36 protein-coding genes and 2 tRNA genes are annotated in these 46,634 nt (G+C 65.6%); 23 read left to right on the forward strand and 15 right to left on the reverse strand.

All coding sequences use genetic code 11. The annotated features are described in order from the left end of the window. Positions 1 to 73: 73 nt before the first annotated feature. The 3 genes from TVC13_RS09830 to TVC13_RS09840 form a co-directional block, all read right to left on the reverse strand. Positions 74 to 4,558, reverse strand: a complete 4,485-nt coding sequence (locus tag TVC13_RS09830; protein WP_422401031.1) for an ExeM/NucH family extracellular endonuclease — start codon at positions 4,556 to 4,558, stop codon at positions 74 to 76. A 218-nt stretch (positions 4,559 to 4,776) separates the two neighbouring features. Next, complete coding sequence (locus tag TVC13_RS09835) at positions 4,777 to 5,343, reverse strand: septum formation family protein (RefSeq protein WP_422401032.1); 567 nt, start codon at positions 5,341 to 5,343, stop codon at positions 4,777 to 4,779. Positions 5,344 to 5,576: 233 nt separating this feature from the next. Further along, positions 5,577 to 5,664 (reverse strand) — tRNA-Ser (locus TVC13_RS09840). Between the two features lie 66 nt (positions 5,665 to 5,730). Here TVC13_RS09840 and TVC13_RS09845 point away from each other — a divergent pair. The 7 genes from TVC13_RS09845 to TVC13_RS09875 all read left to right on the forward strand — a co-directional run bounded on the left by TVC13_RS09845 (position 5,731) and on the right by TVC13_RS09875 (position 11,920). After that, positions 5,731 to 6,708 carry an NAD(P)H-quinone oxidoreductase gene (locus TVC13_RS09845; RefSeq protein WP_422401033.1) on the forward strand — a complete coding sequence of 326 codons (978 nt, stop codon included), beginning with the start codon at positions 5,731 to 5,733 and terminating at the stop codon, positions 6,706 to 6,708. Positions 6,709 to 6,850: 142 nt separating this feature from the next. Beyond that, entirely contained in the window at positions 6,851 to 9,151 is a 2,301-nt protein-coding gene (locus TVC13_RS09850) for a carbon starvation CstA family protein (RefSeq protein WP_422401034.1), read from the forward strand. Then, a complete protein-coding gene (locus TVC13_RS09855) occupies positions 9,151 to 9,342 on the forward strand; it encodes a YbdD/YjiX family protein (RefSeq protein ID WP_422401035.1) in 192 nt (63 codons plus the stop codon). Before TVC13_RS09850 ends, TVC13_RS09855 begins: the two co-directional genes overlap by 1 nt. 133 nt (positions 9,343 to 9,475) lie before the next feature. Next, the gene (locus tag TVC13_RS09860) at positions 9,476 to 9,727 is read left to right on the forward strand and encodes a hypothetical protein (protein ID WP_422401036.1); all 252 of its coding nucleotides are present in this window, start codon (positions 9,476 to 9,478) and stop codon (positions 9,725 to 9,727) included. A 40-nt stretch (positions 9,728 to 9,767) separates the two neighbouring features. Then, positions 9,768 to 10,499, forward strand: coding sequence for a bacterial proteasome activator family protein (locus TVC13_RS09865; protein WP_422401037.1), 732 nt, complete (start codon positions 9,768 to 9,770; stop codon positions 10,497 to 10,499). Positions 10,500 to 10,524: 25 nt separating this feature from the next. Further along, positions 10,525 to 10,983, forward strand: coding sequence for a hypothetical protein (locus TVC13_RS09870; RefSeq protein WP_422401038.1), 459 nt, complete (start codon positions 10,525 to 10,527; stop codon positions 10,981 to 10,983). Positions 10,984 to 11,083: 100 nt separating this feature from the next. Next, a complete protein-coding gene (locus TVC13_RS09875) occupies positions 11,084 to 11,920 on the forward strand; it encodes an aldo/keto reductase (RefSeq protein WP_422401039.1) in 837 nt (278 codons plus the stop codon). Between the two features lie 93 nt (positions 11,921 to 12,013). Here TVC13_RS09875 and TVC13_RS09880 read toward each other — a convergent pair whose 3' ends face one another. Then, a complete protein-coding gene (locus TVC13_RS09880; protein WP_422401040.1) occupies positions 12,014 to 12,454 on the reverse strand; it encodes a flagellar protein FlgN in 441 nt (146 codons plus the stop codon). 269 nt (positions 12,455 to 12,723) lie between these two features. Between TVC13_RS09880 and TVC13_RS09885 the strand changes: the two genes are divergently transcribed. After that, positions 12,724 to 13,554 carry a sigma-70 family RNA polymerase sigma factor gene (locus tag TVC13_RS09885; RefSeq protein ID WP_422401041.1) on the forward strand — a complete coding sequence of 277 codons (831 nt, stop codon included), beginning with the start codon at positions 12,724 to 12,726 and terminating at the stop codon, positions 13,552 to 13,554. Between the two features lie 17 nt (positions 13,555 to 13,571). On the opposite strand, the gene TVC13_RS09890 is transcribed toward TVC13_RS09885, so the two are convergent. After that, a complete protein-coding gene (locus TVC13_RS09890; RefSeq protein WP_422401042.1) occupies positions 13,572 to 15,968 on the reverse strand; it encodes an ATP-binding cassette domain-containing protein in 2,397 nt (798 codons plus the stop codon). A 174-nt stretch (positions 15,969 to 16,142) separates the two neighbouring features. On the opposite strand from TVC13_RS09890, the gene csrA reads away from it, so the two are divergent. Beyond that, entirely contained in the window at positions 16,143 to 16,388 is a 246-nt protein-coding gene (gene csrA, locus TVC13_RS09895) for a carbon storage regulator CsrA (RefSeq protein WP_422401043.1), read from the forward strand. A gap of 408 nt (positions 16,389 to 16,796) precedes the next feature. Here csrA and TVC13_RS09900 read toward each other — a convergent pair whose 3' ends face one another. The 6 genes from TVC13_RS09900 to tmk form a co-directional block, all read right to left on the reverse strand. After that, positions 16,797 to 18,254 carry an aldehyde dehydrogenase family protein gene (locus tag TVC13_RS09900; protein WP_422401044.1) on the reverse strand — a complete coding sequence of 486 codons (1,458 nt, stop codon included), beginning with the start codon at positions 18,252 to 18,254 and terminating at the stop codon, positions 16,797 to 16,799. A 78-nt stretch (positions 18,255 to 18,332) separates the two neighbouring features. Beyond that, entirely contained in the window at positions 18,333 to 18,455 is a 123-nt protein-coding gene (locus TVC13_RS09905; protein WP_422401045.1) for a hypothetical protein, read from the reverse strand. Between the two features lie 171 nt (positions 18,456 to 18,626). Then, positions 18,627 to 18,702, reverse strand: a tRNA-Thr gene (locus TVC13_RS09910). A gap of 130 nt (positions 18,703 to 18,832) precedes the next feature. Continuing rightward, positions 18,833 to 20,401: an alpha/beta hydrolase gene (locus tag TVC13_RS09915; RefSeq protein WP_422401046.1), complete on the reverse strand. Its 1,569-nt coding sequence runs from the start codon at positions 20,399 to 20,401 to the stop codon at positions 18,833 to 18,835. 53 nt (positions 20,402 to 20,454) lie between these two features. Next, positions 20,455 to 21,597, reverse strand: a complete 1,143-nt coding sequence (locus tag TVC13_RS09920; RefSeq protein ID WP_422401047.1) for a DNA polymerase III subunit delta' — start codon at positions 21,595 to 21,597, stop codon at positions 20,455 to 20,457. Next, on the reverse strand, positions 21,594 to 22,229 hold the full coding sequence (gene tmk / locus TVC13_RS09925; RefSeq protein ID WP_422401065.1) for a dTMP kinase: 636 nt from the start codon (positions 22,227 to 22,229) through the stop codon (positions 21,594 to 21,596). The genes TVC13_RS09920 and tmk overlap by 4 nt, the downstream gene beginning before the upstream one ends. 163 nt (positions 22,230 to 22,392) lie before the next feature. On the opposite strand from tmk, the gene TVC13_RS09930 reads away from it, so the two are divergent. Both TVC13_RS09930 and TVC13_RS09935 read left to right on the forward strand, forming a co-directional pair. Further along, positions 22,393 to 23,547: a trans-sulfuration enzyme family protein gene (locus tag TVC13_RS09930; RefSeq protein ID WP_422401048.1), complete on the forward strand. Its 1,155-nt coding sequence runs from the start codon at positions 22,393 to 22,395 to the stop codon at positions 23,545 to 23,547. Positions 23,548 to 23,556: 9 nt separating this feature from the next. Then, positions 23,557 to 23,880, forward strand: coding sequence for a DUF2516 family protein (locus TVC13_RS09935; protein WP_422401049.1), 324 nt, complete (start codon positions 23,557 to 23,559; stop codon positions 23,878 to 23,880). 9 nt (positions 23,881 to 23,889) lie between these two features. Here the strand turns inward: TVC13_RS09935 and TVC13_RS09940 are convergent, their stop codons facing one another. Further along, a complete protein-coding gene (locus TVC13_RS09940) occupies positions 23,890 to 24,657 on the reverse strand; it encodes a class I SAM-dependent methyltransferase (RefSeq protein WP_422401050.1) in 768 nt (255 codons plus the stop codon). 181 nt (positions 24,658 to 24,838) lie between these two features. On the opposite strand from TVC13_RS09940, the gene TVC13_RS09945 reads away from it, so the two are divergent. Next, a complete protein-coding gene (locus TVC13_RS09945) occupies positions 24,839 to 25,594 on the forward strand; it encodes a phosphoglyceromutase (RefSeq protein WP_422401051.1) in 756 nt (251 codons plus the stop codon). 77 nt (positions 25,595 to 25,671) lie between these two features. Here TVC13_RS09945 and phoU read toward each other — a convergent pair whose 3' ends face one another. Next, positions 25,672 to 26,334 carry a phosphate signaling complex protein PhoU gene (phoU, locus tag TVC13_RS09950; protein WP_422401052.1) on the reverse strand — a complete coding sequence of 221 codons (663 nt, stop codon included), beginning with the start codon at positions 26,332 to 26,334 and terminating at the stop codon, positions 25,672 to 25,674. Positions 26,335 to 26,507: 173 nt separating this feature from the next. Between phoU and TVC13_RS09955 the strand changes: the two genes are divergently transcribed. After that, positions 26,508 to 27,701 carry a sensor histidine kinase gene (locus TVC13_RS09955; protein WP_422401053.1) on the forward strand — a complete coding sequence of 398 codons (1,194 nt, stop codon included), beginning with the start codon at positions 26,508 to 26,510 and terminating at the stop codon, positions 27,699 to 27,701. A 1-nt stretch (position 27,702) separates the two neighbouring features. Continuing rightward, positions 27,703 to 28,383 carry a response regulator gene (locus TVC13_RS09960; RefSeq protein ID WP_422401054.1) on the forward strand — a complete coding sequence of 227 codons (681 nt, stop codon included), beginning with the start codon at positions 27,703 to 27,705 and terminating at the stop codon, positions 28,381 to 28,383. Positions 28,384 to 28,462: 79 nt separating this feature from the next. On the opposite strand, the gene TVC13_RS09965 is transcribed toward TVC13_RS09960, so the two are convergent. Then, a complete protein-coding gene (locus TVC13_RS09965) occupies positions 28,463 to 29,002 on the reverse strand; it encodes a hypothetical protein (protein ID WP_422401055.1) in 540 nt (179 codons plus the stop codon). 241 nt (positions 29,003 to 29,243) lie between these two features. On the opposite strand from TVC13_RS09965, the gene TVC13_RS09970 reads away from it, so the two are divergent. From TVC13_RS09970 to glgX, 6 genes are all read left to right on the forward strand, one after another. Further along, on the forward strand, positions 29,244 to 29,726 hold the full coding sequence (locus tag TVC13_RS09970) for a CarD family transcriptional regulator (RefSeq protein ID WP_055240754.1): 483 nt from the start codon (positions 29,244 to 29,246) through the stop codon (positions 29,724 to 29,726). A gap of 109 nt (positions 29,727 to 29,835) precedes the next feature. Continuing rightward, the gene (ispD, locus tag TVC13_RS09975) at positions 29,836 to 30,597 is read left to right on the forward strand and encodes a 2-C-methyl-D-erythritol 4-phosphate cytidylyltransferase (protein WP_422401056.1); all 762 of its coding nucleotides are present in this window, start codon (positions 29,836 to 29,838) and stop codon (positions 30,595 to 30,597) included. 5 nt (positions 30,598 to 30,602) lie between these two features. Then, entirely contained in the window at positions 30,603 to 31,088 is a 486-nt protein-coding gene (gene ispF, locus TVC13_RS09980) for a 2-C-methyl-D-erythritol 2,4-cyclodiphosphate synthase (RefSeq protein ID WP_422401057.1), read from the forward strand. Positions 31,089 to 31,151: 63 nt separating this feature from the next. After that, positions 31,152 to 32,597, forward strand: coding sequence for a cysteine--tRNA ligase (cysS, locus tag TVC13_RS09985; protein WP_422401058.1), 1,446 nt, complete (start codon positions 31,152 to 31,154; stop codon positions 32,595 to 32,597). Positions 32,598 to 32,697: 100 nt separating this feature from the next. Beyond that, the gene (gene rlmB / locus TVC13_RS09990; protein WP_422401059.1) at positions 32,698 to 33,684 is read left to right on the forward strand and encodes a 23S rRNA (guanosine(2251)-2'-O)-methyltransferase RlmB; all 987 of its coding nucleotides are present in this window, start codon (positions 32,698 to 32,700) and stop codon (positions 33,682 to 33,684) included. Between the two features lie 29 nt (positions 33,685 to 33,713). After that, the gene (glgX, locus tag TVC13_RS09995) at positions 33,714 to 35,822 is read left to right on the forward strand and encodes a glycogen debranching protein GlgX (RefSeq protein ID WP_422401060.1); all 2,109 of its coding nucleotides are present in this window, start codon (positions 33,714 to 33,716) and stop codon (positions 35,820 to 35,822) included. A gap of 45 nt (positions 35,823 to 35,867) precedes the next feature. On the opposite strand, the gene glgP is transcribed toward glgX, so the two are convergent. After that, positions 35,868 to 38,492 carry an alpha-glucan family phosphorylase gene (gene glgP, locus TVC13_RS10000; RefSeq protein ID WP_422401061.1) on the reverse strand — a complete coding sequence of 875 codons (2,625 nt, stop codon included), beginning with the start codon at positions 38,490 to 38,492 and terminating at the stop codon, positions 35,868 to 35,870. Positions 38,493 to 38,683: 191 nt separating this feature from the next. On the opposite strand from glgP, the gene TVC13_RS10005 reads away from it, so the two are divergent. Genes TVC13_RS10005 through glgB form a run of 3 tightly spaced genes read left to right on the forward strand, consistent with a single transcriptional unit; the run spans position 38,684 to position 46,307 of the window. Next, positions 38,684 to 40,741 (forward strand): alpha-1,4-glucan--maltose-1-phosphate maltosyltransferase, encoded by a 2,058-nt coding sequence (locus TVC13_RS10005; protein WP_422401062.1) that lies wholly within the window; start codon positions 38,684 to 38,686, stop codon positions 40,739 to 40,741. Then, on the forward strand, positions 40,735 to 42,504 hold the full coding sequence (gene treS / locus TVC13_RS10010) for a maltose alpha-D-glucosyltransferase (protein WP_422401063.1): 1,770 nt from the start codon (positions 40,735 to 40,737) through the stop codon (positions 42,502 to 42,504). Before TVC13_RS10005 ends, treS begins: the two co-directional genes overlap by 7 nt. Then, positions 42,501 to 46,307 carry a 1,4-alpha-glucan branching protein GlgB gene (gene glgB / locus TVC13_RS10015; RefSeq protein ID WP_422401064.1) on the forward strand — a complete coding sequence of 1,269 codons (3,807 nt, stop codon included), beginning with the start codon at positions 42,501 to 42,503 and terminating at the stop codon, positions 46,305 to 46,307. The genes treS and glgB overlap by 4 nt, the downstream gene beginning before the upstream one ends. Positions 46,308 to 46,634: the final 327 nt, after the last annotated feature.

Here is a 46,634-nt window from a genome sequence, read left to right on the forward strand (position 1 = left end):
CGCCCCCGCCCCCCCCGCCCCGCCCGCCCCCCCCCCCCCCCCCGCCGCTCCGTTATTGCCTAGCCGGTGCGGGCTAGCCGCGGCTGATCGTGCAGATCAGGTACCGGGCGTAGTCCACCGCGTACTTGAGCCAGCCCCGGACATCCCACCAGTTCTTCGGCGGGACGGGACGGACACAGGTGGGCTGCTGCGGTGCTTCATCCACGGTGACCGGGATGCTCACTGTGGTGCCGGAGGGATCCGCGGTCAGCACCAGGGCACCGGGGCCGGACGCCGACGCCGGAATGGCGGCGGTGACGCTGGCGGCACCGGCCGTTACCGGAACGGATCCCAGCGCGACGGCGGTTCCACCGGCCGGGACCCAGCTGACGGCCAGCGTGGTGTTAGCCGGGCTGCCCAGCGAGGTCAGGTCCAGCTTGTCTACCGTGAAGGTGACACTGGAACCGGCCTGCGCGGTGGCGGGAGCACCCTTGACGATGACACCTTGGCGGGCGAAATCGGGGGAGACCGGGCTGCTCGCCTGCAGGTAGCTGATCCACGCATCGCGGTCGATCAGTCCGGAGTCACGGGTGTCCGTTCCCTGCGCAAAGGTGGAGAAGTTATCTCCGCCCTGGGCCAGGAAGCTGAACGTACCTACCCGGTAGGCCCGGTTGGGATCGAGCGCTTCACCGTTGACGGTGACCGACTGGATGCGGGAGCCGCGCGGCTGGTCCGGGTCGTAGGTGTAGGTCACGTTGTCAGAAAGTCCCAGTGCCAGGAACGTCCGGGAACTTCCATCCGGCTGCCACTGTTCTTCCAGGACCGACTTCAGCTGCGTGCCGGTGAGCGTGGTGGTCCACAGGTTGTTCACGAACGGCAGTACTGCGTTGGCTTCGGCGTAGGTGATAACGCCGTCCTCGCCGTAGTACAGCTCAGCGCGGAGGCCGCCGGGATTGACGACGCCGATTTCGGCGCCGCCCCGCTCGGCCGAACCCAGGGACGAAAGCAGCGAATCAGCCACTAGGTTGCCCAGGGCGGATTCATTGCCGCGGTCATCGCGGGAAGTCCCGGCGAAGGCCGTGGTGATGTCCGCCGTGACCGAGCCGATCGGCTGGTTGCCGACTTCGGCAGCGAACGCCAGGGCGGCGTCGACAATCCGCTGAACTTCGGCAACGGCAGGGTAAGCGGCAACGAGTTCCGCCGCGGGCGTGGTGGTACGTGCCACGTTGCCTGCGGTGTAGGAGAGCACCTCGTCAGTGTCAGCGTTGTACTGCAGTTCGATCTGGCCGATGAACTCGCCGTAGGAGCCGGTCTGGACCACGGGGCGGGTCTTGCCGTCCACACCGGGAACAGGGGCATCCCACGCGTACTGCTTGTGCGTGTGGCCGGTGTAGATGGCATCCACCAGAGCGGAAGTCTCCGTCACGATCTCCGCGAAGGCACCGCCGCCGGCGATTTCCTCTTCCAGGCTGGCGCCGTCGGGCGTTCCCGATCCGGCACCCTCGTGGAACTCGGCGATGATGACGTCGGCCAGGCCCTCGGCTTCGAGGCGCTCAGCGACGCGGTTCACTGCTTCCACGGGGTCGCCAAACTCGAGCGTGGCGATGCCGCCCGGGGAAACCAGTGTGCCGGTCTCCTCGGTGACGGCGCCGATCACGGCCACCTGCACGCCGTTCACGTCCAGGATGGTGTACTCCGGCAGGGCCGGGGTGGTGGTGCCCTTCAGATAGACGTTGGCGCCCAGGTAATCGAAGTCGGAAGCGGGAACCACGCGGTCCGTGAGGTCCGCGAACCCGCCGTCGAACTCGTGGTTGCCCACTGCCGAGGCCCGCAGGCCCAGCGCGTTCAGGACGTCGATGGTGGGCTGGTCCTGCTGCACCGAAGAAGCGAACAGGGACGCGCCGATGTTGTCGCCGGCGGAGAGGAACAGCGAGCTGCCCTCCGGTGCTGCGGCCTTGAGCTGCTCAACAGTTCCGGCGAAGCTGACGGTGTTGGCGTCAATCCGGCCGTGGAAATCGTTGATGTTGAGCAGATTCAGGTCCGTGACTTCGGCTCCGGCCGGGGTCAGGTCCATGCCCACCACAATCGGATCGTGATCCGAGGAACGGTAGGGATCCGCTGCGTAGTAGTCGTTGGCGTTGTAGTTGTACCGGCTGTACTCGAAGGCGATCGACTCAACCGAGTTGATGTTCCAGATGTCGGTGCCTGTGACATCCTCAGCTGCTGCGGGCGAGGCCAGGACGTGGTCCAGGGATCCGACCAGGCCGCTGAAGGCGTAGGAGTGCTTGCCGGTCGCCTTGCCCAGGTTCACGTACCCGGCCTCGGCGAAGACCTGCATCGGGTCCTCTGCGGCGTAGGAGTTGAAGTCACCGAGCAGGAAGACCCGCTCGGTTCCGGCGTCCTGCGCCACGGTCTCAGCGAACGCAGCCACGGCCTGCGCCTGGCGGACGCGGTCGGCGTTCCAGCCGCCCTGTCCGTTGTCGGCGTTCTCTCCGGTGGCCGGTGCGGAACCCTTGGACTTGAAGTGGTTGGCGATCGCCACGAAGCTCTCGCTGTCTTCCCCGCCTGCAGGTTTGAAGGCCTGGGCCAGCGGTTCGCGGGCGTTGGAGAACACGCTTTCATCGTTCAGGATCACTGAGTCGCCCACGGGCTCGGCGGTAGCGGTCCGGTAGATGAAGGCGGTGCGGATGACGTCTTCGTCGTCTGGCAGGGCCGCGGGGGAGCGGACGTAGTCCCAGGTTCCCGGAGCGTCAGCGTTCAGCGCTTCGGTGAGGTGGGCCAGGGCAGTGTCCCGGTCCTGTCCCAGCTCTGCGGAGTTCTCGATTTCCATGAGCCCGACGACGTCGGCGCCCAGAGCATTGATCGCTGCCACGATTTTCGCCTGCTGGCGTTCAAGGTTCGCCTCGTTGGCTGCGCCGCGTGCATCGCAGCCACCCCGGACGGTGACCGGAGCGCCGGAGCGGTCGTTGTAGTAGGTGCAGCCGGAAAGGTCGTCACCGGTGGTGCTGAAGTAGTTCAGCACGTTGAAAGCGGCGAGCTTGAGGTTGCCGCCCACGCTCTGCGGAGCCGCGGTGCGGGTGTTTTCGAACGACGCCGGCTGGACGGTTTCAGCATTGGCGGGAGTAAGTTCGGTCAGTGGCTGGAAACGCCAGGCGCTGTTCCGGTAGTCCAGGATGACGTTGGTGGTGAAGGTTGCCGGGGACCCGATCCGCACCGGATCGGTGGAGGTCAGGTACGGCAGCGGCTTGGCCTGGTTGGCGGCCGAGAGGAAGTTGGTGGTGGCGCCGTCGTCGAGCTTTACCGCCTTAGCGGCATTATTGGCGGCTACCGCGGCGTGCTCCGGTGTTCCCACCGGCGCGACGGCGGTGGGCTGCACCAGCGTCTCGGTGCCGGCCGCGAGGCCGATCTCGGCGTACTGGTTCAGGGTGTAGTTGTCCGTGACGGTGAACTCTCCCTGCGGTGCCAGCAGCATGCCTTCAAGGGTTTCCCGTTCAGCGTCCGTGGCCGGCCAGGTAACCGCTGCGGGCTTGACCTCTTCAGCTGCTTCGCTGAGCTTGGTCATTGCGCCTGCAGGGACGGTCAGCTGGGTCAGGCCAAAGTACTCACCCACGGTTCCGGTGACCTCTACGTAGTCGCCGACGGCAACCTGGCCGACAGTGTCCGAGGAGAAGATGAAAATGGCGTCGGACGCGGCGTGGGTGGCCTGATCCAGTTCGCCGCCGGTGCCCGGGGTCTGGATGTAGTAGCCGCTGAAGCCGCCGGTGGGGTATGCGGCGGTGACCTTGCCGCGGGTGGTGACGGTCTGGCCTACCAGGGGGCTGGCATCTGCTGTGCCCTGGATTTCGGCGATCGTCACTGCGCCGGCCGGAGGATCGGTGGGCTCCGGATCGGTCGGTTCGGGATCAGTGGGCTCAGGATCCGGTACGGTGCCCGTTCCGGCGGTATTCGTCGGAGTGACGGAGGCGCTGAGGGTGAAGTCTGCAGCGTTGTTGTTGGTGTCAGTGAAGCCTGTCCGGTTCAGGGACTTCGGATCGGAGTTTCCCGCCGGGGCGGCGGCCGGAGCAGTCTCGAAGGTGTTGGACGTGCCGTAGCCGAGCAGGTCCACGACGCCGGGCTGCTCCGTCACCGAGCCGGTGGCCAGCGGGTTCACCGCGGAGGCCTGGCTGGCCAGGACCAGGGTGCCGGAGCCGCCGGAGAAGCTGGCCCCGATCGTGGCATCGGCTGCCGGCAGGGCGACACCGCTGCCGCCGTTGCTGGCGCCCTGAATGAGGTAGTAGCCGCCGGCCGGAATGCTGCCGGAAAGGCGTCCGATGCCGGTGGGCGCACCCGTGCTGCCGGCGGCACGGTACTGCAGCGACCAGCCGTCCAGGCTGACCGCGGAGCTGCCCGGGTTGTACAGCTCTACGAATTTATTGGTGAACGGGGCGTTGGCGCTGCCGCCGCTCAGATAGGCCTCGTTGATCACGACGCCGGAGGGCGCTGCTTCCTCGGCGTGGGCGGGCAGTGCCGCCAGTGGACCGGCCAGCAGGCCGGCAGACAGTGCTGTTCCCAGCGCTGCCCTCCATCGGGTAAATCTCATGCCTCATTGCTCCTTTGGGGGAAAGGATGCCGGTTTCGGACGCGCGGTAACGGCTTGGGAAAACGGCAGCGGGTGCGGTGAACCCCTTCTGGATACCACCCCGGAGTGACAGGCATATGAATTCCGACCCTTTGGGGGCCTAACGGGAGGTAACTATTGACAATACGAGAGAGGGGACCTAGCCGCCTCGGTTAGGTCCCCTCTCTGGGCGAATGGAACTAGACGTTCGAGTTCTTGACCGAAGTGCTCAGCTTTTCACCGTCTACCCGGTAGACGGTGCACAGGATTTCGCGGTCGTTCCCCAGCGTCCAGGAAGTCGGCGTCGGCGTCAGGTATCCCACGTCGAGTGCCGACACGGAGTAGTCGGTGCCGACGTAGGGCTGGAACTCAGCGAGGCAGAACTCCTGCGCCATGGTGTCCACGGCTTCCTCGCCGGGGTAGGCGCCCGCATCGATGTCCATTGCTGCGTAGACCTCGGAATCATGCGGCTGGGTGCAGGGGAGAACATCGACGTCGGCGATCTCCTCTTCACCCGGGTCATCGACCAGGCAGTCTCCGACCTTCAGGTCGACGGCGTCGACGGTTTCCGCAGACACCTCTTCCGCCTCATCAGCTACGGTCTCGGCTTCGGGCGAGGCCGACGCCGCGGCGGGCGACTCGCTGGTCTTCGGTTCGTCCTTTTCGGCGGAGCCTGAGGCTCCGCAGCCTGCGAGCACGAGTGCAAAGGCGGCAGCCGTGATGGCTTTTCCGGCGCGGGCCAGTTGTACCTGGCGGGCGGAATTCATGCGAATAACTCCTTCTGCGGTAATTGGTTTTGGTTCTCCACCCCCCAATGGGCCGGAAACCACCAGAAGAGACTATGCGCACGCCAAGCATGCTTATAAATCGGCAAAGTAACATCCGGGAGCAATATGCATTGGCATCGAGAAGGGCATGGAAAAACGCCCCGGTCTGCAGACCGGGGCGTTTTCTGATGGACCGTTACATCCCTTGGGGACATACTGTTTCACCGCGTGAGCGGAAGGTAAGGGATTCGAACCCTTGGTACGGGGTTACCGCACACTGGTTTTCAAGACCAGCTCCATCGGCCGCTCGGACAACCTTCCTCCGCTTAGTAGTCTGGCAGATGAGCGCAGATCACCAAAATTTTCTCCCCACCAGCAGGAGGTTCCATGAAAGCGATCGTCATTACCGAACCGGGTGGTCCGGAAGTCCTGGCCCACTCCGATGTCCCGGCACCAGTGCCGGGACCGGGAGAAGTCCTGATCGATGTCGTCGCTGCCGGGCTGAACCGGGCCGATGTCCTGCAGCGGCAGGGAAACTATCCCGTGCCTCCGGGAGCACCGGAATATCCGGGACTCGAGGTCTCCGGACGCGTGGCCGCCATCGGCACCGGTGTGGAAGGGCTGGAAGTGGGAGCCGACGTCGTTGCCCTGCTCTCCGGCGGCGGTTACGCAGAGCAGGTGGCAGTCCCTGCCGGGCAGGTGCTGCCGGTTCCGGCGGACATGGATCTGGTGACCGCCGCGGCACTGCCCGAAGTTGCCGCTACCGTGTTCTCCAACCTCTTTATGGCCGCCGGCGTCCGTGAAGGCGAGTACGTGCTGATCCACGGCGGTGCCGGCGGCATCGGCACCATGGCCATCCAGCTTGTGGCCGCCTTCGGAGCAGTGCCCATGGTGACGGCATCGAGCCCCGCCAAGCTGGAGCTCGCCCGCAGCCTCGGTGCCAAAGTGCTGATCAACTACAAGGAACAGGACTTCGTTGAGGAGGTCCGTGCCGCCACCAACGGGCACGGGGCGGACGTGATCCTGGACGTCATGGGAGCCAAGTACCTGCAGCGCAACCTCGACGCGCTCGCCGTCGAAGGCCGGCTGGTCATCATCGGTCTGCAGGGCGGGACCCGGGCCGAACTGGACCTCAATGCCCTGATGCGCAAGCGCTGCGCCGTCATGGGCACCACGCTGCGCGCGCGCCCGGAAGCGGAAAAGAGCGCCATCATGGCAGCCGTGGGCGAATATGTCTGGCCGCTGCTCAAGGACGGCAGCGTCAAGCCGCTGGTGGACCGCACGTTTCCGCTGGCCGAGGCAGCTGCCGCCCACGAATACTTCGATTCCGGCCAGCACACCGGAAAGATCCTCCTGACCATTTAGGCGGAACTGCCGGGGCGGAACTTGGTCGCCGAACCTGCCCCGGCGTGTGTGACCTGCGCCTCATCGCGGTGCTAGCCTCTTGCGCATCACCCGCACCTTTTCCCAAAGGTGAGGACCCGCACTGCTGACAAGGGGTAGCACCATGAGCGAAAACAATCGGCGCCGGAGGGATCCGGACCGCCCGGATCCCGGCACCGGGGCCGCAGACGTCCTCGTCCAGGACCCGGACCTGCCGCCGGTGGCGGTCGACGACGACGGCGAGGCAGGGCGCAGCACCTGGACCCCGCTGAAAATCGCGGTTTGGGTAGGCATCGCGCTGCTGGGCGGTGTTAGCTGGACCATGCTGGCGATCGTCCGCGGCGAAACGGTCAATGCCATCTGGTTCGTTTTTGCAGCGGTCTGTACGTACCTGATCGGTTACCGGTTCTATTCGAAGTACATCGAGCGGCACCTGCTCAAACCCAATGACCGCCGGGCCACGCCTGCGGAGTACAAGGCAGACGGCAAGGACTACGCCGCCACCGACCGGCGGGTTCTCTACGGTCACCACTTCGCCGCGATCGCCGGAGCCGGCCCGCTGGTAGGCCCGGTCCTGGCCGCCCAGATGGGCTACCTGCCCGGTACGGTCTGGATCATCGTGGGCGTGATCCTCGCCGGCGCGGTCCAGGACTACCTGGTCATGTTCTTCTCCATGCGCCGCGGCGGGCGTTCCCTGGGCCAGATGGCCCGTGAGGAACTCGGCCTGATCGGCGGCACTGCTGCGCTGATCGCCACGCTGACCATCATGATCATCATCGTGGCCATCCTGGCGCTGGTAGTCGTGAACGCGCTCGGTGAGAGCCCCTGGGGTGTCTTCTCCGTAGCCATGACCATCCCGATCGCCCTGTTCATGGGCGTGTACCTGCGCTACCTGCGCCCCGGAAAGGTCAGCGAAGTCTCCATCATCGGCTTTGTGCTGCTGATGCTGGCAATCGTGGGCGGCGGCTGGATCGCCGACACCGAATGGGGCGTCGCGATCTTCTCCCTGGACCGGGTGACCATTGCCTGGGGCATTATCATCTACGGGTTCATCGCCGCCGTCCTGCCGGTCTGGCTGCTGCTGGCCCCGCGCGACTACCTCTCTACCTTCATGAAGATCGGCACGATCGTCATGTTGGCGGTCGCCATCATTATCGTCCGCCCGGAGATCAGTGTTCCGGCCTTCAGTGAGTTCGCCTCGCGTGATGACGGTCCCGTGGTCGCCGGGCCGCTCTTCCCGTTCCTGTTCGTCACCATTGCCTGCGGCGCCCTGTCCGGGTTCCACGCCCTGATCTCCTCCGGGACCACCCCGAAGATGATCATGAAGGAACGCCAGACCCGGTTCATCGGCTACGGCGGCATGCTGATGGAGTCCTTCGTGGCCATCATGGCCCTGGTTGCGGCGATTTCCCTGGACCGCGGCATCTACTTCGCCATGAACTCCTCCGCTGCCGCCACCGGCGGAACCGTGGAGGGCGCCGTCGCCTTTGTGAACTCCCTGGGCCTGGTGGGCGTGAACCTCACGCCGGACATGCTCACCTCCCTTGCCTCCGACGTCGGTGAGGAGTCAGTGGTGTCCCGCACCGGCGGTGCACCCACCCTGGCCGTAGGCCTGGCGATGATCATGCAGAGCTTCATCGGCGGCCCGGCCATGATGGCTTTCTGGTACCACTTCGCCATCATGTTCGAGGCGCTGTTCATCCTCACCGCCGTGGACGCCGGCACCCGTGTTGCCCGCTTTATGCTGCAGGACTCGATCGGGAACTTCGTGCCGAAGTTCCGGGATACGGGGTGGCGCACCGGCGCCTGGATCTGTACGGCCATCATGGTCGCAGGGTGGGGGTCCATCCTGATCATGGGAGTGACGGACCCGCTGGGCGGCATCAACACGCTCTTCCCGCTGTTCGGCATTGCCAACCAGCTGCTGGCTGCCATTGCTCTGGCCATCTGTCTGGCCATTCTGGCGAAGAAGAACGTCTTCAAGTACATCTGGGTGGTGGTGCTGCCGCTGGCCTTCGCCTCCGTCGTTACCATCACAGCGTCGATGTACAAGATCTTCTCGCCGGTCCCCGCCGTCGGTTACTGGGCCCAGCACAACGCCTTCCGCAATGCGCTGGAGGCCGGGGAAACCAGCTTCGGCACGGCAAAGACCGTGGAAGCGATGGAAGCAGTCGTTCGGAACACCTTCGTGCAGGGCCTGCTTTCCATCCTGTTCGTGTCCCTGGCGATCATCGTGATCATCACGGCTGTCATTGCCTCGGTGCGTTCCTTCCGCTCCGGCGGGGCGCCCAGCGCCGAGGATCCGGCCGTGGCGTCGCGGACCTTCGCGCCGGCCGGCTTCTTCGCCACCGAGGAGGAGAAGAAGATCCAGGCGCAGTGGGATGCGTTGCCGGAGGCCAAGAAACCAGCGGTGGCGGGTCACTGATGGCTGCGGTCGTTGGACACCTGCGCGGATTCATCCGCTTCTTCCGTGACGTGATGGGGGAGGACGCATACCGCAAATACCAGGCCCACCACGCGGCGTCGGGCTGTTCCTCCGCGCCGCTGACGGAGCGGGAGTTCTGGCGGGACAAGATGGACCGCCAGGATGCCAACCCCGGCGGGCGCTGCTGCTGACCCGCTTCCTCCGCCCTACCAACCCATCGAGATGGCAGAAACTGCACGTTACAGGTCCCAAAAGAGCAGTTTCTGCCATCTCGGTGGTTGGGGGAGTGTTGAGACGATTCCCGGATACTGCTTTGCTGGGGGAATGGCAGAGAACAAGGACCTACCCAGCGACCCCCACCTGCGCGAAGACATCAGCCTCCCGCTGCCGGAGCCGGACAACGAAGACGATCATCTGGCCGAGGACGCCGGACTGGCCGAAGATCCCAAGGCCGGACCGGAATTCGACGAGAAGCACTACACGGCAGGCCAGCTGAACGCCGGACAGTTCGCCGCCGGACTGAGCCCGGACGGGGAGTATGCACAAATGCGCGAGGAAGAGCTGGAAAGCGACTGAACCCCGGACCAACCGGCGGCATGCGTGAGAGCATTAATTCATGACTGAAGAGAACGGATCTGCGGCCGCCTCCGGGATGGAAGCTCCCGGCGGCCCGGCCGGTACTTCTTCGGAGACACCGGACCGGGACGGCACGGACCAGCAGGTCCAGGCCATTCACCCGGACGATGCCGGCCACGCGGGAAGCGGCACCGGGGACGAGAAGGCGGAGTCGTCAGGGGCCCAGCCCTCAGCCGCCAGGTCCGGGCCGGCCAAGCTAAACGAGCTGGTGGACGAACCGGCCAAAGTCATGCGGATAGGGACCATGATCAAGCAGCTGCTTGAAGAGGTCCGCAACGCGCCGCTGGACGACGCCGCCAGGAACCGGCTCGCTGAAATCCACGAACGCTCGCTCAAGGAGCTCTATGACGGGCTGGCCCCGGAGCTGGTGACTGAGCTCGAGAGGATCAACCTGCCTTTCCCGGACGACGCCACTCCCACGGACGCCGAACTGCGCATTGCACAGGCTCAGCTGGTGGGCTGGCTTGAAGGCTTGTTCCGCGGAATCCAGACGGCGATCGCTGCCCAGCAGACTGCCAACCAGCAGCTGCAGAGCAGGCTGCAGCTCCGCCAGCTTCCCCCCGGCACCGTACTGGCGCCCGGCGTCGTGATCGGTGAAAACGGCGAGCCGCGGCGTACCGGCACCGCAGCGCAGCCCGGCCAGCAGCCCGGCCAGCAGCCCGGTGGGGGCGGCCGCGTTGAGCCCCACGCGGGTCCCGGACAGTATTTGTAGAGTTATCTGTAGAATTTCCGGCAGGATGGCACTTTTCGCAGCAGCCCGGCAGGGGCGCAAGGACGACACCGAACTCGGCAAGGGTGTGTGGCGCCGTGCCCACGACCGGTTTACCCGCGGCCTGGACCGCTACCACCAGATGCTTGAAGGCGTGGAAGACGACGCCCTGTACAACGAGCTTGCCCTCGTCGCCAACACCCTCGCAGCCCTGCAGCCGCGCGTCCGGGCAGTCTGCGCAGGAGCCCAGAAACAGCTTCCGAGCACCGGCCAGGACATTCCCGGCGGGCTGATCGCCGTTCACCGGGCGCTTTCCCGGTCCGGGAATTCGCTGGCCGCCGCCGCGGAGGCTGCGGCCATGTCACGCCTGGAGGGGGAGCGGTGGGGCATTGCCTCCGCCGGCGTGGAGAACGTCCGCCGCCGTGCTGAATTGGTGGAAGAGGACGTCGCCGAGGCCGAACGGGTGCTCGCAGCTTCCCGCGGCTGAACGTGCTCCGGCCGCAAGGGCCGCCGCGTCGATTTCGCGTCCAGCAAACACCGGCCCTTTTGGTCGGCGGAGCTGGTGCAGCGGGTGGAGGATGGGGACCATGACTACATCTCCACTCGTCACCTTCAATGACGGCAACACCATTCCCCAGCTCGGCTACGGCGTCTGGCGGGTTGAGGACGAACTCGCGGAAAAGACCGTGGGCATGGCTTTCGAGGCCGGCTACCGCCACATCGACACCGCCAAGATCTACGGCAACGAGGCCGGCGTCGGCCGCGCCATCGCTGCCTCCGGCCTGCCGCGCGAAGACCTGTTCATCACCACGAAGGTCTGGAACGCCGACCAGGGGTACGAAGAAACCCTGGCCGCTTTCGACGCCTCCATGGAGCGACTGGGCCTGGAATACCTTGACCTGTACCTGATCCACTGGCTCCAGCCCAAGCAGGGCAAGTACGTGGACACCTGGAAGGCGCTGGTTGAGCTGCAGAAGTCCGGCCGGGTCAAGTCGATCGGCGTCTGCAACTTCACGGTGGAGGCGCTGCAGGAAATCATCGACGCCACCGGCGTGGTCCCCGTCCTGAACCAGGTGGAAACCCACCCGTACCTGGCCCAGACCGAACTGCGCGAGTTCGAAGCCAAGCACAACATCAAGCACCAGTCCTACTCGCCGCTGGGCTCCGGCCAGGGTCTGCTGGATGACGCAGTTCTGCAGCAGATCGCTGAAAAGTACGACGGCGCCACGCCCGCCCAGGTGGTTATCGCCTGGCACCTGGCACTGGGCAACATCGTGATTCCGAAGTCCGTCACGGAATCCCGCATCCGCGAAAACTGGGCCGCACTGGACCTCAAGCTTTCCGACGAGGACATCCAGGCGATCAACGCGCTGGACAACGGCACCCGTTTCGGTGCCGATCCGGCCACATCCGATTTCGCCTAGGCTTCAGCGCCCCGATTAAAGCAAAGTGCTCCTTCCCCCGGCGGGGAAGGAGCACTTTCTTTTGTGACGGCAGTTTCCTTTTGTGACGTACGGCTACAGCTTCCGGTCAACCGTTCGGGGATTCTCACCGGACGCACCGGCAATGGACTCCTCGGTGGAACGTACCGCTTCCCGGAGCAGCTGCTCATTGGCATCGCGGAGTTCGCGGATCTCATTTGTCAGGGAAGTCATCGCGTCAAGGTGGGAGGTGAAGATCTCCGCCCACGGGCCGGAGGGAGCACCGGCAATGATCCGGCGCAGGCTGGCGTCCTCTGCCAGTCCCCAGTCTGAAGCCAGGGCTGACACGGCAAGATCACGTGCCAGGCCGGCGGCACGCAGGCGCTGGGTTGCCTGCTCTATTTCCGTATTGGCGAACTTTATCCAGCGGATCCTGCCCGTGGTCAGGAGCAGCTGCTGTTCATCCAGCTTGAATGCCAGGAACTCGAGCAGTTCCCGCTCTTTCCAGAGCAACGCTGATAATTTCTGCGGATCCATGTGCGGCTCACCTCCTGCGTTGCGAGTGGTTTTCGTCCCGGGCGGGGGGAAAACGACTGAAACTTACGAGTCCTGAAACTCCCCGCCCCCACGGCCAGAAAATGTTAATCAAGAGGAAACACGCATTAGCGGCTTCCCCTGACCATCGTAGTGATAAATTGCAGATGTTGCGTTCGTTACTGGTGAGACTCTTTGGGGGAGGCCCGCCGTCCGGTTTCGTTCGAGCGCGACATCTTATTTGGGGAACTACGGACTTGGGGGTCCAAGAGTTGAATCGTGAAGAGCGCAACCGGCTGGTTGTGGAGAACCTTCCGCTGGTCGGATACCTGGTGTCCGAGGTATGCGCGAAGGCTACGCATCTGTCCAGGGACGACCTGGCATCAGTGGGTGCAATAGCGCTTATTACCTCGGCGGATTCCTACAACGCAGAGTTGGGGGTCCCGTTCGGCGCATACGCGCGGCGCCGGATTACCGGTGCGTTCACGGACGAGATGCGCGCCAATGACTGGGCCACCCGCACCGCCCGGCGCCGGATCAAGGAAACCCTTGCGGTCCGCGAGACGCTGACGGCAGCACTGGGCAGGTCGCCGAAGGTTGATGAAATTGCCTCGGCGATGGGAGTGGAGCGCTCCGTCGCGGAAGATGCGATGGCAGATGCATCCCGGACGGTCTCCCACCTGGACGATGCAATCTCCGATTCGCTGATCAGCAGCCTGCCTTCCCCTGAGTCTGCCGCACTCTCCGCCGAGAACCTGCAGTACCTGCGGGCAGCTGTGGCGGTCCTGCCGGAGAAGATGCGCTACATCGTTGAACAGGTCTACTTCCACGACCGGACGGTCAAGGAACTCGCAGCAGAGCTGGGCTCGACCCACTCAGCGGTTTCCCAGCAGCGCGCAGAGGCAATCCGTCTGCTCCGGGACGGCTTGCGCACCCACTATTCCGATACCGGTACGCCCGAGCCGATTGAGTCCAGGATTTCGCCCGCCCGCCGCAACGCCTACCTGCAGTCCGTCGCCGAATGGACCGCAGGGGGACTGACCCGCCAGGACCCGCACCTCCAGCCTGCCCCCTGCTACGCCCCCGTGGTCCACAGCGCCTAAAGCGCCCGGACCCCGGCTTAGGCTACGTAGCCGGCCAGATGTTCTCCGGTGAGGGTCTGTCGGCCGGCCACCAGGTCAGCCGGCGTGCCTTCAAACACCACCCGGCCGCCGTCGTGCCCTGCGCCGGGACCCATGTCGATGATCCAGTCAGCGTGGGCCATCACGGCCTGGTGGTGTTCAATCACGATCACTGACTTGCCCGAGTCCACCAGGCGGTCGATCAGTCCCAGCAGCTGCTCGACGTCGGCCAGGTGCAGGCCAGTGGTGGGCTCGTCGAGGACGTAGATGCTGCTCTTCGCGAACTTGTCCGTCATCTGGGCGGCCAGTTTCAGGCGCTGGCGCTCCCCGCCGGAGAGCGTGGTCAGTGGCTGGCCGAGGCTCAGGTAACCCAGGCCCACATCGGCCAGGCGTTCAAGGACCTGGTGAGCGGCGGGTGTACGGGCGGGACCCTCACGGAAAAACTCCTCGGCCTCTGCAACGGACATCGCCAGCACCTCGGCGATGTTCCGCCCGCCCAGCGTGTAGTCCAGCACGGTGGCCTGGAACCGCTTGCCCTCACATTCCTCGCAGGTGGACTCCACCGTAGCCATGACCCCCAGATCGGTATAGATGACCCCGGCACCGTTGCAGACCGGGCACGCTCCCTCTGAGTTGGAGGAGAACAGCGCCGGCTTCACCCCGTTGGCTTTCGCGAACGCCTTACGGATCGGTTCCAGCAGGCCCGTGTAGGTGGCCGGGTTACTGCGCCGGGACCCCTTGATCCCGCTCTGGTCAATGACGACGACGCCGTCCCGCTTCGCCACCGAGCCGCGGATCAGGGAACTCTTGCCGGAACCCGCCACTCCGGTGAAGACGCACAGGACGCCGAGCGGAATGTCGACGTCGACGTCCTGCAGGTTGTTCAGGGCGGCGCCGCGGACCTCAAGCACTCCCGAACGCTCCCGTACCGAGTCCTTCAGCTGCGCCCGGTCATCCAGGTGGCGGCCGGTGACGGTCCCGGAGGCGCGAAGGCCGTCGAGCGTGCCCTCAAAGCAGATCTCCCCGCCGCCGGAACCTGCTCCCGGACCGAGATCAACTACGTGGTCTGCGATCGCCATCATTTCCGGCTTGTGCTCCACCACCAGCACGGTGTTGCCCTTGTCCCGCAGTGCCAGCAGCAGCTGGTTCATCCGCTGGATGTCATGGGGATGCAAGCCGATGCTCGGCTCGTCGAAGACGTACGTGACGTCCGTGAGGGAGGAGCCGAGATGACGGATCATCTTGGTCCGCTGGGATTCGCCGCCGGACAGTGTTCCCGCGGACCGCTCCAGGGACAGGTAGCCCAGTCCGATCTCGGTGAAGGAGTCCAGCAGGTGCTGCAGCCCGGCCAGCAGCGGGGCCACCGAAGGCTCGTCGAGTTTCCGCACCCACGCTGCCAGGTCACTGATCTGCATTGAACACAGATCGGCGATGTTCTTTCCCATGATCTTCGACGACAGGGCCTCCTGCGCGAGGCGGGTGCCTCCGCACTCAGGACACGTGGAGAACGTGATGGCACGGTCCACGAAGGCACGGATGTGCGGCTGCATGGCCTCCCGGTCCTTGGACAGCATCGACTTCTGGATTTTGGGAATCAGTCCTTCGAAGGTGACATTGATGCCGTCCACCTTCAGCTTGGTCGGCTCGGCATAAAGCAGGGCCTGCAGTTCCTTCTTGGTGAACTTTGAGATCGGTTTGCTGGGGTCGAAGAGTCCGGTGTTGCTGAAGATCCTGCCGTACCAGCCGTCCATGCTGTAGCCGGGGATTGTGAGCGCGCCCTCAAGGATGGACTTGGAATCGTCATAGAGCACGCTCAGGTCGAAGTCACTGACGTTCCCCGTCCCTTCACACCTCGGGCACATGCCGCCCAGCCGGTTGTACGTGGCTTTTTCTGCCTTGGTCTTCCCGCCGCGTTCCACGGTGATGGCTCCGCTGGCCCGGACCGAGGGAACGTTGAAGGAGAAGGCGTTGGGGGAACCGATATACGGTTTGCCCAGCCGGCTGAAGAGAATCCGCAGCATGGCATTGGCGTCCGTGGCGGTCCCAACCGTGGAGCGCGGATTGGCGCCCATCCGTTCCTGGTCCACGATGATCGCCGTCGTGAGCCCCTCCAGCCGGTCCACGTCCGGCCGCGCCAGGGACGGCATAAACCCCTGCACAAAGGCACTGTAGGTTTCATTGATCATGCGCTGGGAGTCCGCCGCGATGGTGGCGAAAACCAGGGAGGACTTGCCTGAGCCGGAAACACCCGTGAACACGGTCAGCCGCCGTTTGGGGATGTCCACGCTGACGTCGCGCAGGTTGTTCTCCCGCGCCCCGATCACACGGATCGTCTCGTGCCGGTCCGCCGGGTGTGCGTCTGGGTTGCCGGTAGCTGAATCCGTCGCCGTGGTCATGATGCTCCTCTGCAGCGCCAACGAGGGTAGGTGGCCTACGTTACCCGCCCTCCGGTTCTGAATGCTTCTTGAATTCTGACCGTTTGGCTCGCCGACCAAATCCAGAGAAGACGCCGCCCGCTGCCCGGGAACGGTTTCGGCTAAGCGGCTTGGCGGGTGCGATAGAGTAAGCAAATGCTCGTGCTAACGCGGAAATCAGGAGAACAGATCCTGATTGGTGATGACATTGTCATTACCGTGCTCGATTCGCGCGGAGACGGCGTGCGGATCGGCATTGATGCGCCCAGGGGAGTGAAGATCCAGCGCAGTGAAGTTCTTCGTGCCGTTGAGGAGTCGAACGTTGCGGCTTCTGCCGCTCCCGCGGACGCCGAGGCCCGGATTCGGGCCGCTTTGAATCTTCGCAGGCCGGAGGCCGGTTAGCCGGTCCGGCGGCGCGCGCCGGCGATTCCCGGCCGCGCCCCGGCACCCATTGGGGTAGGTGCCGGAGCGGCGAGCCAAGTGCCTGCCACGGACGGGCGGCCGGCACCACACATGCAACTGTGCGGCTCGTTCATTCGCAGTAACTAATTAGGGGATACTGCGGTTCTTTCTTGGGGAAAGTCTGAATCAGGTTTCTGCGCTTTTGGGGTGCGCCGAAGTTTGCTTCTGCGATGACCCTATCCAGCCAAACCGGGGTAAATCCTCAAGATCTGCCGGTAGTTGGCTCAATCTTCCGCCAAAAAGTTTCGCTGATCTTGAGGTTTGGACGGTCTGCAAAACACAGGATGCGGCGGCCGCCTGAGGGCAGCCGCCGCATCCTAACTGTTCCGGTGTTCCGGAAAGCCAGCGCTAGAACGGGTAGGGAGCAATCTCCGGGCGCATGGTGAGCCACTGTATTTCGGTGAATGATTCCAGGTTGGCCGCTGCGCCGCCGACCCGGCCGCCGTTGCCCGAATCCTTGACGCCGCCGAACGGCGCGTTGGATTCGTCGTTGACGGTCTGTTCGTTGATGTGGACCTTTCCGGATTCCACGCGGTCGGCAATCTCCATGGCCAGCCCCACGTCACCGAGGATCGAGAGCGAAAGACCGTACTCGCTGTCGTTCGCCAGTTCCACGGCTTCGTCCACGGTGCTGAACTTCATCACGGGAGCGACCGGGCCGAAGATTTCCTGGGTCCAGGCCGGGTTGTCCTTCGCCACGTCGGCTAGCACGGTGGGCCGGTAGAACAGGTTTTCGCTGGTGCCGCCTGCTGCCAGGCGCGCCCCTGCTGCAACCGCGTCCTGCACGATGCCGTCGATCTTCTTCAGCTGGTTCTCGTCGATGATCGGGCCCAGGGCCACCTGGCCGCCTGCCGGGTCGCCCACCGGCAGGTGGGATGCCTTCTCGGCGAGGGCCTCGACATACTGCTCGTAGATGTCCTCGTGCACAATGTGGCGCCCGGTGGTCATGCAGATCTGGCCCTGGTGCATAAACGATCCGAAGGCCGCGGCGGAGGCAGCCTTAGCCAGGTCAGCTCCGGGGAGCACGATCATGGCGTTGTTTCCGCCCAGTTCCAGGTGCGCTCGCTTGAGCAGGCGGCCGGCGGATTCGGCGATCTTGCGGCCCGCGCCGGTGGAGCCGGTGAAGGCAATGACGCGGACTTCCGGTGCCTCTACGACGGCGGCACCGATTTCCGCGGCACCGGGAAGCAGGGAGAGCAGACCGGCAGGCAGACCTGCTTCTTCGAAGACGCGCATCAGTGCGACGCCGCCGCACACGGCGGTGCGGGGGTCCGGCTTGAGCAGGACGGCGTTGCCTAGGGCCAGCGCCGGGGCAACGGCGCGGATGGAGAGGATCAGCGGGAAGTTGAACGGCGCGATCACCGAAACGACGCCGGCGGGACGGCGCCGGGAGAAGGACCAGCGCTGTTCGTTGGTGGCCAGTACTTCGCCGGCGGGGTGGGACGGAAGGGCGGATGCGTCGTAGCATTCGTTCGCCGCGCTGTGTGTTTCGAGTGCGGCCTTGGCCGGGATGCTGCCTGCCTCGCGGGTGATCCATCCGCCGAGTTCCGCGGCGTGTTCTTCCCACAGGGCGCCGGCGCGGCGCAGCACTGCGGCGCGTTCTTCCGGCTTGCGGGCAGCCCATTCCTTCTGTGCTGCCGCAGCGGTGCGGGCAGCCTCAAGGACGTCGTCAACGGAGGCTACGCCGTAGCTGCCAAGCTTCTCTCCGGTGGCCGGTTCCACAGCGTCAGCGGAACCTGCACCGCCGTCGCGCCAGCCGTTGACGTAAATCTTGTCCGTCCAGATGGACGGGTCGAGCAAAGCCATTTGGGTTCCTAGCTTTCGGGATATGGGGGTCCCTCAAGTATCCCAGACCGAGTGGGTGCCGGAGCGCTTCCGGCCTTGTCAGCCTGCGCGTTCCGGGCGCTTCCGGTGCTCCCCGCTGATGCGCTTGAGCAGCCGGGCGAGCCCGATAAGTCCGAACACGATCGGCATGACGGCAATGATGCCGGCCACCGGATCATTCACGAAGGCCAGGATGCAGACGCCGAAGAAAACGTGCAGGACGTAGCCGGTTGCCTGCGCGGTGTTGGGGTGCTTCCGGAGCGCTTTGCGAAGGAAAGTGATGTCGGCTCCCGGAAGTCCATGGCTCTGCAGCGAAGCCCCCGGAACCAGTGCTGGTGCCGGGGGCTTCGAAAGTGGAGCCTCCTGCCAGAATCGAACTGGCGACCTTCTCATTACGAGTGAGACGCTCTACCAACTGAGCTAAGGAGGCGGGCTTCCTCCAGCCGGTCACCGGCCAGAATCCACAAGGAATTACTTTATACGGCGCGGGCAGCGCGGTCAAAAGCGCTGCCGGCCTGCGGTGCCCGGTCCGGAAAGGAACCGGACACCGCATCCCGTCCCTAGGAGCAGACGAGGCCGTCCTCGGGGACCGTGCCGTCAATGAAGTAGTCATCCACGGCGTCGGCAATGCACTGGTTCCCCCGTCCGTAGGCGGTGTGGCCTTCGGCTTCCCAGGTCACCAGCACGGCGGAGTCCAGCTGTCCGGCGAGGGACTGGGACCATTCGTACGGGGTGGCGGGGTCGCCGGTGGTGCCGACCACCACGATTGGATCGGAGCCCTCGGCGGTGAGCGGCCGGGGCTCGTTGACCGGTTCGTAGGGCCAGGCTTCGCAGGTCAGCCCGCCGTAGGCGAGGAAACGTCCCAGCGTGGGGGAGGCCTCCTCCAGTTCCGCGGCGTCAGCGGCCATCTGCACGGGATCAGCCTCCATCGGGTAGTCCAGGCAGTTCACGGCGCTGAAGACCTCATAGGAGTTGGACTCGTAGGTGCCGTCCGGGTTCCGTTCCGCACCGAGGTCCGCCAGCATCAGCATGGTGGTGGGATCGCCGCGGAGGGCGGAGCTGAGGGCCTGGGTAAGGGCCGGCCAGTTCGCGTCGTTATACAGCGGCAGGATGAACCCGCTGACGAACGTGGAGACGGTCACCAGGCGTCCGTCGGAGGCGCTGAGCGGACTGGCTTCAACGGAGGCAATGAGGTCACGGATCGTCTGCACGCCGTCATCCACGGTGCCTTCCAGCGGGCAGCCGGAGGAAGTTTGGCAATCCTGGACATAGGCGCGGATGGCCTTCTCGAACGCCCGCGCCTGTCCCAGGGTGATTTCCTCGTTGCTGGCGGCCGGATCGAGGCCTCCGTCCAGGACCAGGCGGCCCACCTTCCCGGGGAACAGCTCGGCGTAGGTTGCGCCCAGGAACGTGCCGTAGGAGAAGCCCAGGTAGTTCAGCTTCGGGTCGCCGGCGACGGCGCGCAGGATGTCCATGTCCCGGGCAGCACTTTCAGTGTCCACGAACCCGAGGAGCTCGCCGGAGGCCTCCGCGCAGGCATCGGCGTACTCGGCGGCGCTGGCCCGGGCTTCTTCCAGCCCGGCATCGGTGGAGGGGTCCAGGATTTCGGCGCGTGCTTCGTCGAGTTCCTCATCGCTGAGGCAGTCCACCGGAGTGGACCGGCCGACTCCGCGGGGGTCGAAGCCCAGGATATTGAATTCGCGGCGCAGCCGGTCCGTGGTAATTCCCTCCAGGGAGTCCCGGACGGTGGTGTAGCCGGAGCCGCCGGGGCCGCCCGGGTTCACCAGTACGGTTCCCGCCGGCGTGCCGCCGGCCTCGGCGAGGATCACGCTCAGCTCAATGCTTCGCTTTCCCGGATTTTCATAATCCAGGGGAACTTCCACGGTGGCGCACAGGAAATCGCCTTCGCAGGATTCCCAGACCACTTCCTGGGTATAAAAGTCCTCCAGCTCCCCGGGGACGTCGCCGACAACTTCGGGCGCCGCGGTTTTCGTTCCCTCAGCGGGCCCGTCGGAACTGTCAGGAGTGCAGGCAACCAGGCCGGCCAGGACGACGGCGGCAGTTGAGGCCGCGGCGGCGCGGCGCAGGATGCGGGCGGCAACCCGCGGTCGGCGTCGTTCAAGGGTCATTGCGGCGGCTCCTGGTCCGGGGGTGCGGGCTTCGTAGTGGGGTTCGCGGTGCTTCACAAAAGGCTGACAGCCATGGCTTCGATCGCCAGCAGCGGGGCCACGTTGGTGGTGACCAGCCGCCGGCGCACCGCATTGATTTCCTCCATGCGCGCCAGGATGGCCTCCGGCGTGGTGCGGGCGGCAAAAGCCTCCAGTTCGGAGCGCAGCGGTTCGTTCACCAGATCCGTGCCGGAATCCAGTGCCAGCACCAGAGCGTCACGGTAGAAAGAGAGGAGGTCGGTGAGGGCGCGGTCGAAGTAGTCGTTCTTGGACCGCTTGGCCCGGCGCAGCTGGTCTTCTTCCAGGCGCTTGACCTGGCTGCGCATCGACGGCGGCAAGGTCCCGGACTCCGGCGCACCGAGGGACGCCAGCAGTGCAGCCTTCTCCTCGGCGTCGCGCGCCTCGAAGGAACTGGCGGCTTCCGCCTCGGCCAGGGCAACCAGGTCAGCGGCGGCTTTCATGGCACCGGAAACACTGCGCAGGGACAGCGGCAGCCGGACGATCTTCTCCCGCCGCTGCCGCGCCCCTTCATCGGTGGCCAGCCGTTTGGCTACACCCACATGGCTCTGTGCCGAGCGGGCCGCGTCCTGTGCCACATCCGGGTCGATTCCGTCACGGCGTACCAGCAGCTCGGCGACGTCCTGCACCGGAGGCAGCCGCAGGCCCACGGGCCGGCAGCGGGAGCGGATGGTGACCAGCACATCGCCCGGGCTGGGCGCACACAGCAGCCAGATGGTCCGCGGCGGCGGTTCTTCGATCGCTTTGAGCAGCACGTTGGTGCTGCGTTCCTGCATGCGGTCGGCGTCTTCAACGATCAGCACACGCCAGCGCCCGGTGGACGGCTTGTCCTGCGCCTTCTTCACCAGCTCACGGGCTTCGTCGATGCTGATGGTGACCTTTTCAGTGGTCACGGAGGAAACATCGGCGTGGGAGCCGGCCATTGCGGTGCGGCAGGAGCGGCAGGTGCCGCATCCGCGCTGGGCCGGATCCGGCTCCTCGCACAGCAGCGCCGCGGCGAAGGCGCGGGCGGCATTGGACCTTCCTGATCCGGGAGGACCGGTGAACAGCCAGGCGTGGGTGGGTCGCTCCTGCGCTGCGGCACGGCGCAGCTGTTCGACTACGGGCGTCTGGCCCTGGAGATCATCCCAGACGCTCACGGCAGCAGTTCCTCAACGCGGGCGAGGATTTTTCCTGCCAGCTCGGGGACCGGCGCTGCGGCGTCCAGGACCAGGTACCGGCCAGGCGAAGCTTCGGCCAAAGCCAAAAAGGCCCGCCGGATGCTGCCGTGGAAGCTGTCCGGCTCGGATTCGAGCCGGTCTTCGGCGGCATCGGAGGCGGTGCGACGGCTGCGTCCGGCTTCCGGGTCCACATCCAGCAGCACGGTCAGGTCCGGTACCAGCCCTCCGGTGGCCCATTCGTTGACGGAGCGCACTTCGCCGGTGCCCAGGTTCCGTCCGGCGCCCTGATAGGCAACCGACGAATCGATGTAGCGGTCGCAGACCACGACGTCGCCGCGCTCCAGCGCGGGCAGGATCACCTGTTCCACGTGGGCGGCGCGGGAGGCAGCGAAGATCAGGGCTTCGGTGCGGGCATCGATCTGCCCGTGGCCGTGTTCCAGGACCAGGGAACGCAGCTTTTCACCTACGGGTGTTCCGCCGGGTTCGCGGGTGCGGAGCACGGTTCGTCCGGCGTCCTGCAGTGTTTGGGTGAGCAGCGCTGCCTGGGTCGACTTGCCCGCGCCGTCGCCGCCTTCGAAAGCGATGAAAAGTCCGGTACGGGGTTCAGAAATACTCACCCGCCTAGCCTACCCAGTGATGCTGGGAAACTGCCTGCCGCCCGGACCCGGCACCATTCGTCTGAACTCTGGGTTGGGCAGCGTCGGTGAAGGAACATGACAGCCGTGCCGGTGCCTGAACAGCATCGGCACGGCTGCGCGGTCTACGCTAAAACCCATGAGCACAGCAACCGGGCACGGGCAGGCCGCAGCACAGTTATCGGTGGAAACCACCGTCGTTTCCGCGGGGCGACCCGAACGCACCGCGGACTCGGCCGTCAACCCGCCAATCGTTCTGACCTCCACTTTCCACGGAACCCGGGAAACCCGCGACGGCGACCGGATCTACGGCCGGTACTCCAACCCCACCTGGGACCCGTTCGAGGAAGCCCTCGGCACACTGGAGAACGCTGAGCTGCCGGCACTGGTCTACTCTTCCGGCCTCGCCGCAGTCATCGCTGCCATGTCACTGATCCCTGCCGGCGGCACGCTCGTGATGCCGCGGCACAGTTACCAGGGTTCGCTCCTGCTCGCAGCCGGGGACGCCCGGGACGGCCGCATCAGCGTGCGCACCGTGGACATCGCCAACACCGAAGAGGTCATCTCCGCGCTCGACGGCGCTGCCATGCTCTGGCTTGAAAGCCCCACCAACCCCATGCTTGAGGTGGCCGAGCTCGCGGTCCTGGCCGACGCCGCGCATGCCGCCGGAGCGCTGGTCGTGGTGGACAACACCTTCTCCACACCGCTGGTAACCAGGCCTCTGGACCTGGGTGCCGACGTCGTGGTCCATTCGGTGACCAAGTACCTTTCCGGCCATTCCGACGTCGTCCTCGGCGCCACAGTCACTTCCGATCCGGACCTGCGGGCCCGCCTGCTTACCTACCGTTCGCTGCACGGTGCCGTGGGCGGTCCGTTTGAGGTGTGGCTGGCCCTGCGCGGACTGCGCACCCTGGCGCTGCGGGTGCAGCGTTCCATGGAATCGGCCATGGAACTGGCACGCCGGCTGGCATCGCATCCCGGCGTGGAAGCGGTCCGCTACCCGGGCCTGCCGCAGGATCCGGGGCATGCCCGCGCAGCCGCGCAGATGGACGGGTTCGGCTCCATTGTCTGCATTGAGGTTGCCGGCGGCGCCGAGGCCGCTGACGCCGTCACGGAGAACGTTGAACTCTGGCTGCCGGCTACCTCGCTGGGCGGCGTTGAGTCACTGATCGAACGCCGGCGCCGTCAGCCGGCGGAACCGGTCTCCGTCCCGGAGAACCTGCTCCGATTGTCAGTGGGAATCGAAAATGTTGAGGACCTCTGGAACGACCTCGACCGCGCGCTTCCACGGTAGGGTGGTCCAGTGGCACTTGTTGAATTGTTGCGGAACCTCATCTACCTGGCGCTGGGCATCGTGGCGCTGGTCATCGAGCTGTGGGCCTTTGCCGACTGCCTGCGGCGGAAGCCCGCGGATTTTGAGCGCGCCTACAAGCGCACCAAGGGATTCTGGCTGGGCCTGACCGGCGGTGCTGCCGCCGTCGGGCTGCTCTCCGTGCTGCTCTTCGGCCCGCTGGCCCTGCTCCTGTTTGAACTGGCCGCCGTCGTCGCTGCGTCGGTCTACCTCGCGGACGTGCGCCCGGCGCTCAATGAGAACAAGGGGCGCGGCGGAGCCTACGGCTCCTGGTAATCCCCGCTCCTAGTCCGCAGCGGGTGCGACGGCGTCCCACGCCACGGTGATCTCTCCCAGCCGCCAGCGGCCTGGCCCGGTCAGCAGCGGCCACCCTTCCGTGCGCAGCGTGCGGCACATCTCGATCCAGCGCTGGCGGTTGCCGTAGGACGCCATCGGAGCCGCAGCAGTCCAGGCCTTGTCCATCGCCTGCAGGAAAGCATGCACACGTTCCCCGGGCACGTTCCGGTGGATCAGCGCCTTCGGCAGCCGCTCCGCGACGTCGGACGGCAGGCTGAAGGCGCCAAACCGCAGGGAAATGCTCAGTGAAACCGGGCCGCCCGCCTCCAGCACCACCCAGGTGGACCGGCGGCCAATCTCGTCGCATGTTCCGTCAATAAAGATTCCGCCGTCGGCCAGCCGGCTGCACACCATGTCCCAGTGGGCGGCGTATTCGTCTTCGCTGTACTGCCGCAGCACGTTGAACGCCCGCACCATGACCGGACGCCGGCCGCCCAGGGGCAGTTCGAATCCGCCCTGGACAAAGCTCAGGCCCGCCCGCTCCAGCGGCTTGGCTGCCCGCACCCGTTCGGGGTCGATTTCAATGCCGATCACACTGGCATCGGCCCGAACCCCGCGGATCCGCGAATGCAGTTCAACCGCCGTGACAGGGGCTGCCCCGTAACCAAGGTCAATGACCAGTGGATCTTCTGCCCTCCGTAGCCGCCACCCCTCCGGTCCGGACAGCCATCGGTCAACCCTGCGCAGACGGTTCGGGTTTGTAGTGCCCCGGGTCACATTTCCTACGGGTTTTGAGGGGATTTTCACCAAACAATGTTACCGGCCAGCGGAGCATGCTTGGGACCGGACGCCGGCTCGGGGAGCGCGGGCGGGACGGCCGGTCCGAATAACGCGCTACAAGGCAGGTTGGTTACGGGCGCCCTGCCATGGTCCCGCGCTCTGCGGCTACGATGCTTTTATGACCTACAAAGTGATCCTTCTGCGCCACGGGCAGAGTGAATGGAATGAAAAGAACCTCTTCACCGGCTGGGTGGATGTGGATCTCACGGACCTGGGCCGGGCCGAGGCACTGCGTGCCGGGGAACTGCTGGTGGAGAACGATATTCTTCCCGACATCCTCTACACCTCGCGGCTGCAGCGGGCGATCAACACCGCCAATATCGCGCTGGGTAAAGCTGACCGCATCTGGATCGACGTCAAGCGCAGCTGGCGCCTGAACGAACGCCACTACGGCGCCCTCCAGGGCAAGGACAAGGCGCAGACGCTGGCCGAGTACGGCGAGGAGCAGTTCATGCTCTGGCGCCGTTCCTACGACACTCCGCCGCCGCCCCTGCCGGACGACAGCGACTTCTCCCAGGCGCACGACGCCCGGTATGCAGACCTGGCCGACGACGAAAAGCCGCGCACCGAGTGCCTCAAGGATGTCCTTGAGCGTTTCCTGCCGTACTGGGAGAACGAGATCTCCGAGGACATCAAGTCCGGCAAGACTGTCATGATCGCGGCCCACGGCAATTCGCTGCGTGCGCTGGTCAAGCACCTGGACGGGATTTCCGACGCCGACATTGCCGCCGTCAACATCCCCACCGGCATACCGCTGGTTTACGAACTCGACGAAGACCTCAAGCCGGTCAAGGCCGGCGGCACCTACCTGGATCCGGAAGCCGCCGCGGCCTCGATCCAGGCCGTTGCCAACCAGGGCAAGCAGAAGAAGTAGCAGGACTGCACCCACGCAAAAAGAGGTGCCCGCCCCCCCCCCCCGGGGGGCCGGCCCACCTCTTTTGTGTAGCCGGGCTACAGGGAGCTCTCCGAGATCGGCTGCCATTCTCCGGTCACCAGGTAGTTGACCTTGCGGGTCACGGAGACACCGTGGTCGGCGAAGCGCTCGAAGTAGCGGCTGGCCAGGGTCAGGTCCACCGTGGTGACGGGGGAGTTGTTCCAGTCCGGGGAAGCAACGGCCTTGAACACGCCGGCATGGAGCTCGTTGATGCGCGTGTTGTGCGCGTAAATGTCCTTGCTGAGTTCCAGGTTGCGCGTCTCGAGCAATTCCGTGAGCAGTTCCGAGATGGCGATGTCCAGCCGGGCCATTTCCTTGAAAGTCTCCACCATGTTTTCCGGCACAACACTGGCCGGGTAGCGCAGGCGGGCCAGCTGCGCGACATGGCGGGCCAGGTCTCCCATGCGCTCCAGTGACGCGCTCATCCGCAGCGAACCGACGATCATCCGCAGGTCGCTGGCTACCGGCCCCTGCAGGGCCAGGACGTCGATGGCCCGCTCATCGAGGTCGTTCTGGAGGAAGTCGATGCGGGCGTCGGCAGCAATTACGTCCTGGGCCAGTTCGGTGTCGGCCGTCTCGAACGCCTGCGTGGCCTTCTTCATCGCCTCCGTGACGAGCTGTGAAATCTGGGTCAGCTCCTCACCGATCTGGTGAAGCTCGGCCTGGAAAACCTTGCGCACTTAATGCGTCCTTTCGATCAACTCTTATCGGGCCGGAACCGGCGTCGCGGCTGTGTTTATGCTCCCAGCATCCGGTTAACTCTCGGCCCTCTTGAAGTGAACGTTAGTTTAACGGTTGGTCGAATGCCACTGGAGTGCCCTCCGGCACAAATGCGTCAGCCTAAGCTAGGACTGTGAATCCTCTACTGCTGGGCCTGCTCTCAGGCATCCTCGGCCTGGCCGTTGGTGTGTTCGGCGTCGTCGGCTACATCTCCAGCCAGCGGCACCGCCGCGACCTGGCCGAAGTGGACGAGCCCGCCCTGTCCGAAGGTGCGGCAGAGATCCTCGGCGTCCTTGGGCGCGCCTACATTGTTGTGGACGGGATCGACGGCGTGGTCCGGGCAAGCCCCGGTGCCTATGCCTTTGGCCTGGTGCGCGGCCACACGCTGATGCAGGAGGAAGTGCTGGAACTGACCGCCCGGGTGCGCCGCGACGGCGTCATCGAAGAGCGGAACGTTGAGCTGAACCGGGGGCTGATGGGGCAGGGAAGCCTGATCCTCCAGCTGCGGGTGGCTCCGATCGCCGAGGAGTACATCCTCATCCTGGCCGATGACCGCACCGAAGCCACCCGGACCGAAGAAATGCGCAACGACTTCGTTGCCAACGTTTCCCACGAACTCAAGACCCCGGTGGGCGCCATCTCGCTGCTGGCCGAAGCGATTGACGACGCCGCTGCGGACGAGGAGGCGGTGCGCCGGTTCGCGAAGCGGATGCACAAGGAAACGGTCCGGCTCTCTGCCCTGGTCCAGGACATCATTGAACTCTCCCGGCTCCAGGGCACCGACATGGTGGACCACGCGGAGCCGGTGGACATCAATGAGCTGGTGGCCGACGCCGTAGAAGCCAACCGGCTGCCCGCGGAACGGCGGAACATCACCGTGGTGGTGGGCGGCTCTGCGGAGAACCCGGTGTACGCGGACGGCCCCATGCTGACCACTGCGTTCCGCAACCTCATCGACAACGCCATCCGCTACTCGCCCGAGGGCAGCCAGGTGGGCGTGGGCATCCGGTCCCGCGACGGACTGGCACAGGTCACGGTAACCGACCGCGGACCGGGCATTGCCGCAGAGGACCAGGAAAGGGTCTTCGAGCGCTTCTACCGCATCGATGCCGCCCGGTCCCGGAACACCGGCGGCACCGGGCTGGGCCTGAGCATTGTCAAGCATGTGGTTTCCAACCACGGCGGTGAAGTGAACCTGTGGTCCCAGCCGGGGCAGGGGTCCACCTTCACCGTGCGGCTGCCCGAAATGGAAGCTGCGGATAACGAGGAATCGGCGGATGTACCGCCGCAGACAGACGGCGCCGCGGCGCCGGCCGGCAAGGAGTAAGTTGAGCAGGATCCTGATTGTGGAGGATGAAGAGTCCTTCAGCGACCCGTTGTCCTACCTTCTGGAACGTGAGGGGTTTGAGGTCGCGGTCGTGGACAACGGCCTGGATGCCGTAGCCGAGTTCGACCGATCCGGAGCGGACCTGGTGCTGCTGGACCTGATGCTTCCGGGCCAGTCCGGAACCGAGGTCTGCCGGCAGCTGCGCCAGCGCTCGGACGTGCCGGTCATCATGCTCACTGCCCGGGACGCTGAGATAGACAAGGTGGTGGGGCTGGAGCTCGGTGCCGATGACTACGTCACCAAGCCGTACTCCTCGCGCGAGCTGCTGGCGCGGGTGCGTGCGGTGCTGCGCCGACGCAGCGACTCAGCGGACCTCAATGCGGCCACGGTCCAGGCCGGGCCGGTCCGGATGGACGTGGACCGGCACGTGGTCAGCGTGAATGGGACCACGGTGTCCCTGCCCCTGAAGGAGTTCGAGCTGCTGGAAATGCTGCTGCGCAACTCCGGGCGGGTAATGACCCGGGGCCAGCTGATCGAGCGTGTATGGGGCGCGGACTACGTGGGGGACACCAAGACCCTGGACGTTCACGTAAAGCGCCTGCGGGCGAAGATCGAACCGGATCCCTCCGCGCCTCAGCACCTGGTGACGGTGCGCGGCCTGGGCTACAAGTTCGAGGCCTGAGGGCAGCTGAACAACCGGACACACAAAAATGGGTCCGTCCGGCGAAACCGGACGGACCCATTTGTATGTCTGTGTGCTGTTACGGAGCAGGCGTTTCGGTTGCCTCGCCGGTAGCCGAATCAGTGGCTTCCGGAGTGGGCTCCGGGGTCGGAAGGTAATCGCGGTAGTAAGTGACCTGGCCGTCTACCACGGGAACGTTCAGTTCTGCGGTCTCCGAGCCGTCCTTGGCCTCGGCGCGGATGCCGGTGCCCGGAAGGACGCTGACGGTCTCGACCAGAACCTCGGACTGGGGGGCGTCGTCGTAGACGACCTTGCCGCCGCCGGGGATGTTCCAGGTCAGCTCGGAGCCGCCGATGGAGAGCTCAAAGTTGATGGGGTCGGTGGAGTCATTGATTACGGTGCCCATGAGGCGTCCCGGCTCGCCGTCGCCCTCGCTGACAACCAGGATGTTGCGCAGCTGCAGGTCGCCCAGGTCCTGGACAATGCCGTCGGACGGGGAGTACTGCATGGTGGTTGCCTGATCGTTCACGGCACTGCAGCCGGTGGCGCCCAGCAGCGACAGCGCGATAACACCGGCGGCGGCAGCGTTCCGCGTCCGGTTCCTGGATGTGAAAATCACAGCACAAACTCCTGAAGGGTGGCGGTCGGAGGACCGAGGGGACGTTTGTTCCTAGCCTATCGGCAAACCCCGAAAAACATGGATTTAGCGACGTCAGGGGGCTGATCAGAACTACTCAGTAGGCTACCGGCGAGAGGCTGAATAATACTCAGTTTTGGGCCCCTGCCCGCTGACCTGCGAAAACTCTTCTCGGCGTGTCGTCCGCATGCTAAACTAGGGTTCGGGAAAGGGGAAAGTCCACATGGTTTTTGAGGTTGGCGAAACAGTTGTTTACCCTCACCACGGTGCCGCGAAGATCGAAGAGATCAAGATGCGGACCATCAAGGGCGAAGAGAAAATGTATCTCAAGCTCAAGGTGGCACAGGGTGATCTGACCATTGAAGTACCGGCTGAGAACGTTGACCTCGTTGGGGTTCGTGACGTCGTTGGCAAGGAAGGCCTCGAGCACGTCTTCGATGTCCTCCGCGCTGAACTGACAGAAGAACCCACCAACTGGTCCCGCCGTTACAAAGCAAATCTGGAGAAGCTCGCTTCGGGCGACGTCGTCAAGGTAGCCGAGGTCGTCCGTGACCTCTGGCGCCGCGACCACGACCGCGGTCTTTCCGCGGGCGAGAAGCGCATGCTTGCGAAGGCACGCCAGATTCTCATTTCGGAGCTGGCCCTGGCCGAGAAGACTGACGAGGACCAGGCTGCCGCTGTACTGGACGAAGTCCTCTCCAGCTAATACCTGATTCACGTTGCCGGTCCGCATCAGCGGGCCGGCAACGGCCGTTTAAAGCCCGGTTTGCACGCGGCTGCGGGCACCAGGGGCGCCGTGGCACTAGGCTTGAGCCGTGTCTGAATCCATTCCCGGCCCCTATCGAGTGGGCGTCATCCTGGTGGCCGGCGGGTCCGGCCAGCGTCTCGGGTACGGCATGCCGAAGGCGCAGGTGCCGCTGGCAGGGGAAATGCTCCTTGCCCATGCCCTGCGCGGCGTGGACGCCTGCGGCGTAGCCTCCGCGATCGCCGTCGCTGTGCCCGCCGCGGACACGGCGCTGCGGGCCCTCTGCGGAGCGACTCCGCTCAGCTGCCCCATTGAGGTGGTCGACGGCGGCGCCACCAGGGCAGACTCAGTCCGCGCCGCCCTGCAGGCCCTCCCCGAAGACCTCGACGCCGTACTGGTCCACGATGCTGCCCGGGCCCTCGCACCCGCGCAGGTGTTCCACCGCGTCACTGCCGCACTGGCCGCCGGAGCGCAGGCTGTCATACCGGCAGTTCCGGTAGTGGACACCGTGAAGTCCGTCCAGCCGGCAACCGGTGAACAGTCCCCGGCCCCCGCTCAGGTCACCGGAACACCCGACCGGTCCACCCTCCGCGCGGTGCAGACACCGCAGGGCTTCGAAGCCGGAGTGCTCCGCCGCGCACACGCCGCCGCCGCGGAATTCGACGAGCAGCAGGCTGCCGCCGTCACCGATGACGCCATGCTGGTGGAAAGCCTCGGCGTTCCCGTCCACGTGGTGGAGGGCTCTGCCATGTCCCTGAAGATCACTACTCCGCTGGACCTGCTGCTCGCTGAAGCAGTCCTGTCCGGCGGCTCCAGCATGCAGGAGGATTAAGAACCGTGGAAGCACTGCCCCGCACCGGCATCGGCACCGACGTCCATGCCTTCGCCCCGCTGGATGCTCCGCGCCCGCTCTGGGTCGCCGGCCTCCTCTGGGAGGGTGAACGGGGGCTCGCCGGGCACTCCGACGGCGACGTCGTGGCCCACGCTGCCGCCGATGCCCTGTTCTCGGCAGCCGGCATCGGAGACCTCGGCACCCATTTCGGCACGGACCGCCCCGAGTATGCCGGAGCAGCCGGAACTGTCATGCTCGCGGAGGCCGCCCGGCTGGTCCGCGAGGCCGGCTTCCGGATCGGCAACGTCTCGGTGCAGCTGATCGGCAACCGCCCCAAGTTCAGCCCCCGCCGGGCCGAGGCGGAAGCCGTCCTGACCGCGGCGGCAGGCGCTCCGGTGAATGTCTCGGCAACCACCACCGACGGGCTGGGCTTTACCGGCCGCGGTGAAGGGATCGCCGCCGTGGCCACCGCCGTCGTCGTCGCGGTCTGAGCCGCCGGCCGGGAGCGTAACCTGCCTGCAGGCGCGGTGAGTGCCACGCGGTAGCCTAGAGCAGTGAGCCTGAGATTCTATGACACAGCAAGCGCGCAGGTCCGGGACTTTGAGCCCCTCGTTCCGGGGCAGGTCAGCCTGTACTACTGCGGTGCCACCGTTCAGGGACTGCCGCACGTGGGGCACATCCGTTCCGCCATCGCGTTCGACCAGCTCACGCGCTGGCTGCAGGCCCGCGGTTTCCGGGTAACCACCGTCCGCAACGTCACCGACATAGATGACAAGATCCTGGCCAAGGCTGCCGCGTCCGTAGGCGCGGAAGCGAGCGACGGCGTCGTCCCGGATGAGCAGTGGTGGGCGCTGGCGTACCGCTTCGAGCAGGAATTCTCCCGCGCCTACGACACCCTGGGCGTCCAGCGCCCCACCTACGAACCGCGCGCCACCGGGCACATTCCCGAAATGCACGCCCTCATCCAGCGCCTGATCGACGCCGGGCATGCCTACCCTGCCCTGGACGATTCCGGCGATGTGTACTTCGACGTCCGGTCCTGGCCCGCATACGGCTCCCTGACCCGGCAGAACATTGATGACATGCAGGCAGCGCCCGACGCCGATCCGCGCGGCAAGCGCGATCCGCGGGACTTCGCGCTGTGGAAGGGCCACAAGGACACCGACCCGGAGACCGCCGCCTGGGACAGCCCCTGGGGCCGCGGCCGCCCCGGCTGGCACCTGGAGTGCTCCGCCATGGTCACCAAGTACCTCGGTCCGGCCTTCGACATTCACGGCGGCGGGCTGGACCTGCGCTTCCCGCACCATGAGAACGAGATGGCACAGTCCCAGGCGGCGGGGGACGGGTTCGCCAACTTCTGGATGCACAACGGCATGGTCACCTTCGAAGGCGAGAAGATGTCCAAGTCCATCGGCAACACCATCAGCCCGGCGCAGATGCTCGCCGAAGCCTCCCCGCGCGTAGTGCGCTACTACCTGGGGCAGGCCCACTACCGCTCCGTCCTGGACTACCGGCCCACTTCGCTGCAGGAAGCTGCCGCCGCCGTGGAACGGATCGACGGATTCATCGCAAAGGCCGCAGCGAAGGCGGGGGACGACGGCGCTGCCGCCGGCCCGCAGCACCTTCCCGAAGCATTCGGCGCAGCCATGGATGACGACCTCAACGTTCCGCAGGCACTGGCCGTGCTGCACGAAACCGTGCGGGCCGGCAACACTGCCCTGGCGGCGTCGGACGCCGAGGCCGTGCGCACCGCACTGTTCCAGGTCCGGGCCATGACCGCCGTGCTGGGCCTGGACGCGGTCCAGTCCTCAGGCACCACGGCCGGTCCGGAACACGCAGCGCTGGACAGCCTGATCCAGGACCGGCTCCTTGAGCGCAGCCAGGCACGTGCCGCCAAGGACTGGGCCCGCGCGGATGCCATCCGGGACGCACTGGCTGCCGCCGGCGTCGTCGTGGAGGACACGGCAGACGGCGCTGTCTGGTCCCTGGGCCAGGGCTAGGCGTTAGCTCTGGGCTAACAGCCCCGGGGCCCGGCACACAGGTTTGGCAGGCCTGCGTAGACTAGAAGTAGTGCTTTCTTCTACTTAAGGTGTATTACCCATGGCCAACCACGGACGACCCGGCGCGATTCGCAAAGCCAAAAAGGGCCCCAGCCAGGGCACCGGCGGCCTCGGGCGCAAAGCCCTCGAAGGCAAGGGCCCGACGCCCAAGGCTGAAGACCGGCCCTACCACAAGGCGTACAAGAGCAAGCAGCTGGCCGAACGCTCCGCTGCCAAGCACGGCGGACAGCGGCCCGGCGGCCGCAACGCCCCTGCGCGCGGCAAGGTGGCTGAAGAAGTGGTCACCGGCCGCAACTCGGTGGTTGAGGCCCTGCGCGCCGGCATCCCCGCGAAGGCCCTGCACGTGGCCGTGCGGATCGACATGGACGACCGCGTCCGCGAATCCCTGAAGATGGCAGCCGAGCGCGGCCTGCCCGTCATGGAGACGCACAAGCCCGAGCTGGACCGCATGACCAACGAGGCCGTCCACCAGGGCCTGGTCCTGCAGATCCCGCCGTACGAATACGCAGATCCGATCGACCTGGCCGAAGAAACCATCCAGGCCTGGAAGAAGGGCCATATCGCCAACGCGCCGCTCTTCGTCGCCCTGGACGGCATCACCGACCCCCGCAACCTCGGCGCAATCATCCGCTCGGCGTCGGCGTTCAGCGCCCACGGCGTGATCGTTCCCGAGCGCCGCTCCGTAGGCGTCACCGCCTCGGCCTGGAAGACCAGCGCCGGCGCAGCCGTGCGGGTTCCGGTGGCACGCGCCGGCAACCTGAACAACACGCTGAAGACCTTCAAGAAGATGGGCATCTTTGTCCTGGGCCTGGACGGCGACGGCGACGTTTCGCTTCCGGACCTGGCACTGGCCAAGGAACCGGTCTGCATAGTGGTTGGTTCCGAGGGCAAGGGCCTGTCCCGCCTGGTCGGAGAAAACTGCGACCAGATTGTTTCCATCCCGATCGACTCCGCCATGGAATCCCTGAACGCCTCCATGGCAGTCGGGATCACCCTGTACGAAGTTTCACGTCAGCGCTCCGCCTGAACCTAAGCGGGCGCGCGGGAAGAGGCAGCATGGCACATGTTGTAACCGGAGGTAGGCAGACTCCGTCTGAACGCGTCTCCCGGGCTTTTCCCCTGGGAGTCCACGACAGCGTGGCGGGCGTCCCGGATGTTCCGGGTGCCGTCAACGTATCCGTCTACGCGCCCGGCCTCGAGGCCGTGGACGTCTGGTTCGAAGCGCAGCCCGGGCAGTGGACTTCCACCCTGCTCGGGCGCCGCTCCGACGGAGTGCACCACGGCCGGGTAGAGGGCCTGCGTCCCGGAATCCGCTACGGGTTCTGGGGCCACGGAAATCCGCTGCCGGCCGAGCCCGGGTCTTTTCAGCTCCTCCTCGACCCCTACGGGCGCGGCATCGACACCGTCGAGCGGCGGGGAGAGAAACCGCTGTACTTCTCCATCGCCACGTCCAGCGGCTTTGACTGGGACGGGGACGAGTCCCCGCACATCCGGTGGCGGGACTCGGTCATCTATGAAGCCCATGTCCGCGGCATGACCAAGCTGAACCCGGCCCTGCCGCCGGACCTGCGCGGCACCTATGCCGGCATGGGCCACCCTGAAACCATCCGGTACCTGCGGGAACTGGGCATCACGGCGGTGGAGCTGCTGCCGGTCCATTTCCACATCGATGAACGCCATCTCCGGGAACTGGGGCTGCAGAACTACTGGGGCTATAACACCCTTGGCTACTTTGCCCCGCACATGGACTACGCCACGCCCACAGCTCAGGCGGCCGGCCCGCAGGCCGTGCAGGACGAGTTCAAGACCATGGTGAAGGACCTGCATGCGGCGGGGATCGAGGTAATCCTCGACGTCGTCTACAACCACACAGCCGAAGGCAGCCAGGGTGAGCCTGCCCTGTCCTGGCGCGGCCTGGGTGAACAGACCTATTACCGGCACGACGCCGAGGGCCGGTACATCGACACCACCGGCTGCGGCAACAGTCTGGATTTCAGCGAACCGCGGGTCATCCAGCTCGCGTTGGACTCCCTGCGCTACTGGGTCCGCGAGTACCACGTGGACGGATTCCGCTTCGACCTGGCACCTACGCTGGCAAGGGACGCGCACAACCGGTACGACCGAAGGCACCCGCTGTTGGTGGCACTGGCCACAGATCCCGTAATGCACGGGATCAAACTGATTGCCGAGCCCTGGGACCTAGGCCCGGACGGCTGGCAGACCGGAAACTTCCCGCCCGGCTGGGCCGACTGGAACGACCACTTCCGTGACACAGCCCGGGACTTCTGGCTGGTGGACCAGGCAGCCCTCACCGCAGGGGAGCCAGCCGGCTCACTCGCCCGGCTCGGCACTGCCCTGGCCGGATCTGCGGAGCTGTTCGCCCGTTCGGACCGCACCCCGCTGTCCTCCGTGAACCTGGTGACCGCCCATGACGGGTTCACCCTGGCGGATCTCACCGCGTACAACCACAAGCACAACCACGCCAACGGTGAAGAGAACCGCGACGGCTCAAGCCACAACCGCAGCTGGAACCACGGAGTTGAAGGCGAAACCAGCGATCCGCAGGTGCGCGCACACCGGGAGCAGACCGCCCGGAACCTGATGGCCACCCTGCTGCTCTCCGTCGGCGTGCCCATGATCACCGCCGGCGACGAAACCGGACGCACCCAGCGCGGAAACAACAACGCCTACTGCCAGGACAATGAGACTGCGTGGCTCTCCTGGGAGGACGACGACGCCGCGAAGCGCATGTTCGCAGCTACCGCGGCGCTGCTGCGCCTGCGCCGTGAATTCCTGGCCCGCCAGCCGTATGCGTTTCCCGCTGATCCGCGGGATGCGTTCCTGCTCTGGTTCGATGCCGCCGGTGAGCCGATGACGGACGCTGCCTGGCATGATCCCGGCTGCCGGGTACTGCAGCTGCTGATCGGTTCGGGGCAGGGGGAGCGCGCCGGACTGGTGGTTGTGAACGGCGGACGGGACGCCGAAGACGTTGTGCTTCCGGCACGCCGGACACTGGACGAGGCCGGAGTGACTGCCAACGAAGGACACCTGTACGAACTGCTCTTCGCCACCGCCGACCCCGAAGGGCACCGCAGAGGTGCACGGCTGGCCTGCGGAGACAAGGACCGGGTGGCCGGGAACTCCGTCAGCGTTTACCGCATCTGATTCCCTTTACCGCATCATGTTCCCGGCGCACCGGACTCCGGCGGCTTAGGCGTTTGCCACCAGGCCCAGTTCGGCCTTCGACGCGAGCCCCGGATGATCCGGCAGTACACGCACGGTGTAGCCAAACGGACCGGCCAGTTCGATGTGCATGTCTCCCGAGTACAGGTACCGGCCGGAGCCAAGGTCCTCCGCCACGCTGAGCTCCAGGAGCTGGTGGTCGCTGAGGGTATCGGTCTCGGAGACTTGCCCGTAGGCGGCCTCAACCACCACATCCTCGGGTTTGAGCGAGCCCAGGCTGACGTAGGCCTGGATGGTGAGCCGGTCCCCTATCTGCGGAGCGTCAGAGATGCCGATCGAATCGACATGCTCCACGGCCACGCCGCCCCAGGCATCACGGACCCGCATTATCCAGGCGGCGAGGTCCCTCGCCGCCTGGTACTGGTTCGCGGCGGCAGCCCGGCCGGACTGGCACGCCGGACGGTAGAGGTTGTTGACATAGTCGCGCAGCATCCGGTTAGCGGAAACCTTCGGACCGAGCTCCGCCAGCGTGTGCTTGACCATTTCCAGCCATTCGTGCGGCAGGGCGTCCTGCGGCGCTTCCGACGGACCGGCGGAGCCCGCGTCCGATGACGGCTCCTGGCCGTAGAACATTGGCGCAACGGTGTTTTCCAGCAGGTCGTACAGGGCGGCAGCTTCAATGTCGTCGCGCTGGTCGGCCGTGTACAGCTCCCGCGTGTGGATACCTTCGCGGGGATTGGCTGACGGGATGGCCCAGCCGTTCTCGCCGTCGTACATCTCATCCCACCAGCCATCCATCACGGAGAGATTGAGCCCGCCGTTGATGGCCGATTTCATGCCGGACGTGCCGGAGGCCTCCAGCGGCCGGATCGGGTTGTTCAGCCAGACGTCGCAGCCGGGGAACAGGGTGCGTGCCATTGCGATGTCGTAGTTCGGCAGGAATACGATCCGGTGCCGTACCTCGGGATCGTCGGTGAACTGCACCAGGTCCTGGATCATCCGCTTCCCCTGCTCATCGGCGGGGTGGGACTTGCCCGCCACCACCAGCTGCACCGGGTGCTCCGGATGCAGCAGCAGTGCCTTGAGCCGGGCGGGGTCCCGCAGCATCAGCGTCAGGCGCTTGTAGGTAGGCACACGCCGGGCGAAGCCGATGGTCAGGATGTCCGGGTCCAGTACGTCGTCAGTCCAGCCCAGCGACGCGTCAGGCGTGCCGCGCTTCCGCCATGCCGCGCGGACCCGGCGGCGGACGTCGTCGATCAGGTTGCTGCGCAGCCGGCGCCGCAGGTCCCACAGACGCTCGTCGCTTACTTCGTAGGCACGGGTCCAATCGCGGTCGTGCACGGTGGCGACGCCGAATTCCTCCTGCGCCAGCCGGGTCAGCTCCGGATCCACCCACGTGGGCACGTGCACGCCGTTGGTTACGGAGGTGATCGGGATTTCCGAGACGTCGAACCCTGGCCAGAGGCCGGAGAACATGGCGCGGGACACCTGGCCGTGCAGCTTGGCCACGCCGTTGGCCCGCTGGGCCAGGCGGAGTCCCATCACCGCCATATTGAAGACGTTCGGATCCCCGCCCTCATAGTCCTCCGAGCCCAGGGCCAGCACCTTGTTGGTGGGCACGGACTGGGCCAGGCCGGCGTTGAGGAAGTGCCGGACCTCGCCCACATCAAAGCGGTCGATGCCGGCGGGAACCGGAGTGTGCGTGGTGAAGATGGTGGATGCCCGGGCCGCGGTCAGCGCTTCCTCCCAGTGCATTCCGGTGTCCATGAGCTCCCGGATCCGCTCCACGCCGAGGAAGCCGGCATGGCCCTCATTGGTGTGGAAGACTTCCGGGGCAGGCGAACCGGTGAGGCGTTCGTAGACGCGCAGCGCCTTGACTCCGCCCATGCCCAGCAGCAGTTCCTGCTGCAGCCGGTGGTCTCCGCCGCCGCCGTAAAGCCGGTCCGTAATGCCGCGGGCGGCGTCGTCGTTCCCGCGCACGTCCGCATCCAGCAGCAGCAGCGGAACACGCCCGACGTCGGCGCGCCAGATCTGCGCCATCAGGTGCCGGCCGTTCGGCAGCGGCAGGCTGATACGGGCAGGGGTTCCGTCCTCCTCGCGCAGCAGGGTCAGCGGCAGGCCGTTGGGATCAAGGACGGGGTAGGTTTCCTGCTGCCAGCCGTCACGGGAGAGAGACTGTTTGAAGTACCCGGCCTGATAGAGCAGGCCCACCCCGATCAGGGGAACGCCCAGATCCGAGGCAGACTTCAAATGGTCGCCGGCCAGGATGCCCAGCCCGCCGGAGTACTGGGGGAGTACGGCAGAAATGCCGTACTCGGGGGAGAAATAGGCGATTGAACGGGGTGCGTCCTCGCCGAGCGACTGGTACCAGCGGGGCTCGGTGAGGTAGTGCTCGAGGTTCTCGTCCAGGGAGCGGATGCGCTCGACCAGGTCAGGGTCGCCCGAGATCCGTTCCAGGGTCTGGCGGCTGACCATTCCGAGTGCGCGCACCGGGTCGTGGCCGCTGGCCGACCAAATGTCCGGGTCCAGGTCCCTAAAGAGGTCCCGGGTGGGCTGGTGCCAGCTCCAGCGCAGGTTGCCGGCGAGCCTGGCCAGCGGCGCAATGCTGTCGGGGAGGACTGTTCTGACGGTAAACCTTCGGATTGCCTTCACCCCCGTTAGGCTAGCGCAGAACGCCGGGCGAGTGTTGTCAGTCACACAAAAGCAACAAGGATTTAACCGCATTTCCTCCTACCCCGCCCGGACTTGGGCGGATTCCGGACATGCTGCCTCTGACCTGTGGTGATGCGGTAAAAAGTACGTGCCCTTAGCAATCTGCCCTGATTGTCGCTAACGTCTAGTCTGTGACCACATCCAGCGCGTTGCCATCTGATGTCCAGCCCGCCACGGAACTCCGGTTTGGCCGGATTCCAATCCTTAACGTGTCTCCGGTGATCCAGTGCGGCCGGTTTGCCGCTAAAGCGGTCCCGGGAGAAGACCTCGTTATCGGGGCCACCGTCTTCCGCGAGGGCCATGACCTCGTAGGGGTCACAGCCGTGCTTTATGACCCCCAGGGCCAGGAAGTTTCCCGGCGGCGTATGCACCCGGTAGGGCAGGGACTGGACCGCTGGGAAGGTCTGCTCCGCCCGGAAGGCACCGGCGACTACACGTTCACAGTGGAAGGCTGGGCAGACCTATTCGGCACCTGGCACCACAATGCAGAGGTGAAAATCGCCGCGGGAATCGACGTCGAACTTATGCTGGCCGAAGGCGCGGCACTGTTCACAGCTGCCGCGCAGGGCCGGGACGAGGCAGATGCCGCCGTGCTGCGCGAAACAGCGAGGGTGCTGGAAGACACGGCCCTGGACCCGGGAATGCGCCTCGCCGCGGCCGGCCGGCCCGAACTCACCCAGGTGCTGGAGAGGGAACCGATCCGTGATCTGGTCACCTCCTCGCAGCGTTTCCCCATCAAGGTGGAACGGGACCGGGCCGGGCGAGGCGCCTGGTACGAGTTCTTTCCCCGCTCAGAGGGTGCGTCCTTTGACCCGGCCACCGCGTCCTGGACCTCCGGCAACTTCCGCACTGCGGCCCGCAGCCTGGACCGGGTTGCCCGGATGAACTTTGACGTCATCTACCTTCCGCCGATCCACCCCATCGGCACCAACTTCCGCAAGGGGCCGAACAACACCCTGGTAGCCGGACCGCAGGACCCCGGATCGCCCTGGGCAATCGGCGCCCCCGAAGGCGGGCACGACGCGATCCATCCGGACCTGGGCACATTTGAAGACTTCGACTTCTTCGTCGAGGCGGCCGCGGGGCTGGGCCTGGAGGTTGCCATCGACCTGGCGCTGCAGGCCTCCCCGGACCACCCCTGGGTCACAGAACACCCGGAGTGGTTCACCACCCGGGTGGACGGCAGCATTGCCTACGCGGAGAACCCGCCGAAGAAGTACCAGGACATTTACCCGCTGAACTTCGACAACGACTACGAGGGACTGTCCCGGGAGATCCTGCGGATCGTGCTGATGTGGATCAGCCACGGCGTCAAGATCTTCCGCGTGGACAACCCGCATACCAAGCCGCTGCGTTTCTGGGAATGGCTGATCGGGACCGTTAACAAGCAGCACCCGGACGTAGTGTTCCTGGCCGAGGCCTTCACCCGTCCGCCTATGATGCACGCGCTGGGCATGGCTGGTTTCCAGCAGTCCTACACCTACTTCACCTGGCGGAACACGCGCCGGGAAATCGAGGAGTACTTCACCGAGGTCTCGCACCAGACGGCGGCGTTCTTCCGGCCCAACTTCTTCGTGAATACCCCGGATATCCTCACCGAGTTCCTCCAGTACGGCGGCCCGCCCGCGTTCAAGATCCGTGCGGTGCTCGCCTCTACGGCCAGCCCGCTGTGGGGGATGTACGCGGGTTTCGAACTCTACGAACACGTAGCGCGCCCCGGGGCCGAGGAATACATCGACAACGAGAAATTCGAGTACAAGCAGCGCGACTTTGCGGCTGCCGAAGCCGAGAACCGTAGCCTGGCGCCGTACATCACACGGCTGAACCAGATCCGGCGCGACCACCCGGCGCTGGGAGACCTGCAGAACCTCACCGTGCACTCAAGTACCGACGAGGCCACGGTGGCCTACTCAAAGCACAAGCAAGTCGACCTTTCCGACCCACGCAGTAAGGACACGCTCATCATCGTGGTGAACACCGACCCGCACAGTGCACGCGAGTGCACCGTAACCCTGGACCTGGATGCCCTGCATCTGGATCCGCAGGACTTCAACGAGGACGGCACCTTCTGGGTTGACGACCTGATCAGTGGTGCCAGTTACCGCTGGGGCCAGTACAACTACGTACGCCTGGACGCGCACTACGAACCGGCACACGTGTTCGCCGTGCGGAGGGGGTCAGCATGGTAAATCCGTTCCAGCTGCACGCACCCGGGCTGACCAATGACCCGAACTGGTACCGCAAGGCCGTCTTCTACGAAGTGCTGGTGCGCGGTTTCCGCGACTCCAACGGGGACGGGAACGGCGACTTCAGCGGCCTGATTTCCCAGCTCGACTACCTCCAGTGGCTGGGCGTGGACTGCCTCTGGCTGCCGCCGTTCTTCAAGTCCCCGCTGCGTGACGGCGGATACGACATCTCCGACTACTACGATGTGCTCAGCGAATTCGGCACCATCAGTGACTTCAAGCGCCTGGTGGCCGAGGCACACGCACGCGGTCTTCGGGTGATCATCGACCTGCCGCTAAACCACACCTCGGACAAGCACCCCTGGTTCGAGGAGTCCCGCAATGACCCGGAGGGTCCGTACGGCGACTTCTACGTCTGGTCCGACACCGATCAGAAGTACGAAGACGCCCGAATCATCTTCGTGGACACGGAGGAATCGAACTGGGCCTTCGACCCGGTGCGCCGGCAGTTCTACTGGCACCGGTTCTTCAGCCACCAGCCGGACCTGAACTTTGAGAACCCGAAGGTCGTCGAGGCGGTGTTCGACGTCGTCCGGTTCTGGCTGGACCAGGGCATCGACGGCTTCCGTGCGGACGCCATCCCGTACCTCTTCGAAGAGGACGGAACCAACTGCGAGAACCTCCCGGCAACCCACCGGTTCCTGAAGGACCTGCGGACCATGGTGGATGAAAACTACCCCGGCCGGGTGATCGTGGCGGAAGCTAACCAGATGCCGCACGAAGTGGTGGAGTACTTCGGCGACGAGACCGGACCGGAATGCCACATGTGCTTCCACTTCCCGATCATGCCGCGCCTGTTCTACGCACTGCGTGACCAGAAGGCTGCGCCGATCATCCAGACCATGGAAGAGACACCGGACATTCCCCAGGGCGGCCAGTGGGGCACCTTCCTGCGCAACCATGACGAGCTGACGCTGGAAATGGTCACCAACGAGGAACGCCAGGCCATGCTGGGCTGGTACGCGCCGGACTCCCGGATGCGCGCCAACATCGGCATCCGGCGTCGACTCGCACCGCTGCTGGATAATTCCCGCGCGGAGATTGAGCTGATCCACGCGATGCTGCTCTCGCTGCCCGGCAGCCCGTTCCTGTACTACGGGGACGAGATTGGCATGGGAGACAACATCTGGCTGGAAGACCGCGACTCCTCACGCACCCCCATGCAGTGGAACCCGGACCGCAACGCCGGCTTCTCCACCGCAGACCCGGGCAAGGTTTACCTTCCGGTAGTGCAGTCGCTGGTCTACCACTACAACCATGTAAACGTAGAGGCGCAGCTGGCCAGCTCCAGTTCGCTGCTGCACTGGCTGCGGCAGATGATCATGGTCCGCAAGACCCATCCCGCCTTCGGCATGGGTTCCTACCGCAACGTCCCCACGGACAGCGAGGCCGTCCTGGCGTTCCTGCGTGAACTGCCGGAGGACAACCCCGAAGGCGAGGTGGGGGAGACCATGTTCTGCATCTTCAACCTTTCCCAGCATCCGGTGGCCGCCACCGTGAAGCTGCCGGAGTTCGCCGAGCGGGGACTGCGGGATGCCTTCGGCGGAACGCCTTTCCCCACCTTCGGGCAGGACGGTTCACTGACCCTGACCCTGGGCAGCCACGACTTCTACTGGCTGCGCCTGCGCTCGGCGAGATCCAACACCAGCTCGCCCCAAACGGAAGCAATCCCGCTGATACTCGCATCGGAGGCCACGTCGAAATGACAGACACCATCCCGACCCTGCCCGAACTCCTCACTGCCTGGCTGCCCCGGCAGCGATGGTTTCCGGCCAAGGGAAAGGATGTGGTCCTGCGCCGTGTCGGGGGGATAGAGCTGGCCGACCCTGCCGGCGCCGTCGAGATGCACGTGCACTTCGTCTCGGTGGAATCCGGGCGCCGCGTGGACGTCATCAGCGTGCCGGTCAGTACCCGGGCCGACCCCGTGGAGGAGCTGGGTTCCTCGCTGCTGGGCATCGTGGAACACCCGGACAGAGGCAGGCAATGGCTTTATGACGCGACGGCCGACCCGGTCTTCGTCACTGCCTGGCTTGAATCCATGCGCTCCCAGTCCAGCTCGCTGGACGGCCGCACCCACGGCTACGCGCTGGACGGGTTCGGCGACTGGGACGCCTTTACGGACACGCTGCCCATCCGCGTGCTCAAGGGCGAACAGTCCAACACGTCAGTGATCGCCCTGACGGACAAGGCACCGGTGATCGTGAAGTTCTACCGTGTCCTGGCCGCCGGGGAAAGCCCGGATGTGCTGGTCAGCGCCAAACTCACAGAGGGCGGCTCCGAGGACGTGCCGGCTACGCTGGGCTGGGTTACCGGCAGCTGGGAGGACGTTTACGACGACGCCGGCGCAGGCACCTGGGTGACCGGAGACGTGAGCGTGCTGCGCGAGTTCATCCCCGACAGCGAGGATGCCTGGCGCACTGCATCGTCTGCCGCCGTCGCCGGCCGCGACTTCTCTGCCGAAGCCGAGGAACTCGGTGCCGTGACCGGGCGGATCCACTCACAGCTTGAAGCGGCTTTTGGTGCGCACCATCCCACGCCGGCCGAACAGCAGGAGTTCCTGACCTCCCTGGTGCGGAGGCTGAAGTGGGAATGGGAGGAAGCCCGCAGCTACGTGGGCCCCTACGACGAAACTTTCGAACGGCTGCTGGAGACAGTGGAACAGCTGCCGTCCCTGCCAAGCCTGCAGCGCATCCACGCCGACTACCACCTGGGCCAGGTGCTGCACTCAACGGCCCGGGGCTGGACAGTACTGGACTTTGAAGGTGAGCCGCTCCGGCCCGCCGCCGAACGGAGCGTGCCCGACGTCGCCCTGCGCGACGTCGTCGGGATGCTCCGCTCCATCGACTACGCAGCTGCGGTGGCAGTCATCGGTTCCGCCGGGACGGGACCCGAAGACCTGGACGAGAACGCTGCCCGCAGGATCCAGGCTGCCGTCTGGGCGCAGGCCGCCGCGGACGCGTTCCTGCGCGGTTACGAGAAGGAAACCGGCACGCAGATCAACCGTGCGGACCCGCTGTTCATTGCGCTGTGGCTGGACAAGGCCCTGTACGAGGTCGTCTACGAGATCCGCAACCGGCCGGCCTGGATTGAGGTGCCGGCAACAGCAGCCCGGCAGGTCCTCGAAGAACTCCGGTTGCAGCAAAACCCGCCGAACGGACAGGAAACAAGCCCCGTGAACACAACCCCAGATTCCGACCCCGCCCAGCCCGGGACCACCGCGCCCGGCAAGCCGGCGGACAGCGCTGCCGTGCCGGCGTCGGGCACTGCCACTGCGGCCCCCGCCGCAGTCTCCGGTACGGGCGCGGCAGCACCGGTCGCCGGAACCGGCAGCCCGCTGCCGGTAGCCCAGGACATCCTGGATGCCGTGTCCAACGGCAGCTACTACCAGCCCCACGCCGTACTCGGCGCGCACCTGGATGACCACGGAACTGTGACCATCCGCACGCTCCGGCCGCTGGCGAGCGAAGTCACCGCCATCACGCCCGACGGCCGGGTTGCGCTGCACCATGAGCACAACGGCATCTGGGTGGGGACGCTGCCGGCGCCGGTTCCCGGGCAGGTGCCCGATTACCGGCTGGAGGTTACGTACGAGGGCGTTCCTCCGATCAGAGTGGATGACCCCTACCGCTTCCTGCCCAGCCTGGGCGAAATGGATCTCCACCTCATCGGCGAAGGCCGGCACGAGAAACTCTGGACCGTGCTCGGTGCCAACCCGCACCATTACAACTCCGTCCTGGGAGAGGTGGACGGCGTTAGCTTTGCAGTGTGGGCGCCGAACGCCAAGGCAGTACGTGTGGAGGGCGACTTCAACGCCTGGGACGGGCGCGTCCATGCCATGCGCTCGCTGGGCAGCACGGGCGTGTGGGAAATCTTCATCCCCGATGTGGAGCCAGGATCCCGGTACAAGTTCGAAATCCTCGGCCAGGACGGGGTGTGGCGGGAGAAAGCCGACCCGATGGCCAAGGGAACCGAAGCGCCGCCGCTCACGGGCTCACGCGTCGTCGAATCCACCTACCGGTTCGAAGACCAGGACTGGATGGCAGCGCGCGCCGAACGGGACCCGCACAACTCGCCCATGAGCGTGTACGAAGTGCACCTCGGGTCCTGGCGCCTCGGCCTGGATTACCGCGAACTGGCCAAGCAGCTCGCCGAGTACGTCACCTGGCAGGGCTTCACCCACGTGGAGTTCATGCCGGTGGCCGAGCACCCCTTCGGCGGTTCCTGGGGTTACCAGATCACCAGCTACTTCGCTCCGACGGCGCGTTTCGGGCACCCGGATGACTTCCGGTACCTGGTCGATACCCTGCACCAGGCCGGCATCGGCGTCATCCTCGACTGGGTGCCGGGGCACTTCCCGAAGGACTCCTGGGCGCTGGCCAACTTCGACGGACAGCCGCTCTACGAACACGGCGACCCGATGCGCGGCGAGCAGCCCGACTGGGGAACGCTGATCTTCGACTACGGCCGGCGCGAGGTCCGCAACTTCCTGGTGGCGAACGCCATCTACTGGCTGGAGGAGTTCCACATTGACGGCCTGCGGGTGGACGCCGTTGCCTCCATGCTCTACCTGGATTACTCCCGCCCGGCGGACCAGTGGCGGCCGAACCAGTTCGGCGGCCGGGAGAACCTCGAAGCAATCTCCTTCCTGCAGGAAGTCAACGCCACCGCCTACCGGCGGGTACCGGGCATCGTGATGATCGCTGAGGAGTCGACGGCGTTCCCCGGCGTCACAGCTCCCACCGACACCGGCGGCCTGGGTTTCGGACTGAAATGGAACATGGGGTGGATGAACGACACCCTCGAGTACATGTCCGAGGACCCGATCAACCGGATGTACCACCACTCCAAGCTCACGTTCTCCCTGGTCTACGCCTTCACGGAGAACTTCCTGCTGCCCATTTCGCATGACGAAGTGGTGCACGGCAAGGGATCACTGCTCCGCAAGATGCCGGGGGACCGGTGGCAGCAGCTGGCCAACGTCCGCGCCTACCTGGCCTTCCAGTGGGCGCATCCGGGCAAACAGCTGATCTTTATGGGTACTGAGTTCGGGCAGGAAGCGGAATGGTCCGAGCAGTACGGGCTGGATTGGTACCTCACTGAAACGCCGCAGCACCGCGGCGTCCAGCTGCTGGTCCGGGAGCTCAACGACATCTACCGCGAAACCCCGGCGCTCTACGCCCGGGACAACGATCCATCCGGTTTCCAGTGGATCAACGAGAACGACGGCGCGCACAACGTGCTCTCGTTCGTCCGCTGGGACAGCCAGGGCAATCCGCTCGTCTGCATTGCCAACTTCTCCGGCGCCCCGCACGAGGGAATACGGGTGGGATTGCCATGGGCCGGGGAATGGGTCGAGAGGCTGAACACCGACGCCACCGAGTACGGCGGCTCCGGGGTAGGGAACATGGGCGCGGTGGTCGCGGAAGAAGGCGGGTTCGAAGGCCAGCCGGCATCTGCCGCGCTGCGGCTTCCGCCCCTGGGCCTGCTCTACCTGACGCCCCGGAAGTAGTTCACGGGAACGGTTTTGGGGAGGTGGTCGATGCCTCCCCAAAACCGTGCTAGAGTTTATATCCGCGCAGAACGGGGAACCGGGAAGCGCGGAGGAAGTAAGAACCACAGCGAGTATCGCGAAAACGGCCGGTTTGACACCGACCGCCGAGAGGTACTAAGCTAGAAAAGTTGCTCCGGAGCGACGGAGAGCACAAGATTCCACGGAATCGTAGCTCTCCCGGTGCCGGATGTGCCTGTTGTTTGAGAACTCAATAGTGTGCCAAGTTTATTGATACCGATTATTTATTGATTGGTTGAATTGGCTGTCCTGCCCACCCCGTGGGTG

Origin of the sequence: Arthrobacter sp. 3Tela_A, from assembly GCF_049311025.1 — a bacterium.
Lineage (GTDB): Bacteria > Actinomycetota > Actinomycetes > Actinomycetales > Micrococcaceae > Arthrobacter_B.

Coding starts and splice junctions, on each gene's coding strand:
- TVC13_RS09830 (WP_422401031.1), bottom strand. CDS start 4,558: ATGAGATTTACCCGATGGAGGGCAGCGCTGGGAACAGCACTGTCTGCC.
- TVC13_RS09835 (WP_422401032.1), bottom strand. CDS start 5,343: ATGAATTCCGCCCGCCAGGTACAACTGGCCCGCGCCGGAAAAGCCATC.
- TVC13_RS09845 (WP_422401033.1), top strand. CDS start 5,731: ATGAAAGCGATCGTCATTACCGAACCGGGTGGTCCGGAAGTCCTGGCC.
- TVC13_RS09850 (WP_422401034.1), top strand. CDS start 6,851: ATGAGCGAAAACAATCGGCGCCGGAGGGATCCGGACCGCCCGGATCCC.
- TVC13_RS09855 (WP_422401035.1), top strand. CDS start 9,151: ATGGCTGCGGTCGTTGGACACCTGCGCGGATTCATCCGCTTCTTCCGT.
- TVC13_RS09860 (WP_422401036.1), top strand. CDS start 9,476: ATGGCAGAGAACAAGGACCTACCCAGCGACCCCCACCTGCGCGAAGAC.
- TVC13_RS09865 (WP_422401037.1), top strand. CDS start 9,768: ATGACTGAAGAGAACGGATCTGCGGCCGCCTCCGGGATGGAAGCTCCC.
- TVC13_RS09870 (WP_422401038.1), top strand. CDS start 10,525: ATGGCACTTTTCGCAGCAGCCCGGCAGGGGCGCAAGGACGACACCGAA.
- TVC13_RS09875 (WP_422401039.1), top strand. CDS start 11,084: ATGACTACATCTCCACTCGTCACCTTCAATGACGGCAACACCATTCCC.
- TVC13_RS09880 (WP_422401040.1), bottom strand. CDS start 12,454: ATGGATCCGCAGAAATTATCAGCGTTGCTCTGGAAAGAGCGGGAACTG.
- TVC13_RS09890 (WP_422401042.1), bottom strand. CDS start 15,968: ATGACCACGGCGACGGATTCAGCTACCGGCAACCCAGACGCACACCCG.
- csrA (WP_422401043.1), top strand. CDS start 16,143: ATGCTCGTGCTAACGCGGAAATCAGGAGAACAGATCCTGATTGGTGAT.
- TVC13_RS09900 (WP_422401044.1), bottom strand. CDS start 18,254: ATGGCTTTGCTCGACCCGTCCATCTGGACGGACAAGATTTACGTCAAC.
- TVC13_RS09915 (WP_422401046.1), bottom strand. CDS start 20,401: ATGACCCTTGAACGACGCCGACCGCGGGTTGCCGCCCGCATCCTGCGC.
- TVC13_RS09930 (WP_422401048.1), top strand. CDS start 22,393: ATGAGCACAGCAACCGGGCACGGGCAGGCCGCAGCACAGTTATCGGTG.
- TVC13_RS09945 (WP_422401051.1), top strand. CDS start 24,839: ATGACCTACAAAGTGATCCTTCTGCGCCACGGGCAGAGTGAATGGAAT.
- TVC13_RS09970 (WP_055240754.1), top strand. CDS start 29,244: ATGGTTTTTGAGGTTGGCGAAACAGTTGTTTACCCTCACCACGGTGCC.
- rlmB (WP_422401059.1), top strand. CDS start 32,698: ATGGCCAACCACGGACGACCCGGCGCGATTCGCAAAGCCAAAAAGGGC.
- glgX (WP_422401060.1), top strand. CDS start 33,714: ATGGCACATGTTGTAACCGGAGGTAGGCAGACTCCGTCTGAACGCGTC.
- treS (WP_422401063.1), top strand. CDS start 40,735: ATGGTAAATCCGTTCCAGCTGCACGCACCCGGGCTGACCAATGACCCG.
- glgB (WP_422401064.1), top strand. CDS start 42,501: ATGACAGACACCATCCCGACCCTGCCCGAACTCCTCACTGCCTGGCTG.